Here is a 56,114-nt window from a genome sequence, read left to right on the forward strand (position 1 = left end):
CCGAGGTGGTAAAGCCGCGACCCATGGCTCGAAAGAGCCGTCACAATCTCTCGCAGCCCCGAGGCTCCAGAAAGTTGGCCGTACAGCATCGCCACGAATTGCGACTTGGTCGGCAGCCGCCGTACCCGCGCATCCGCATCATGTTCTTCCACAAGCCCTTCAAACTGACGCCACGGCATCAGCTTCAGGACGTCGCGAAATACTGTATTGTGGTGCGGCATGGCGCTGATCTCCTGTCGTGTCCCGGAACGCTTGCAGACGTCCAGAACCGACTAGAATCAACGCCATGCGCCTTGTCCACAAAATCTAAACCGGACAGCCGTGGGCTTGTCCCGGCCATCCACGTCGCGCCCCATAGAACGAAGAACGTGGATGCCCGGGCCTTCGCCGAAGCGGCTTCGGCCGCGCAGGCGGGACAAGCCCGGGCATGACGATGTTTCAGTCACTGCTCCGGCCGCGGCTCCGGCTGCGCTTCCTCCGTGGCAAGCTTCGCGCGCTCCCAGCCGTCGGTCCCCTCAGGATACCAGGCAACGTTGAAATAACCGTCCGCCAGCGCGCGCTTGGCTGCGTTCCACGACATCCAGCAATCGGCGAGGCAATAGATCACGAGCAGCGCGGCTTTGTTGCCGTGTGAAGCTTGGGCGAGACCGCGTCGGAGATAGTCGTCCATGGCCGGCGCCAGCACGCCATAGCCCGCGTCGGGCAGCCAGATGCTTCCCGGAATGTTTTTGCGCGGCATGTCACGCCATGCCGTGCCTGCCGGGAGGTTCTTCGGTTTCGGCGGTCGCGGCAACACGTCAATGAAGGCAGCGTTCTTCGCGCGCCAGATCGCCTCGGCCTCCGCGGTCGTCAACACGCGCGCACCTTCCAGCGTCGCCGGCACGGGCGCGCGGTATTTGCCGGTGCGGTAGGCGTCGGGCTCGAACGGCTCCTGCTGCTGCGCCAATGCCGGCGCCACGAGCGCGACGGCGACGAGCGCGGCGGCAAGAGGCCATCTCATGGCGCTTGCCTGGCCGCCTCCGCGCCGAGCGGCCGATCGTTCTCATCGAGCAGCGGCACGCCGAAATCGATCAGGATCTTGTTGATCTCGCCCTGGTTCTCCTGAATCAGCTTGTTGAGCAGCCGCTTCCAGTTCTGGTCGGCGGGGCGCACGCCCATGCCGATGCGATAGACCAGCTTCGGCCCTGTGGTTTCCTTCACCAAGGGCGTGATGTGCAGCGAACCGGCCTTCTTGGCGTAGTACCCCGCCATCGGTCCCCACAGCACGCCGGCGTCGATCTTGCCGGCGCTGAGATCGTCGATCATCGCCTGCGCAGAATTGTCGTAGCGCGTGTCGATCATCAGCGGATAAGGCTTGGCGTCGCTCATCAGCCCGGCGATCGCCATGTTGGTCGCCGGCGGTGTGCCGGCGATGATACCGACGTGCTTGCCTTTGAGCCTGGGATCCTCGAGCGTATCGACATCCTCTAGTCCGCCGCCGGCCTTCGCGACCAGCGCATAGGTCGTGCGGTAATAGGGATTGGTGCCCTGCACGATGTCGTCACCTTGCGGGAAACCCATGATGACGTCGCAGCGGTGCGCACCCAGGGTCATGCGCACGAAGCCTGTCGCCTGCGGGAAGAACACGTAGTCCAGCTTCTTCTGCAGCTTGTCCGCGAACAGCTCCGCAAGCTTGTTCTCGATGCCCTCACCCTTCTCGTTGGAGAACGGCATGTTGCGCGGATCGGCACAGACACGCAGCACCTTGGGATCGACCAGCTCGAACGAAAGGTCACCACCGTCAGTCGTCTGTGCGCTGGCGACATCGCCCATCGCACAAGACGCCACCATCAGGCACAGTGAAATCAACCAGCGACGATGCCGATCGGCCTCCATCGCGCTTCCTCCTCATTCCATTCGAATGCAATCCATGTAAGGCAGGATGGACCATGTCTGCCAAACCTGTGTCGGCTTTGTCGCGTTGCAGTGCAGTGCGGCAAAGCCCTGAAACTGAGGCGGAAACGTGTCTCATCTCGCGTCAAGGATCGCAGTCCTGTGCCTGCTGGGAATAGCGACGTTAGCACGCGCCGGGACAGCCGAATTGCCTGTAAGCGAAGTCGCGCCGGGAATCTTCGTGCACTCAGGGACAATCGCCCTGATGACGCGCGAAAACGAGGGCGATATTGCCAATGTCGGCTTCATCATCGGGACGGACGCGGTGGCCGTCATCGACACCGGCGGCAGCTTGCGTGAGGGCGAGGAATTGCTGGCCCGGTGCGGGCGCGCACCAGCAAGCCGATCCGTTACGCAATGGGAGCTGTTCGACGAGTACAATGCCCGCAACGCAACCGCAGCATTTTCTGAAATTGAATGGGAGTAACCGGCGCGCTACCCTGTTCAAGGATTGCGTCGCCCGAACGGGACCACGACCATGATGGGATGCACACGCCGCCTGCCCTTGATCGCCGCGCTGCTTGGCATCGCCTTCGCTGTGCCTGTCAGCGCCGAACAGGCTTACGATCCCTGGCCGGGCCTGGTGCAGGACATTTTCAGTAACCGTCCGATGAACGATGGCAACAGCGTCATCACCATCGAGATGCCTTATCGCGCCGAGGACGCCGCCATCGTGCCGGTGACCCTGCGCAGCAAGCTGTCACCGGCCGATAGCCGCCGTATCCGTTCAATCACGCTGGTGATCGATCGCAATCCGGCGCCGATGGCCGCGAAGTTCGAGCTTGCTGCGGATGCCAACGTTTCCGAAATCTCCACGCGCGTGCGCGTCAACAATTACAGGGACGTTCACGCGGTCGCCGAGCTCAGCGACTGCCAGCTCTACGTCTCCAAGACCTATGTGAAGGCGTCGGGCGGCTGCTCGGCACCGGCCGGCAAGAATGCCGAAGGGGCCACTAACCACCTCGGCCAGATGCGCTACCGGCAATTCGCGCACGAGGACGCGCCGGCAAGCCGCATCCGCGAAGGCCAGATCATGATCGGCCATCCCAACAATTCCGGCCTGCAGATGGACCAGGTCACGCAGCTCTATATTCCCGCCTTCTTCATCAACCAGCTGAAGCTGAGCCAGGACGACAGCCCCGTGCTGTCGATGGAAGGCGGCATCTCGATCTCGGAAGATCCCAATTTGCGCTTCACCTATGTCTCCAACGGCGCCAAGCGTTTTCGCGCGGAGGCCAAAGACACGGATGGTCACGTGTTCCGCAATGAATGGGACGTGGAGAAGCCGGGGACGTGAGGTGTTCTTTTTCCCTCTCCCCTTGTGGGAGAGGGTGGATCGCCGCAAGTGCGGCGAGACGGGTGAGGGGTATGTCTCCGCGAGCGCCTCTCACGCTTGAACGCTCGGATGGAAACCCCTCATCCGGCGCTTCGCGCCACCTTCTCCCACAAGGGGGAGAAGGGAAGAAAGTACTAGAAACACCTCACCTCGGCCTCGGCCTGCGCGCGGCGCAAATCATTCACCGCCGAATTCGCCTGCTCTGACGTCCGGAACTGGGCGCCGAGATTGCCGCGGACCTGGGACATGCTGAGCGCGGTCTCGGCGGTGACGTAACGGTCATAGGGGACGATCGAGGCGACCACATCGACCGAGCAAGAACATTGCTCGATCGCCTGCCGCGTCTCGCCATTGGCCTTCATGCAGCCATAGACATATTCCGCGCGCGCCGAGGTCGGATAATCATTGGCCTCCTCGGCCCGGGCATAGGCGGTTGCCGCAAGCACGACCACGGCGGCGACGATCGGTCGTAGCTGTCCCGCAAGACTCATGAGCGTCCTCCCGCTGGTTGCGATGGAAGCTATGCTATGCGTATTGTCCTGAAAAGCACTCTGTCAGAGGAAACGACTCACAAGGTGATGAGAGTTTTGGCACGAATGTTGGCGCTCGCGATGATGCTGGCACCGACGCCGGGCATGCGGGCCCAGGCAGCTGATGTCATCCGCCTGGCGGTCCAGAAGACCGGAACGTTCGCCTGGGAACTAGCGACGATCCGCGAGGCCGGGCTGGATAAGGAGGCTGATCTGTCGCTGGAAGTGACCGAGCTTGCGAGCCCCGAGGCCGGCAAGATCGCGCTCCGCGCCGGCAATGCCGACATCATGCTGTCGGACTGGCTGTGGGTGTCGCGCGAGCGCGCGCTCGGAGCCAAGCTCACCTTTTATCCCTATTCGAGCGCCCTCGGCGCGGTGATGGTGCCCGCTTCCTCGCCGATCAAGACGCTCGCCGACCTCAGAGGCCGCAAACTCGCCGTCAGTGGCGGTCCGATCGACAAGAGCTGGCTGTTGCTGCAAGCACGTATGAAGCAGGACGGCATCGACCTGAAATCGGATGCGACCATCGTCTATGGCGCGCCGCCGCTGATCGCCGCCAAGGCGCTCGAAGGCGAGATGGATGCGACCCTGAATTTCTGGAATTTCTGCGCCCAGCTCGAGGCCAAGGGCTTTCGCCGCCTCGCCGGCATCGAGGAGATTCTGCCGAAATTGGGTGTCAAGGGCGCTGTCTCTGCCGTCGGCTACGTCTTCGACGAGAGCTGGGCCGCGAGCCATCGCGACGCCGTGGCGCGCTTCCTCGCCATGACGCGCAAGGCCAAGCAGTTGCTCGTCACCTCGGACGCAGCCTGGGACAGGATTGCACCGCTCACCGGCGCGACCGATCCGACCATGCTGAAGACTTACCGCGACCGCTATCGCGACGGCATTCCGCGCCGGACCATCAACGATGAGGAGGCGGATGCGCGCGTGCTCTACCGCGTGCTGGCCGAGATCGGCGGTCGTGACCTGGTCGGGCCGGCGGCCGAGCTCGATCCCGGCACGTTCTATCATGCAGCTCCCGGAGATTGAGGTGCTGCGCCTTCTCTCGTTCGCCGTCTTCCTTGCGGTCTGGTGGACCGCCGCATTGTTCGTCGGTGGTGCCAAGCTGCCCTCTCCCCCTGCGGTGCTCGACGTCATCATCGCGGAAGCCGCGAGCGGCGCGCTGTTCCTGCATCTCGGCGCCACGCTGGCGCGCGTCGCATTGTCTTTCGTGCTCGCGATGTCCGTCGGCAGCGCCATCGGTTACCTGATGGGTCGGGTGAAGCTCGCCGACCGGCTCGGCGATCCCTGGCTGATCCTGCTGCTCAACCTGCCGGCGCTGGTGGTGATCGTGCTGGCCTACATCTGGGCCGGCCTCACCGAGGCCGCGGCGATCGGGGCGATCGCCATCAACAAGCTGCCGACCGCGGTCGTCACCTTGCGCGAGGGGGCGCGCGCGCTCGACCGTTCGCTCGATGAGATGGCGACCGTGTTCGCGATGCCGCGCTGGCGCGCCTTCCGCCACGTCGTGCTGCCGCAGCTTGCGCCCTATGTCGCGGCCTCCACCCGCTCCGGCCTCTCGCTGGTCTGGAAGATCGTTCTCGTCGCCGAGCTGCTCGGACGGCCGAACGGCGTCGGATTCGAGATCGGTGTCGCCTTCCAGCTGTTCGACACGCCACGGCTGCTCGCCTATTCCCTGACCTTCGCCGCCGTCGTGCTCGTGATCGAGACCGCGCTGGTGCAGCCGTTCGAGGCCAGCGCAACGCGGTGGCGGCCCCGTGCGGCTTGAGGTCGAGATCACAGGCAAGACTTACAGAAGTGCCGCGGGCGGAACGCACGAGGTGCTGTCGCCCCTGAAATTTGGCTTGCAATCCGGCGAAGTCGGGGTGCTGATCGGCCCGTCCGGCTGCGGCAAGAGCACGATGCTGCGCATCATCCTCGGGCTCGACCGCGATTTCGACGGCCGTGTCACGCGCCCCGCCGAAGCGCGAATCGGCATGGTGTTTCAGGAGCCGCGGCTATTGCCGTGGCGCACTGTCGAGCAGAACGTACGGCTGGCGGCGCCTAACGTTTCCGATGCCAAGCTTGCCGAGTTGTTCAGGATTCTGGAGCTCGAGGCGCATCGCAGCCACTTCCCCGGCGAATTGTCGCTTGGCCTCGCCCGGCGGGTTGCGCTGGCCCGCGCGTTTGCGGTCGAGCCCGATCTGCTCGTGCTGGACGAGCCCCTCGCCTCGCTCGACGACGCGCTTGCCGGCCGCCTGCGCGACGAGATCGCGACGCTGGTCGGCAGTCGCTCGGTGATGACGCTGCTGGTGACCCACAGCCTCGAGGATGCGATCCGTCTCGGCGACCGCCTGTTCTTTCTCTCGCCGCGCCCGGCGCGCATCGTGCAGGACGTGCCGATCTCGATTCCGCGCGCCGAACGCAGCGAAGCTGAGCTTGCGAGGATCAAGGCGGAGCTTGCGGCGTTGCCGCTTGAATCGAAATGACAACTCGTGGTCAACTGCATCAATGAGACGGTCTCGAGGAGGTCACCAATGCGCCGTCAGCTGATTGCGATCGGCATTTTGTTGGCTATGCCAGGTACGGCGCTCGCGCAGACCAAGGGCAAAGGCATCCGTCTCTGGAATCTCACGAGCGAGACGATCTCCGGCTTCCAGCTTGCGCCATCAGGCAAGACCGACTGGGGCCCGAACCAGTGCCTGAACGACAAGGACAAGGAGGTCGACCACGACGAGCGGCTGCGCATTACCGGCGTCGAACCCGGCCGCTACGACGCCAAGGTCACCTATCCCAGCTCACGGCAATGCGTCGTCCGCGACATCGAGATCAAGGCCGATGCGGTGTTCTCGATTTCAGACGAGGATCTGAAGAACTGCACGAAGTAACACGCGCGCCTCACGCCTTGTCATGTGTGTGCGGATATTCGCAACGCCAGCGCACCGCCTGCCATTTCGGATGTTCGCCGATCCATTGCGCGATATAGGGCGGCGCCGCCATCGAGCATTGCGCCGGTGATCCGCCGAAGCTGAACACCAGATGCTGCTCCTCGCAGGTCGCAGGCGAGAGCACCACGCACACAGTCACCACCAGGTCGATCGGGTTCATGCCGGGATCCTCGCGCGGGAGCGATCGAGATTAGCACAATAGGCTACGCTCCCGGCCTCGGGAAGTTTCAATCCTGCCGGGCGGGAACCCGCCCAACTAGAAATTGACCCCGAACACCAACCGCGCCTGATGGCGCTCGAAATGGACGAGGTCGAGATTGGCCGCTGATCCTGCGGGACGGCCCCAGGCCTGCATGCTCCAGCTCAAGGTGAGCCGCGATTGCTCCGAGAGCTGGAAATAAGCCGTCGGCCCGACGAACAGCGCCTGCCCCGAGAGCGCACCGAGACCGATGCCCTCATATTGTCGGAAGTAACGCATCTCACCGCCGAGCAGCATGGTTGAGCTCACGCGCACCATGCCGGCGAACGCGGCGCCAACCGTCGAGCTCTTCTCGGACAGCCCCGACACCTCGAAGCGCGCCCATTCCGGCTGGTAGATCAGATTGAGCGCGCCGATGACAAAGTTCGGGATCAGCTCGCGGTCAAAGGCCAGCGTGAAGTCGGTGCCGTACATCCGTCCTTTCGCACCGCTGACCTCGTCGATGCGATCGCCATGGGTCTCCGAGGCGATCGTGAAGCCGAACGGCGCGGTCACGCGATCCAGCAAGCGATAACGCAGGTCGAGCGAGAAACCCTGGAAGTTGAACTGGCGGCGGTCGTCGATGTCAGGGACGCCGGTGATGTCGTGCATCGTCGCCGTGCTGCCGGCCTCGATGCGAAAGTTCGGCAGCGGCACGATCTCGATCTCGACCTCCTGGCCGAGAGCGCGATAGGTACCGCTGCCCTTGCCGAAGCGTCCTGTCGTCTGAGTCTGGAATTCGCGCTCGCCGGGATTACCGACGTCACTGCCGATCATGAAGCCGAAGATGTGCTCGGTATCGAAGCCCTCTTCGGCGTTCGCACATGCCGGCGCGAGCGCGGCTGTGCAGGCCAAGGTCCAGAGGATGTGGGCTCTCGTGCGCATCCCTGACACTACCACGGCTTCGACGGCAACTGCCATCGAAGCCGCGGCAGGTCGTCAGTCTTGTTTGCGCGCAGCGCAGGCGTACATGTTGATTTCCATGCCGACCGGCACTTCCACGATCTTCGGAGCTTTCCAAGCCATTCGGGGTCTCCCCAACTATTGAGCGCGACATCGCGCCGGCCAAAACCTAGGGCTGGGTCAGGCACGGCGCAAGTCTGGAATTGGACCGCACACACAGCGAACCATCGCGCAACACTCGCAAATTTCGCTCTCGGGCAAATCGCGTTCGCTCCCAGTCAAGCGTGGTGGCTCTCAGCGCAACAACCGCAGCAGCGCGCGACCCCTACGGCGCAACGCCCCCAAGCCCTGCATCACGCCACGGAATTTTCTCAGCGCCTGCACACAAGTGAGAGTTGCAAGCGAGAGCGCGAGTGAGAGTTGCAAGTGAGGGTTGATCGTCGGGTTTCCGTCAGGTGACCGGCTTCCGGCGCCAAAATATTGGCAGTGCACTCTCGACTTTCGTATTGACGTGTTTTGCTTTCCAACGGAGTGTTGCTCCTGCAGCGCCTAAAGGCGTGTCTATTGGGAGGAACGGATGAAACGTTTTGCGATGGCCGCGAGCCTCGTCGTATCCGCATGCTCGGTTGCGAGCGCACAGACGACCGATCAACTGGTCAAGGGCGCAACCGATACGTCGAACGTTCTCAACTACGGGATGGGTTACAATCTCCAGCGGTTCTCGACGCTGAACCAGATCAACAAAGACACCGTCAAGAACCTCGTCCCGGTCTGGAATTACTCCTTCAACGACGATCGCAGCGAGGAATCGCAGCCGCTGGTGTACCAGGGCGTGATCTACGTGACCTCACACAATGCGACCATGGCGGTCGATGCCAAGACCGGCAAGCAGATCTGGAAATCCAAGATCGAGTATCCGGCCGAGACTCCGCGCATCGTGTGCTGCGGCATCATCAATCGCGGCGGCGCGCTCTACGAAGGCAAGCTGTTTCGCACCACGCTCGACGCCAACGTGATCGCGATCGACATCAAGGACGGCAAGGAGTTGTGGCGGCAGAAGGCGGCCGACATCAAGGAAGGCTATTCGATGACGGTGGCCCCTCTGGTCGCCGACGGCGTCGTCATCACCGGCATCTCGGGCGCCGAGTTCGGCACCCGCGGCTTCATCGACGGCTGGGATCCGGCCACCGGCAAGCATCTCTGGCGCACCCATTCGATCCCCTCGCCGGACGAGCCCGGCGGCGACACCTGGAAGGGCGATACCTGGAAGCTCGGCGGCGGCTCGACCTGGATCACGGGGTCTTATGATCCCGAGCTGAACACGGTGTATTGGGGCATCGGCAATCCCGGCCCGTTCAACGCGGCCGTGCGCCCCGGCGATAACCTCTACACGTGCTCCGTGCTGGCGATGGATCCCAAGACCGGCAAGATCAAGTGGCACTACCAGTTCTCGCCGAACAATCCGTTCGACTACGACGCGGTGGCCGAGATGGTCCTCGCCGACATGAACGTCGAGGGCAAGCCGACCAAGGTGCTGATGGACGCCAACCGCAACGGCTTCTTCTACGTGCTCGACCGCACCAACGGAAAGGTGCTCGCCGCCAATCCCTACGTGAAGGTGAATTGGGCGAGCGGCGTCGACCTGAAGACGGGCAAGCCGATCGAGACCGACGTCGTCAAGGATGCGCGCGATGGCAAGAAGGTCACGGTCTATCCTTCGATCCTCGGCGGCAAGAACTGGGAGCCGATGTCGTTCAATCCTCAAACCGGCCTCGCCTACGCCAACACGCTCGCCTTTGGCGGCAGGTACAAGTCGGAGCCGGTCACCTTCAAGCAAGGTGAATGGTATCTCGGCATGGATCTGACCGATCCCTGGGAATGGGGTGACGGTGCGCGCGGCCATCTGAAGGCGATCGACCCGATGACCGGCAAGGCGAAGTGGGAAGCGGCAAGCGACATCCCGCGCTTCTCCGGCGTGTTGTCGACCGCCGGCGGCGTCGTGTTCACGGGTTCGCTGACCGGCGAGTTCGAGGCCTTCGACGCCGACAGCGGCAAGAAGCTCTGGCAGTTCCAGACCGGCTCCGGCATCGAGGGGCAGCCGGTGAGCTGGCAGCAGGATGGCGTGCAGTACGTGGCCGTCACCTCCGGCTACGGCGGCGTCTACTCGCTGTTCTCCGGCGACGAGCGGTTGGCCAAGGTGCCACCCGGCGGCTCGCTCTGGGTCTTTGCGGTGAAGCAGTAACGGCAAGACACGTTGAGAGACACATCTCACAAGACGGTGGCGATCCTCGCCACCGTCGCGGTGCTGACGGTCGCGCTTGCGGCGACCGCTCGTGCCGCGGATGATTCAAACGGCAATCCGCTGCAGGCGCAGATCGACCATGGCAAGTCGACCTATGCCGAAAAGTGCTCGCACTGCCACGGCCCCAACATGATGAATTCCGGCACCATCACGCCGGACCTGCGCGCCTTCCCTGACGACAAGACGCGCTTCGTCACCACCGTAAAGAATGGCAAGAACAACAAGATGCCACCCTGGGGCGACATTCTGAGCGACGATGACATCGGAAATCTCTGGGCCTTCATTTCAAGCCGGAGGAAGCCATGAGGGGCCGATTGGCGGCGCTTGGTCTCGTTGCGATGCTTGCAGCGACGGCGGCCCGGGCGGCTGATCCCCTCAGCGTCTGCCTCGACGAGGATCGACCGCCGCTCTCGGCCCATCACAAGGGCAAGCCCGACTCGGGCTTCGACGTGCTGCTGGCGCACGCGATCGCGGACCGCTTGGGACGGCCGCTCAGGATAGAATGGTTCGAGAGCAAGCTGGATGAGGATTCCAGCCCCCAGCTCGAGGCCAACGCTCTGTTATCGGACGGGCGCTGCTCGCTGATCGGCGGCTACGCGCTGACGACGAATTCCCTGGTCAAGCCCGGCATGAAGACGGCTCGCTTGCCGGATTTTTCCGGCGCCACCCGCGACGACCGGCGCCGCCGCGTCGCACTCGGGGTGCTCGCGCCCAGCCAGCCTTACGTCTATTCGCCCATGACGGTCGTGCTTGGGCCGAAGGCACGCGACCGCAAGATCGGCGATATCGGCGATCTCGACGGTCTCCGCCTTGCGATCGAAAGCGGATCTTTGGGTGACGCCATCCTGATGACCTTCGACAAGGGGCGGCTGATCGACAACATCACCCATCTCGTCCCCGGCCGCGACGATCTCATGGGTGCGCTCGATCGCGGCGACTATGACGCGAGCCTGATCGACCTCGCCCGCTTCGACGCGCATCGCGCCGCGCATGCTAATACGGCCATCACCGCCTCCGGCTACTACTATCCGATCGGCGCCAATCGCGGCTATGTCGGGCTTGGCAGCGATCCGGCATTGATCCAGTCCGTCGACAAGGCGCTGACTGATCTTGCCGCCGAGGGCAAGATTGCCGAGTTCGGCAGGCAGGCCGGCCTGACTTATTTGCCGCCGCATGAGCCCGCGATTCTCGGCGACGTCTGGACGAAGATCATTGCGCGGTGAGTCAAAAGCCTGGTGTCGCAAGCGCATGAGCCGGCTATGATCACGCACTGTCGCCGGGCGCCCCTCCGCTCCGGGCGAGAAAGGGCCGAGCATATGAAACCCGATGCTGTCGCCGTCACAGCCCTGGTCATCCTGCTTTTTCCGATGGGCTATTTCCTGCTGGCCTCGCCCGCATTCCTGCTGGTGAAGCTGGACATTCCGCCCGTCACGCAGCTGCTGCGCGGGATGTTCAACATCCAGTTCAGAATGATGGCCGTGACCGGCGTCCTTGCGACCATGGCGTTCCTCATCGCAAGTCGGCCGCTATTCGCCATGGGCATCGGCTTGATCGCGGCCCTCGCGATCCAAGGACGCGGCTGGTTCATGCGACGGATGGACGACGAGCTCAGCGCCAGGGATGCGGGCGACACTGATGCCGTGCGCCGACTACGCCGGTTGCATTGGACCGGAATGCTCTGCAACGCAATGCTGGTCGCGGCGCTCGTGACCAGCATCCCTTACGTCGCCGTGTCGAGTTGAGCAGGCCGACCTAGGTCTCGTCCGCCGCGACCACGCCATGCTGTCCCTTGTGGATCGATGACGGCACCACGCCAAAATATTTCCGGAACACGCGGCTGAAATGCGATGAGCTGGAGAAGCCCCAGGAGAACGCGACGTCGGTGATGGTTTTGCCGCCGTGAGCCTCGAGCTCCTGGCGGCAGTTCTGCAGCCGCGCCTGCCAGATGTAGTCGCTCACCGTCGTACCGCGCTCGGAGAACAGCATGTGCAGATAGCGCTTGGAGCAGCCGAGCTCGGCGGAGATCTGGTCGATGCACAGATCGGGATCGCGCAGATGCTCGCGGATGAAAAATTGGGCGCGCACATACATCGCTTCCGGCCCGACCCGATCGAACATCGTGTCGGCTTCGCGCAGTGGCAGCAGCAGCAGATCGATCAACGAATCGGCAACACCGACTGCGCTGTTGGCCGACAGCTTCGCCGCCTCGTCGAAGGTGGCATGGACGAAATCATGGGCGATTCGTCCCGTCCCAGTCTTTGCGGTCAGCTTGCAAGCCGGCATGCGCTGAGACGGGAAACCTCGATCGCGCAACAGCGCCTTCGGCGCGATCACCACGTCGTGGCGCGTGAAGGCGGGGCTGACGATCAAGTGCGGGCACGAGACGTCATAGGCGATGATGTCGCCAGGATTCAGCTCGATCTGGCGGCCTTCCTGCTCGAAATAGGATACGCCGTAGGTCTGGAAGTGGATCTTGATGTAAGGGTGTTCGTTGGCTTTGGCACGCGCCAGCGTGTGCGCGATGCGATGCTGGCTCACCTCGATCTGGCAGAGCTTCAGGCGCGAGACCGTGGTGTAATCGATACGCCCTTCGAGCGATGAGCCTTCCAGCGGATCGACATCGAAGTGACCACACAGACTGGTCAATCCGTCGACCCAGCTCTGGACCTGTCGCTTCGGCGTCAACCCCGTCGTCGAGAGCGTGTGAATTGTGTCGGACATCGACCCAGCCACTGGAGTTACCAGGAGATTCGACGCGAATCGCGGCCTGCCCTGCTGGAGCCCTCAGCCATGACTGCGTGACGTTTCCCTCGAATTTGTGTGGTCTTTGAAACGAGCGCCATCGTTCCTTTGCCACCCCTGAATGTTAATCCTCCGCCTTCGTTGCAGCGACGTCAAGGGAAACCTGATCGTTGAGCGCTGCGCCGCGCCGCACCGAAGCCGCTGAATTCGCTGCCGCAAAACCAAAAACTTCGCCGTCGTGCGCTGTCGAGCAAAGCGGGTTCACTCTTGGGCAAGTTTCTCGTTGACGAAGTCGTTAGGGATTGCGGCAGGAACAAAAAGAACGGGCCGCTCCTGCGCGTGGACCCATAGCTCTCATCACGAGGAGGAAACAGCACAGCATCGTTTCCGGTCCACAACGTGACCGCCCTGCACGAGCAGACGCCGGACGCAATGCCCGGTGACTAAACAATGCTTCGCAAACAACAAACGCGACCAACGGAGGAATGACTATGCGCAAGGTGCTACTGGCGACCTTTCTTGGCTCCGCGGCGGCTCTCGCCGTCGGGAGTGCGTCAGCCAATGACGAGCTGATCAAGATGTCGCAGAACCCGAAAGACTGGGTGATGCCGACGGGCGACTATTCCAACAATCGCTACTCCAAGCTGAACCAGATCAACGCGCAAAACGTCAACAAGCTCCAGGTCGCCTGGACCTTCTCGACCGGCGTGCTGCGCGGTCACGAAGGCGGCCCGCTGATCATCGGCAACATGATGTACGTCCATACGCCGTTCCCGAACAAGGTCTATGCCATTGACCTTTCGCAGGAGAACAAGATCGTCTGGAAGTACGAGCCGAAGCAGGACCCGAACGTGATCCCGGTGATGTGCTGCGACACGGTTAACCGCGGCCTGGCCTACGGCGACGGCAAGATCTTCCTGCATCAGGCCGACACGACCTTGGTCGCGCTCGACGCCAACACCGGCCAGGTTGCGTGGACCGCCAAGAACGGCGATGCCAGCAAGGGCGAGACCGGCACCTCGGCGCCGATGGTCATCAAGGACAAGGTGCTGATCGGCATCTCCGGTGGTGAGTTCGGCGTTCAGGCCCATATGAGCGCCTACGACATCAAGACCGGAAAGCTGGCCTGGCGCGGCTATTCGGAAGGTCCGGATGACCAGATCCTGGTCGACGACAAGACCACCGCCCTCGGCAAGCCGATCGGTCGGGACTCCAGCTTGAAGACCTGGCAAGGTGATCAGTGGAAGATCGGCGGCGGCGCCACCTGGGGCTGGATCTCCTACGATCCGGAGCTGAACCTCGTCTATTACGGATCGGGCAATCCCTCGACCTGGAATCCGAAGCAGCGTCCCGGCGATAACAAATGGTCGATGACGATCTGGGCGCGTAACCCGGACACCGGGGTCGCCAAGTGGGTCTATCAGATGACGCCCCACGACGAATGGGACTATGACGGCGTCAACGAGATGATCCTCTCGGATCAGTCGATCAACGGCCAGGCCCGCAAGCTGCTGACCCATTTCGATCGTAATGGTCTCGGCTATACGCTCGATCGCGCCACAGGTGAGCTCCTGGTCGCCGAAAAGTACGATCCGAAGGTGAACTGGACCTCCGGCGTCGACATGGACAAAAACTCGGCCACCTATGGTCGTCCGAAGGTGCTCGACGCGGCTTCGACCGACAAGGCGGGTGAAGACCACAACGTGAAGGGCATCTGCCCGGCGGCGCTCGGCACCAAGGACGAGCAGCCGGCAGCCTACTCGCCGGACACGCAGCTATTCTACGTCCCGACCAACCACGTCTGCATGGACTACGAACCGTTCAAGGTGAGCTACACCGCCGGCCAGCCCTATGTGGGTGCGACGCTCTCGATGTATCCGCCGCAGGGTGATACCAACATGGGTAATTTCATCGCCTGGGACGGCAAGACCGGCAAGATCGTCTGGTCGAACAAGGAGCAGTTCTCGGTCTGGTCGGGTGCACTCGCAACCGCCGGCGGCGTGGTGTTCTACGGGACGCTCGAAGGCTACCTGAAAGCTGTCGACGCCAAGACCGGCAAGGAGCTCTACAAGTTCAAGACTCCTTCCGGCATCATCGGCAACGTCACCACCTACGAGAACGCCGGCAAGCAGTACGTGGCCGTTCTCTCCGGCGTGGGGGGCTGGGCCGGCATCGGTCTGGCAGCGGGTCTGACCGATCCGAATGCGGGCCTCGGCGCGGTCGGCGGCTATGCGGCGCTCAGCAACTACACGGCGCTCGGCGGTACGCTGACCGTGTTCTCGCTGCCGTCGAACTAGCCTCACGTTCTCATCGCTCCGGCGCGTGGATCAAGTCCACGCGCCGGCTCGTCTCCACCCGATGCCTTTCGAGGAACACCTCTTGCGTAAGATCCGCTCTGTCATTGCCGCGATCATCTTCGTTGCATCCGGGGGAATTGCCGTTGCCGACGGCTCGGGGGATCCGGCTGCCCTAAAGCAGAACGAAACCGGCGAATGGCTCGATAAGGACGGCAATCCGACCTACAGGATCAACGGGGACACCGTGGACTGGTACACCTATTCGGGATACCGCCGCTACCACTCGGACTGTCACGTCTGCCATGGCCCGGATGGCATGGGCTCGACCTATGCGCCCGCATTGAAAGATTCGCTCAAGACCATGAGCTACGCCGACTTTTTGGGCACCGTCGCCTCCGGCCGCAAGAACATCTCGACTGCCGCGGAGAACGTGATGCCAGCCTTTGGCGATAATCCGAACGTCGCTTGCTACATGGACGATCTCTACGTCTATCTGCGTGCCCGCTCGAACGACGCCTGGGGCCGCGCACGTCCGGGCAAGCATGAGGACAAGAACGAGGCCTATACCAAGAATGAAGACTCGTGCATGGGCAAGAAGTGAACGTTTGCAGCCTGCCAGAGACTTAAGACTTGGCATCCAGAGAGAATCTGAGGAGTTACCGATGAAGACACGTGCCGCCGTCGCTTTCGAAGCCAAGAAGCCGCTCGAGATCGTCGAGGTCGATCTGGAGGGTCCGAAGCCCGGCGAAGTTCTGGTCGAGATCAAGGCGACGGGCATCTGCCATACCGACGCCTACACACTCGATGGTCTCGACAGCGAAGGCATCTTCCCGTCGATCCTCGGCCATGAGGGCGCCGGCATCATCCGCGAGATCGGCGCAGGCGTGACCTCGGTGAAGCCGGGCGATCACGTCATTCCGCTCTACACGCCGGAATGCCGGCAGTGCAAAAGCTGCCTGAGCCAGAAGACCAATCTCTGCACCGCGATCCGCGCGACGCAAGGCAAGGGCGTGATGCCTGACGGCACCAGCCGCTTCTCCTACAAGGGAAAGCCGATCTATCACTACATGGGCTGCTCGACCTTCTCGAACTTCACCGTGCTGCCGGAGATCGCGGTGGCGAAAATCCGCGAGGACGCCCCCTTCGACAAGAGTTGCTACATCGGCTGCGGCGTCACCACCGGCGTCGGCGCCGTCGTCAACACTGCGAAAGTTACGCCGGGCTCCAACGTCGTCGTGTTCGGCCTCGGCGGTATCGGCCTGAACGTGATCCAGGGCGCCAAAATGGCCGGTGCCGACAAGATCATCGGCGTCGACATCAACGACTCCAAGGAAGAATGGGGCCGCCGGTTCGGCATGACCGACTTCGTCAACCCGAACAAGATCACCGGCGACATCGTCCCGCATCTGGTGACCCTGACCGACGGCGGCGCCGATTACACCTTCGACTGCACCGGCAACACCAATGTGATGCGCCAGGCGCTGGAAGCCTGCCATCGCGGTTGGGGCACCTCGATCATCATCGGCGTTGCCGAAGCCGGCAAGGAGATCGCCACCCGTCCGTTCCAGCTCGTCACCGGCCGCAACTGGCGCGGCACCGCCTTCGGCGGCGCGCGTGGCCGCACCGACGTACCAAAGATCGTCGATTGGTACATGAACGGAAAAATCCAGATCGATCCGATGATCACCCATACGCTCAAGCTCGAAGACATCAACAAGGGCTTCGACCTGATGCACGAGGGAAAATCGATTCGTTCGGTCGTCGTGTTCTAGCTCGCGAAGCGTAACACCCAAGGAGGATCGACCTATGACTTCACTGCATCCCTCGATCGACAACGGCCTCAAACAAGGCACCGGCCACTTTGCCGGCGGCACGCTCGCCTGCAAATGCAGGGATCATCAGGTCAAGGTCGGGATCAAGGGCGACGTGGCGCACAACCACGCCTGCGGCTGCACCAAGTGCTGGAAGCCGCAGGGCGCGACCTTCTCGGTCGTCGCGGTCGTGCCGCGCCAGAACGTCACCGTGCTCGAGAACGGCGACAAGCTCCAGATCGTAGACGCGTCGGCGGTGATCCAGCGGCACGCCTGCAAGGCCTGCGGCACCCACATGTTCGGCCGCATCGAAAACAAGAACCATCCGTTCTATGGCCTCGATTTCGTCCATCCGGAGTTGTTCCAGGAGCAGGGCTCGCAAGCGCCGCAATTCGCCGCCTTCGTCTCCTCGGTGATCGAGTCGGGCGTGAAGCCAGAGCAGATGGCCGGCATCCGGTCGCGGCTGAAGGAGATCGGCCTGGAGCCTTATGACTGCCTGTCGCCGGCGCTGATGGATGCGATCGCGACCCACGTGGCGAGGGCCAAGGCTGCCTGAGCCGTCCCAAATGCCTGTCCCCTCGCCGGTCACCCGGCGAGGTAGAGTTCGAACGATCTCGGCATATCGCCGCCTGTGCACGTTGCGTATGCGATCGCTTTCCGCTCCCTCAGTCCCGGTCTCTGAATGACTGCGCAGTGCCGCCTCTTCCTCCTTGAAGTCAGCGTGCCCTTGCGATTCTCCCTCCCTCGACTGAGGACAACTGCTTCGTCCGCACAGTCCCTCTGGCGGACGAAGCTTTTTTCGTTGCATCGTCGCTTTTGACGTCACGCGACGAGTTGGCGCGCCCTGCTTTTGACAAACCCGGATGCAATCGGTTCACATTGAGAACACTCGGCTGTGAATGCCGATGTGGCTCGATCTCTGCTACCGTCTCGTCGTCACGATGCCGCGAGTTCAATCAATCAAGAACAAGACAAGAGGTATCGAGCACATCCGGACATTGCGATTCGCTTTCCAGCCCCCTGCCGGGACCTGCTCGCGTGGGACGACGGGCTGGAGCACGGTCACATGACCCTACGGACATTGCGCCGACCGAGATCGGCGATGTTGAAATCAGCAATCTTATGAAGGGCGACGATCATGATCAAGGTGAAGATCAACGGACAGGAACAGAGCTGGGACGGTGACCCGGATCTCCCGCTACTCTGGTTCCTCCGCGACGAAGCCGGCCTGACCGGCACGAAATTCGGCTGCGGCCAGGCTCTGTGCGGCGCCTGCACCGTCATCGTCGACAAAGAGGCGGTGCGCTCCTGCATCACCTCGATCAACGACGTCGCCGGACGCGAGGTCACCACGATCGAGGGACTGCATCCGGATGGCGATCATCCCGTGCAGAAGGCCTGGCGCCAGGTCAATGTCCCCCAATGCGGCTTCTGCCAGGCCGGCCAGATCATGCAGGCGGCTGCACTGCTGATGGAGAATCCCAAGCCGTCGCACGACCAGATTCGCGAGGCGATGTCAGGCAATATCTGCCGCTGCGGCTGCTACCAGCGCATCGAGAACGCCATCCATCTCGCGTCGATGGGGGTGTGACATGAATTTCATCGACAATCCCGGGAAGCTTCGCGGCTTCGAGAAGAATCTGAAGGTCGAGAAAATCTCACGCCGAAGCATCCTGAAGGGGCTCGGCATCACCGGTGGCTTCGTGCTCGCAGCGCCCGTGATGACGCGCCAGGCTTTTGCCTATGAGACCGGCGCCGGCGAGATGCCGCATGGCGTCGTGGTCGATCCGCGCGTCTTTGTGGCGGTCGCACCTGACGGCATCGTCACCATCCTCGCTCATCGCTCCGAGATGGGGACCGGCGTACGCACCAGCCTGCCGCTCATCGTCGCCGAGGAGATGGAGGCCGACTGGTCCAAGGTGAAGGTCGAGCAGGCCCACGGCGATGAGGTCAAGTACGGCAACCAGGACACTGACGGCTCGCGCAGCACGCGGCACTATCTGATCCCAATGCGCCAGATCGGCGCCTCGGCCCGCACCATGCTGGAGCAGGCCGCGGCAAAGCGCTGGAACGTGCCGGCGACTGAAGTGAAGGCGGTCAATCACGAGATCGTCCATAGCGCGAGCGGACGCAAGCTCGGGTTCGGCGAACTCGCGGCCGACGCCGCCAAGGAATCGGTGCCAGCGATCGAAGGCCTCAAGCTGAAGGACCCCAAGGATTTCCGCTATCTCGGCAAGGGCCAGGTCAGCATCGTCGATCTGCACGACATCACCACCGGCAAAGCGCGCTACGGTGCCGACGTGCGCCTGCCCGGGATGAAATACGCCGTGATCGCGCGTCCGCCGGTGACCGGCGGCAAGCTCAGTTCGTTCGATCCGGACGCGGCACTGAAGGTGCCCGGCGTCGAGAAGGTGATGAAGGTTCAAGGCTGGCCGTGGCCGTCCAAATTCCAGCCGCTCGGCGGCGTCGCGGTGATTGCGCGCAACACCGGTGCTGCAATCAAGGGCCGCGACGCTCTGAAGCTGGTCTGGGACGATGGCGCCAACGGCAAATACGACTCGGTCGCCTATCGCAAGGAGCTCGAAGAGGCCGCCCGCAAGCCCGGCCTCGTCGTGCGCCAGGAGGGTGACGCCGATTCAGCGCTGAAGGCCGCCGACAAGGTCGTGATCGGCGAATATTATCTGCCCCACCTCGCCCATGTCAGCATGGAGCCGCCGGTCGCAGTCGCCGACGTCAAGGGCGACAAGGCCGAGATCTGGGCGCCGGTGCAAAGCCCCGGCGGCACCCGCGAGGACGTCGCCAAGACGCTCGGCATCCCCGAGGGCAACGTCACCGTCAATGTCACGCTGCTCGGCGGCGGTTTCGGCCGCAAGTCGAAATGCGACTTCGCGCTCGAGGCCGCGCTGCTGTCCAAGGAGCTCGGCGTGCCCGTGAAGGTGCAGTGGACGCGCGAGGACGATCTCCATCACGACTTCCTGCACACGGTCTCGGTGGAACGGATCGAGGCAGGGCTCGACAAGGACGGCAAGGTGATCGCCTGGCGTCACCGTAGCGTGGCGCCGACCATCGCCTCGACCTTTGCGGCCGGTGCCAATCATGCGGCGCCATTCGAGCTCGGCATGGGCCTCGTCGACATGCCGTTCGAGATCGCCAACGTCTCCTGCGAGAACCCGGAAGCCGCCGCGTTCACCCGCATCGGCTGGTTCCGCTCGGTCTCGAACATCCCGCGCGCCTTCGCGGTGCAGTCGATGGTCGGCGAGATCGCGAACGCGACCGGCCGCGACCAGAAGGAGACGCTGCTGGCGCTGATCGGCACGCCGCGCATCGTCAAGCCCAACGTCAAGGACCTCTGGAACTACGGCGAGCCCTATGGCAGCTACCCGATCGACACCGCGCGCCTGCGCAAGGTGGTCGAGCTGGTCGCCGAGAAGGGCGAATGGGGGCGGACGGTGCCGAAGGGCCACGGCCTCGGCATCGCCGTGCACCGCAGCTTCGTCAGCTATATCGCGACCATCGTCGAGGTCGCCGTTGACGAGAAGGGCAAGCTGACGGTGCCACGGGTCGACACCGCAATCGACTGCGGCACCTACGTCAACCCGGAGCGCATCGCCTCGCAGATCGAGGGTGCGGCGATCATGGGCCTGAGCCTCGCCAAATATGGCGAGGTCAGCTTCAAGGACGGCAAGGTGGAGCAGAAGAACTTTGACGACTTCCAGGTGGTCAGGATCGACGAGGCTCCGCTGGTGACGAATGTCTACATCGTACCACCCGCACCAGACACGCCGCCGAGCGGCGTCGGCGAACCCGGAGTGCCGCCGTTCGCACCGGCGCTGATGAACGCCATTTTCGCGGCGACCGGCAAGCGCATCCGTGCGCTGCCGATCGGCAAGCAATTGGAGGCATAGAGGCGGAACATCCGTCGGCTTCGCGCCGTTTGCATCGATCTGACAGGAGCAGATCGATGACCAATATCCCAAGGGCGCTCGCAGTCTCGTTGCTGTCGAGCGCCTTTCCTTTGACCACTGCAGCCGCGTTCGCCGAGAGCAGCAACACCACGCCGCCAACGACAGCGACGCGCCCCACCGCACCGGACCAGCGTTCGCTTCCCAACGCCAGCGCCCCGCTCGCCTCGACCACCCAGACCACCGGGCAGAGCAGCACCGATCCGAAGGTTCGGGAGATGAATCAGAAGGCAAAGGACAAGGTCGAGCGCGAGGGGAAGTAAGCGCCGATCGCACACGCAAGATGCGGCGGACGTTGCCGCCCGCCGCATTTGCCCCCTGTCGCTCCGCGTCTCTCGATCCGCCTGCGGAGCTTATTTCTTCAGCGCGAACACCCAGATCACGCCGCCTTGCGGCACGTTGGAGTCGATGCCGATATTGCTGGTCGCGAGCCCGTCCTGGATGCGCTGCGCGTCCAGGAGGATGAGGATGCAGCCTTGGTTGATGTGCGCGACATGCAGGACAGCAGGCGCTGGAACTCTGCCGAAATGAAGGCGAAGAATTGGCCCCGCGCGGCATCAATATGGCCTTACTCGCTTTGATTGAATGTAATTGCACGCATTCAAGCGCGTTTTTGCCATTTCGACGTCATGACGCGCGACCGGCATGACGATTTTGCAGACCAAACCGATGATGCAGGAATTGGTGCGACGCGTTGCGGCGGCGTGACACAACCGGAAAGCGATTCAACTGCACGTTTTGCAGGCGGTTTTGCTGCCGTCAGGGCCTGAGCAGGTGGCGTGGCACGGCGATGCGGCCGGCAAGGCTGGCGGACGCCATTTCAAAGCTGTCGGCGATACGACGCGCCTTGTCGATAAAGAGCGCGGCTGCCGGCGGCGGGCAGACCTCGCGCGCGGTCTGTTCGAACAAATCGAGCCAGCGGTCGAAATGATCTCCGACCAGGCTGAGCGGCATATGTGCTCGCATCGGCGAGCCATGATAACGGCCGCTCATCAGCACGACCGACGACCAGAAGTCTTCGAGCTTGGCGAGATGTTCGTCCCAATTCTGCACGATCGCGAAAACAGGCCCGAGCAGGGCATCCTCGCGGACACGCCCGTAGAAGCGGGTGACGAGTTCCCCGATCATCTCCTCGGTAATCCCGGTGCGCTCGATCGCGTCCTGGGTCAGCAGGTTCCGCCGCGTCGCCGCCGCTTCGCGCTCGGCCTTCAGTCGATCTGACATGTCCTTCGTTTTCCGTTCGTTGTTCCCGCGAACCGCCCGTTCGACATTGTCGGGCCAAAGCGCCGCGACATCTTTGTCCCGGCGCAAATAGCGGGATTGAGCGGCGGGCACTGAAGTCCGCCGCCCGCGCCAGGATCAGGCGCCGTAGCTGTAAAAGCCCTGCCCGGTCTTGCGGCCGAGATGGCCGGCATCGACCATTTCCTTGAGCAAGGGGGCTGGACGATATTTAGGGTCGTTGAAGCCTTTATAAAAGACCTCCATCACCGAGAGCATGGTGTCGAGGCCCACGAGATCTGCCAGCGCCAGCGGCCCGATCGGATGGTTGCAGCCGAGCTTCATGCCGGCGTCGATTTCTTCCGCCGTCGCGATGCCCTCTTGGAGCGCGAAGATCGCCTCGTTGATCATCGGGCACAGGATGCGGTTGACGGCAAAGCCCGGGCTATTCTTGGCCGTGATCGCCACTTTGCCGACGCGCTGGGCGAAATCGAGCGCCTTGGCGTGGGTATCGTCCGAGGTTTGAAGGCCGCGGATGAGTTCCAGCAATTGCATCACCGGAACCGGATTGAAGAAGTGCATGCCGATGAAGCGATCGGGACGATCGGTCGCAGCCGCAAGCTTGGTGATCGAGATCGACGAAGTGTTGGTCGCAACCAGGGTGCGTAGCGACAGCGTGGCGCAGAGATCCCTGAGGATCTTGACCTTGAGCTCCTCATTCTCCGTCGCGGCTTCGATGACGAGATCGCAATCGGACAGTTTGGCACGATCGGTCGTGCCGGTGATGCGCTTGAGCGTCGCGTCGCGATCGGCCGCCGACATCTTCTCTTTCTTGACCAGGCGCTCGAGGCTGCCGCCGACGGTTGAAATGCCGCGGTTCACAGCCGCATCGGAGATGTCGACCATCACGACTGAAAGTCCGGCGGCAGCGCAGATCTGGGCGATGCCATTGCCCATGGTCCCTGCTCCGATGATGCCAACGGTATTGATCATGGAATGACGTCCTTCTCGTTGAGTGAGCCCGGCTTGAGCGGCGACGTGCCCGGTTTGACCTGAATTTCGATCCGCGGCCGCCCGTGCTGCGCCGCATCCAGGCTCTTCCTTAAAGCATCCGTGGAGAGAATAAAGTCGCCTCCCGGCCACAAAACGCATGATTCCGCGCTCTCGCGGCCTGACCGGTCCGAGTTTAGCGGCTCGTTCCGCCCTGGGGAATGCCGAGGGTGCAGGGGAGGCCGGGCGCCGGCTGGCACCCGCGGTTCGCTGTGCGTGTGTAGCGCAATAGGAAGCCGCACAGCGACGTACAGGGCAACCAGGACATCCCGGCCTTCCCTGCGCGAGTGGTTTGACGGCTTCCCTCGTGCCGGGTGAGGTGATGAGACACACACGTCATTTCCGAATTTCGGCAAACAAGAATGTTTTTGCAGGCCGGGCTTGACACGCACTTCGGGTGTTTTGCCCGTCGGGTCGGCCAACATGGGGGTTGACGCGTCAGCCGCGAGAGGCGATCGATGATCTCCGATAATTGAAGGTGCTAGCGATGGACGCAGTCATCTATCACAATCCCGAATGCGGCACGTCGCGCACCACGCTTGCGACGATCCGGAATGCCGGCATCGAGCCGCACGTGATTGAATATCTCAAGACGCCGCCGTCGCGGGCGCTGTTGCAACAGCTCATCGCCCGCATGGGGATTTCGGTACGCGAGGCGGTTCGCGAGAAGGCTGCACCCTATGCTGAGCTTGGGCTCGACGACCCTGCGCTGACTGACGATCAGCTGCTCGATGCGATGATGGCGCATCCGATCCTGATCAACCGGCCGATCGTGGTCACGCCGAAAGGCGTTCGACTTTGCCGCCCCTCCGAACTCGTGCTCGACCTGTTGCCGTCGCAACCGCGTCAGGCCGGATGAACGACTTCGCACGAGCCCTCGTCGCCGCGTTCACGTTGATTGGCGAAGCCGATCCCGAACTGCTCGGCATCGTCGCCTTGTCGGTGCGGGTGAGCCTGACGGCCGGCATCGTCGCGCTGCTGATCGGGGCGCCGTTCGGCGCCCTGCTTGCGATCACCCGCTTTCGCGGGCGGCAGGTCATCATCGTGTTGACCAACGCGCTGCTTGGGCTGCCGCCGGTCGTGGTCGGGCTTGCGCTCTATCTTCTGCTGTCGCGCTCCGGCCCGCTCGGCGCGGCTGGCCTGTTGTTCACGCCGACCGCCATGGTGATCGCACAGACGCTGCTGGCGACCCCGATCGTGGTCGCGCTGGTACATAGGCCGGCGAGCCTGCTGTGGGCCGAATACGGCGACCTCGCGCGGATCGACGGGCTGTCGACGCTGCGCAGCATCGGCCTGCTGTTTGCGCTCGGCCGCACCTCGTTGCTGACGGCCTTTCTCGCCGCCTTCGGACGCGCCATCGCCGAGGTCGGCGCCATCATCATCGTCGGCGGCAACATCAGCGGCTTCACCCGCACGATGACGACGGCCATTGCGCTCGAGACCAGCAAGGGCGATCTGCCGCTGGCGCTGGGGCTCGGGCTGATCCTGCTGGCGCTCAGCATCGCCGTCTCGACCGTCGCCTTCCTGCTAGTGGGACGCGTTGGGGAAAAATAGCTGCTCACCGCCGACCTTGTAGCCGGCGATCGCATCCTGCCCCTTCGGTGAGATCAGCCAGTCGATGAAGGCCTGCCCCTCCTTCGCCTTCACATTGGGATGCTTGTCCGGATTGACCAGCATGACACCGTACTGGTTGAACAACCGCTTGTCGCCCTCGGTCAGGATGACAAGCTCGCCTCGGTTCTTGAACGACAGCCAGGTGCCGCGGTCCGACAGCAGATAGGCTGATGACGCCGACGCCATGTTCAGCGCCGGGCCCATGCCCTGACCGATCTCGCGATACCAGCTGGCCTTGGCAGTCGCGATGTCGATGCCGGCGTCCTTCCACAGTCGCAACTCCGCGGCATGCGTCCCGGACTTGTCGCCGCGCGAGATAAACGGCGCCTTTGCCGCTGCGATCTTGCGCAGGGCATCGGCGACGTCCTTGTCGCCGGCGATTTTCGCGGGATCGCTCTTCGGGCCGACGATGATGAAATCATTGTACATGACGTTGAACCGCTTCACGCCCTGCCCTTCGGACATGAACTTGTCTTCGGCGACCCTGTCATGGACGAACACCACGTCGGCATCGCCGCGCCGTCCGATGTCCAATGCCTGGCCGGTGCCGACCGCTACGATCTTCACCGCGATGCCCTCGGCCTCGGTGAACAGCGGCAGCAGATAGCCGAACAGGCCGGACTGTTCGGTCGACGTCGTCGATGCCACGGTGATGCTGCGGTCCTGCGCCATCACGCAAGTCGACCAGACCAGAACAGCTGCGATGGCGGCAAGCTTCTTCATTGCGAGGTCCTCATTCCCTTGTTGGTGCAAACTAGGCGAGGAGAACGACGCCAGGAAGGCCGACCTTGGGCGTGCTCGCCCTGTAGGCGCCGTCGCTCTCGCGTATCAGGACGGTTTCCCGCGGCGCATCCTTCGAAACGCCCGCCTCCGGCGCCCCCTCACGATCGCGGGAGGCCACGGAATATCGTGCCGCCGGGCCGATCCCTGAAGGATGGAGCGTTTTGGAGCATCCTATGACGAAGACAATGATCGTCGCCGCCTTGCGGCTCATGCTGTCGCTCGCCATCGCCGGGCCGGCGCAGGCCTGGCCCGGACAATCCTCAAGCACCGCCTGCGCGTGGAGCGGTGGGCCCACCGAATGCGAAGCGCTGACGATGGTCCTCGTCCACAAGCATGCGCTGACGCATTCGCATGTTCGCAAGACCGAGCATGCTGCGATGCCCGCTGCGCCGACGCGCTTGCCTGCACACGACGAAGATCCGCTCGCATCGATGCATTTCGAATGAATGCTCGGGGCGCGTGAGGCTGTGCAGATGTTCTGCAATTGGTCTCGCCCAGATTGACAGAGGTGTGACGGGCGGGCAGTTTTTCACATTGCTGGCGAATCAGCGATTGCCTACGGCAGCCTACCTCTGGGACAACTCCTGGTGCTTTCGAGACTGATATCGTTGCTGAGCCGCATTCCCGCGGTGAAATGGGCGTTGAACCGGCTTCGGCCCCTGCCGCACGGCAGCAGCATCGACGCGGCGCCCGGCGCTGCAGATGAACAGTCGGCCGTCATCGCGATTGCGGAAGCTACTCGGGCGCACGGCAGCGATATCAGTCCAGAGCCGCAGCATCGCGGCCTCGAAGTCGCTGCTCCATTCGCTGAGCACACCGCCACCGTCTCTGTCGCGGTGGAGAGCTCGTCAGCGCGGCCGACTGATACCGCCGTCAGCGACAATTCATCCGGAGAGACGCCGATAGAGGCGGAGCCCTTCGTCAAGGACGAGGTTCCGGTCTCTTCGATTGAAGTCGCGAGTGAGCCGGTTGATCCGCCCGAACCCATCAATAGCGACCCGTCCCCGGAATTTCTCACCGAAGTCAAACCCGAGGACAGAGAAGAGGCGTCGACCTCTTCTGTGCCGGTCGAAGCAGTCGATGCGTCCGAGCCCAGCGTCAGCAACGATCTACCCGTAGAGCTCCTGATCGTTGTCGAACCGGTTGAGGAAGAAATTCCGGTCTCTTCCGTGGAAGTCGAAGCGGTCGATTCTCCCGAGCCCGTCGTCAGCAGCGATGCGTCTCCGGAACTCCCAGAAGATGTCGCGCCGGTCGTAGCGGATGAAGTCATCGTCGCCGCTCTCGAGACGGAGACGATGCCGGAGGCCTCCGGGCTTTATGTCGACGACGAGCCCATCTCCGTCGCTTCCGTCGAGACCGAGCCGGTCGCAATCGACGAGAGGCCCGTCATCCTGGTCGATGCGGAGGTTCCCGCACCTTTCGTGGCCGGGGCCAGTCTCGAGGGCGAGCCCGCGGAGAGCGTCGCCGCAGCGCTTGCACCTGCTGCTGCAAACGATGCCCTGCCCATCGCGGGGATCAACGCGCCTGTTGTCGCCGCGCACGTCGAGCCTCCTCCGGCTCCCACTTCGAAGACGTCCGGCGCGCCGAAGCGTCGCGCAAAGATCGTGGAACCCGCCGATCGCGCCGCGCTGATCCGCCAGCGCTGGACCGAGACCGGGATCAGGATGTGGAATCCGCGGCTTCACGGCACCGGCGAAGCGACGCTGAACATCCAGGGACGCATCGCGCTGCTGCCGCCCGAGCCCGGCGAGAGCATGCCGCGCTACGACAAGCTCGAATTCAGGATGTTGGGCGGACAGATCGTTTGCGAGGGCGTCATCGTCGAGGCCCCCGCACATGCCGGCCAGCGCAGCTTTACCCGGCTCGCCGAGCCGCGTGGCACCGATCGGACCCGCGAGCCGGTGCGGGAACGCCAGGCCGCTCTCGCCTGATTCTTTCAACGCGCGATGGTCAAAAGCCAGGGTCGGGGCCCAACCGCCGTCATGCTCAAATGGGCAGCGACCGTTATTCCGCGCATGACGCGGAATTTTTCGAACGCGAGGCGGTTGCTGCCGCGTCACGCAACAACTAGCGTGCTGCCGGTCGATCAGCGGAGCTCAACCGCGGTCGCAACGACATGACATCGGGAGGCAATCCATGAAAAAGCTCGCGGCGGCGCTGTGTGCGCTGGCGCTCTTCGCACCAGCTGCGCAGGCGCAATCGATCAAGGACTTCGTGGCAGTCGTCATGAAGAAATGGACCGCACCGTTCGACCCGTTCCACCTGATCGACAACATCTATTACGTCGGCACCGACGGCATCGCCGTCTACATCATCAAGACCTCGCAGGGCCTGATCCTGATGGACACCGCGATGCCGCAGTCAACAGGCATGATCAAGGACAACATCGCCAAGCTCGGCTTCAAGGTTGCCGACATCAAATACATCCTGAACAGCCACGCCCATCTCGACCACACCGGCGGCTTCGCCGAGATCAAGCAGGAGAGCGGCGCGCAGCTGGTGGCTGGCGAGCGCGACAAGCCGCTGCTCGAAGGGGGCTACTATCCGGGCGACGAGAGGAACGCCGATCTCAGCTTTCCGCCTGTCAAGGTCGATCGCACGGTGAAGGAGGGCGACAAGGTCACGCTCGGCGACACCACGCTGACGGCACACGCGACACCAGGGCACTCGCCCGGCTGCACGAGCTGGGAGATGACGGTGAAAGACGGCGGCCAGGACCGCGAGGTGCTGTTCTTCTGCAGCGGCACCGTCGCGCTGAACCGGCTGGTGGGACAGCCGACCTATCCCGGCATCGTCGATGACTATCGCGCAACCTTCGCCAAGGCCAAGGCCATGAAGATCGACGTGCTGCTCGGGCCTCACCCGGAGGTCTATGGCATGCAGGACAAGCGCGCGCAGCAGATCAAGAGCGAGACGCCAAATCCGTTCGTCAAGCCGGGTGAGCTTGCGACCTATGCCAGCGGCCTGTCGAAGGATTTCGACAAGCAGCTCGCCAAGCAGACGGCGGCGCTGGAGGCTGCGAAGTAGCCGTGCCGCAGGTAAGCAAGACGTGCGGGGCGGCGATCGTCAGAGGTGATCGCCGCTACGACCGTCCGGACGCTTATGGTTAGCAAAACGCAGCTGGAATGCGGGTCATTCGTGGCAATCCCCGCCGCTTCCAGCTTCCATCCTTAACAGACCCTCACCAATGCGCGCGGATCGAGGAATCCGCGGCAATTTGCAACCAGCGCTAGTGTTCCCGGGCGGAACCAATCTAACGCGGTCTTTACCCCCGCCGTGCAAGATCGCCTTCGTTTTTTGAAGAGATTTGAGGCGCGTATTGCAATGCCTGCCGTCGATTTGAAGGCCCAGTTCACCGCCGCGAAGCAGCTATTCCGCGTGTCTGACGACCCGGACCTGATGCGTGCGCAATTCGATGCCTTCTCCAAGCAGATCCCGCTGCTGTACCTGATCCTGATCAGCAACACGATCGCGGTCGCCTACAGCTACGTCAACGTCGCACCGGACTGGTTGACGATGACCGTGCCGAGCGCGCTGACGCTGCTCGCGGCGTTTCGGACATTCTGGTGGCTGCGCCAGCGCCACCAGGTGCGCAGCGATGCCGACATCCTGCGCAATCTGCGCGTCATGAACTGGATGACGCTGCCGATCGGCGCCGGATTCACCGCCTGGTCATTCGCGCTCTACCCTTACGGAGATCCCTTCGGCAAGAGCCAGATCGCCTTCTACATGGCGGTGACCGTGATCGGCTGCATCTTCTCGCTGATGAATCTGCGTTCGGCGGCGCTGATTGTGACTCTGGTCGTCGACGTTCCCTATGTGCTGTTCTTCTGGGCCACGGGCGAACCGACGCTGAAGGCGATCGCAGTCAACAACCTGCTGGTCTCCGGCGCGATGGTGACGGTGCTGTTCATCTATTATCGCGACTTCGCCGATCTCGTCGCCAGCCGCAAATCGCTGCTGACGCAGCAGGCGGCGACGCAGGCCCTGTCGGACGAGAACTTCCGCCTCGCCAACCTGGATTCCCTCACCGAGTTGCCGAACCGCCGCCGCTTCTTCGCCGAGCTGTCGAGCGCGTTTGCTGATGCCGAGCGCAGGCACGTGGGCGTCGCAGTCGGCATCATCGACCTCGACGACTTCAAGCCGATCAACGACAATTACGGCCATTCCGTCGGCGACCGCGTGTTGATCGAGGCCGGCCGCCGCATCCGCGAGGTCTGCGAGGGCTTTGGGCCGCAAAGGGTGGAGTTTGCGCGGCTCGGGGGCGACGAGTTCGGTGTCGTCGTGTGCGGCGATCCCGAGGACGCCGATCTGGCGCGGCTCGGCGAACGCATCGGCGAGCAGGTCAAGCTGCCCTACCAGCTCGACACAGCGCATACCGGCCTGTCCTGCTCGATCGGCTTTGCGCTGTACCCGCGCTCGGCGACGACGGCGGAAGCTCTGTATGAATGCGCGGATTATTCGCTCTATCATGCCAAGCGCCGCCTGGGCGGCCGCACCGTGACCTTCTCGAGCGAGCTTGAGGCGGAGATCCGCAGCCGCGGCGTGATCGAAAACCTGCTGCGCACCGTGGACTTCGACACCGAGATGGAGCTGGTGTTCCAGCCGATCGTCGACGCCATGAGCGAGCATACTACAGGCTTCGAAGCGCTGGCACGCTGGCAGAGCCCCCGCCTCGGCTGGGTTTCGCCAGCCGATTTCATCCCGGCCGCCGAGCGCATCGGCCTGATCCGCCCGCTGACCCAGTCCCTGCTGGTGCGCGCGCTCGCGGCCGCCAAGGCCTGGCCTGGGCACACCCGCCTCTCATTCAACCTCTCGGCCCACGACATCTGCTCGCCCGACGGAATCCTCCCGCTGATCAGCATCATCGAGAAGAGCGGCGTGGCGCCGCGCCGGCTCGATTTCGAGATCACCGAGACCGCCGTCACCTTCGATTTCGTGCGCGCCCAGCAGTCGATCGCCGCGCTCAAGGCGATGGGCTGCGGCATCTCGCTGGACGATTTCGGCACCGGCTATTCGTCGCTCAGTCATGTGCACCGCCTGCCGCTGGACAAGCTCAAGATCGACCGCAGCTTCGTCGCCGACATCAACGACAATCCCGTCAGCCACAAGATCGTCAAATCGCTCACCGGCCTGTGCGACGACATGGAGATCGCCTGCGTCGTCGAGGGCGTCGAGACCCGCGCGCAGCTCGACAGCCTGCGCAGTCTCGGCTGCGATTTCGTGCAGGGCTATTATTTCGCGAAGCCGATGCCCGGCGCGGCGATCGAGGGGTATCTCGCGAAGGAACGCGAGTGGTGCGACGGCGCTGACGCCAAGGTCGTCGCCTGAGGCAGCGCTACTTCGAAAGGCTCGGCAGATCGAGGCCGTTGTCGCGGGCACAGTCGATCGCGATGTCGTAGCCCGCATCAGCGTGGCGCATGACGCCGGAGGCCGGATCGTTCCAGAGCACGCGCCCGATGCGCCTCGCCGCATCCGGCGTGCCGTCGGCGACGATCACCATGCCGGCGTGCTGGGAATAGCCGATCCCGACGCCGCCGCCGTGATGCAGCGAGACCCAGGTCGCGCCGCTGGCGCAATTCAGGAGCGCGTTGAGCAGCGGCCAATCGGACACGGCGTCCGAGCCATCCTTCATCGCCTCGGTTTCCCGATTCGGGCTTGCCACCGAGCCAGAGTCGAGATGATCGCGGCCGATCACGACAGGCGCCTTCAATTCGCCGCGCGCGACCATCTCGTTGAAGGCGAGGCCGAGGCGATGGCGATCGCCGAGACCAACCCAGCAGATCCGCGCCGGCAGGCCCTGGAACTTGATCCGCTCTCTCGCCATGTCGAGCCAGTTGTGCAGATGCTTATCGTCGGCCATCAGCTCCTTGACCTTGGCGTCTGTCTTGAAGATGTCCTCGGGATCGCCTGAGAGCGCAGCCCAGCGGAACGGACCGATGCCGCGGCAGAACAGCGGGCGGATATAGGCGGGCACGAAGCCGGGGAAATCGAAGGCGTTTGTCAGGCCCATGTCCTGGGCCATCTGGCGGATGTTGTTGCCGTAGTCGAGCGTCGGGATTCCCTGCGCGTGGAAATCGAGCATGGCCTGGACGTGTTCGACCATCGAGGTCTTCGACGCACGCTCCACCGCTTTCGGATCGGAGGCGCGCTTTGCTTCCCAATCGGCGAGCGTCCAGCCCTTCGGCAAATAGCCGTTGATCGGATCGTGCGCGCTGGTCTGGTCGGTGACGATGTCGGGCCTGACGCCGCGGCGCACCAGCTCCGGGAAAATCTCCGAAGCATTGCCGAGCAGGCCGACCGAGACCGGCTTCTTCGTTTTCGCGGCCTCCGCCATGATCGCGAGCGCTTCATCGAGCGTTGCGGCCTGGCGGTCGAGATAGCCGGTGCGCAAGCGCATCTCGATGCGGCTCGGCTGGCATTCGACCGCGAGCATCGAGGCGCCGGCCATCGTCGCCGCCAGCGGTTGCGCGCCGCCCATGCCGCCGAGGCCGGCGGTGAGAATCCATCTGCCGGCGAGGTTCCCGCCATAGTGCCGACGACCGACCTCGACGAAGGTCTCGTAAGTGCCCTGCACGATGCCCTGGCTGCCGATATAGATCCAGGAACCCGCCGTCATCTGCCCGTACATCATCAGACCCTGGCGATCGAGCTCGTTGAAATGATCGAGCGTCGCCCAATGCGGCACGATGTTGGAGTTGGCGATCAGCACGCGCGGCGCATCGGCATGGGTGCGGAAGATGCCGACCGGCTTGCCTGATTGCACCAGCAGCGTCTGGTCGTTCTCGAGCTTGCGCAACGCCGCGGTGATCCGGTCGAAGCTCTCCCAGTCGCGCGCGGCGCGGCCGATGCCGCCATAGACGACGAGCTCGCTCGGGCGCTCCGCGACTTCAGGATCGAGATTGTTCATGAGCATGCGCAGCGGCGCTTCCGTCAGCCAGCTCTTGGCGCTGATCTCGCTGCCGCGGGGAGCGCGGATCGTGCGGTCATTGTCCAGTCGGCGGTTCATGCGGACCTCTTCAGCTCAGTCTCGGAAACGGATCGGTGGAAAGCCTGGCGAGCGCCGCCGACGGCAATGCATCGGCTTCGATCAGCGCGGCGGCCTTGGCGAGATCGCCGGCCATGTAGCGATCGGCGCCAAGCGCAGGCACCTGCTCGCGGAGCGCCGCGATGACGGCTGCGAGCGGCCCGCTGGTCGCATGCGGCGCGCGCAGCGTGATCCCCTGGGCAGCGACCAGTAGCTCGATGCCCAAAATGGCGGCGAGATTGTCCGCCATGTCGGACAGCCGCCGCGCGGCATGCGCCGCCATGGAAACATGGTCTTCCTGGTTGGCGCTGGTCGGCGTCGAGTCGATCGAGCAGGCCGCGGCGCGCTGCTTGTTCTCGGCATAGAGCGCAGCCGCCGTGACCTCGGCGATCATGAAGCCGGAATTGACGCCGGGATCCGGCGTCAGGAACGGCGGCAGGCCAAAGTTCAGCGCGGGATCGACCAGCGTCGCGATACGCCGCTCGCTGATCGCGCCGATCTCCGACAGCGCCAGCGCGATCGTGTCGGCAGCAAAGGCCACCGGCTCGGCGTGGAAATTGCCCCCGGAGACGATCTCGCCGGTCTCGACCAGCACCAGCGGATTGTCAGTGACGGCATTGGCCTCGACGATCAGCGTGCGCGCGGCCTGCGTGATCAGGTCGAGCGCGGCGCCCGCGACCTGCGGCTGGCAGCGCAGGCAATAGGGATCCTGCACGCGCTCGTCGCCTTCGAGATGCGACAACCTGATGTCGCTGCCATCGAGCAGCGCGGTCAGCGTCGCGGCCGCGGCGATCTGGCCGGGATGACCGCGCAGCGCCTGGATCTCGGGACGGAACGGCGCCGTCGAGGCCATTGCCGCATCGACCGACAGCGCACCGGTGACGAGCGCGGCGCGCGCGAGACGAAATGCGCGCAGCACGCCTGATATGGCGTAGGCGGTCGAGAACTGCGTGCCGTTGATCAGCGCGAGCCCCTCCTTGGGGCCGAGCGTCAGTGGCACAAGGCCAGCAGCCGCCAGCGCCTCAGCACCGGACACGGTTTTCCCGTCGAGGATCGCCTGCCCCTCGCCGATCATCACCGCGGTCATGTGCGCCAGCGGGGCGAGATCACCGGAGGCGCCGACCGAGCCTTGCTGCGGCACCAGTGGGTAGACATTTCGCGCCAGCATCGCCTGCAGCTGCTCGATCGCCTCGCGGCGCACGCCGGAGGCGCCGCGCCCGAGCGAGATGATTTTCAGCGCGATCATCAGCCGGACGATGGGCTCGGGCGTCGCCGGGCCGACGCCGCAGCAATGCGAGACGATGAGATTGCGCTGGAGCAGCGCGGTCTGCTCGGGGGGAATGCGCTTCGAGGCCAGCTTCCCGAAGCCGGTGTTGATGCCATAGACGGGCGCGGCCGCCTGAGCAGCGGTCGCGACAACAGCCGCAGCCGCCTCGACACGCGGCCAGAATGCGACATCGAGCACGATGGGCGCGCCTTCCAGCACGCGCGCGAGATCGTCGAGGCTGACCGTTCCCGTGATGGTGACCATCGCTGCGCCCGGCTCCGTCACTGGCCCCTCCAGACGCGGCGGTGCAGCGGATTGAAGCCGATGCGATAGACCAGCTCGGCAGGACGGTCGATGTCCCAGATCGCGAGATCGCACCATTTGCCGGCCTCGAGCGTGCCGGTCTGATCGAGCACGCCGAGCGCCCGCGCGCCTTCGCGGGTGACGCCCGTGAGGCATTCGGCGACAGTCATCCGGAACAACGTCGCGCCCATGTTCATCGCAAGCAGCAACGAGGTCAGCGGCGAGCTGCCGGGGTTGCAGTCGGTCGCGAGCGCCATCGCGACGCCGTGCTTGCGGAAGGTCTCGACCGGCGGTTTGTGCGTCTCGCGAATGAAGTAGTAGGCGCCGGGCAGCAGCACGGCGACCGTGCCGGCCTTCGCCATTGCAGCGGCGCCGGATTCGTCGGTATGCTCGAGATGATCGGCCGAGAGCGCGGAGAATCTTGCAGCGAGTGCCGCGCCGCCAAGATTCGAAAGCTGATCGGCATGAAGCTTCACGGGCAGACCGAGCGACTTTGCCGCCTCGAACACAACCGCGGTCTGCTCCGCCGAAAATGCGATGCCTTCCATGAAGGCATCGACGGCATCGGCAAGCCCCGCCTGTGCCACCGCAGGCAGCATCTCCTTGCAGACGAGATCGATATAGCGATCCTTGTCGCCATCGGCTTCCACCGGCAGCGCGTGCGCGCCGAGGAAGGAGGTGCGGATCGCGACCTTCCGTTGACGGCCGAGGGTGCGCGCGGCAGAAAGCTGGCGCATCTCGGTCTCGGCGTTGAGGCCATAGCCGGACTTGATCTCCATCGTGGTGGCGCCCTCGCCGATCAGCGCATCAAGCCGCGGCAGCGCGCTTGCCACGAGTTCGGCCTCGCTCGCCTTGCGTGTCGCGGCGACCGTGGAGACGATGCCGCCGCCGGCGCGCGCGATCTCCTCGTAGCTCGCGCCTTTCAGGCGCAACTCGAATTCGTGCGCCCGGTTGCCACCGTAGACGAGATGGGTGTGGCAATCGACGAGCCCCGGTGTGATCCAGCGCCCATCGCAATCGATGCGCTGGATGGCGTCGACGTTGTCAGGGAAATCCGCCGCCGCGCCGGCATAGACGATGTAGCCGCCGCGCATGGCAATCACGCCATGCTCGATCTCGCCGAGATCGGGACGATCGGCCCGCATCGTGGCGAGCCGGGCGTTATGCCAGATCCGGTCGAAGCGCTCTGTCATGCGATGGTCCCTTCGTGGGATGCTTGACTTATATGTCTAGACATATAATCGTAAGGCGGTTCTGTCCAGCCGGCGTGTCATCATGTCCCGACTGCATTTCGCCTCCGCGCTCCTGCCCTCGGGCTGGGCCAATGACGTGCAGGTGGTGATCACCGCCGGCGCGATTGCGGACGTGACGCCTGATGTGCCGCCTGCTGCCGGGGACGAGCGGCACGACGTCGCGCTGCCGGGGCTTGCGAGCCTGCACAGCCACGCCTTTCAGCGCGGCATGGCGGGGCTTGCCGAGCTGCGCGGCAACTCGACCGACACCTTCTGGACCTGGCGCGAGACGATGTATCGTTTCGCACTGGCGATGACGCCCGACGACGTCACGGCCGTTGCGACCCTGGTTTATGTCGAGATGCTGGAGCAGGGTTTTACGCGCGTCGGCGAATTCCATTATCTGCACCATGACCGCGACGGCTCGCATTATGACGATCCCGCCGAGATGGCCGCGCGCATCGCGCAAGCGGCCGAAGCCTCTGGCATTGGCCTCACGTTGCTGCCGAGCTTCTATGCGCATGGGTCGTTCGGCGGCGCCGCGCCGCATGACGGCCAGCGCCGTTTCATCTGTTCGGTCGATCAGTTCGCCAAGCTCATGGCTGCGTCGCGCAAGACGATCGCGACGTTGCCCGGCGCCAATATCGGCATCGCGCCGCACAGCCTGCGCGCGGTGGCGCCGGACGAACTCTCGGCGGTCATTCCGCTCGCGGAGGGTGGGCCCGTGCATATTCATGCCGCGGAACAGGTGAAGGAAGTCGAGGATTGCCTGGCCTGGTCGGGGCGGCGGCCGGTACAATGGCTGCTGGAGCACGCGCCGGTCGATCGGCGCTGGTGCGTCATTCACGCGACACACATGACGGACCAGGAAGTCAGCGCATTGGCGAAGACCGGCGCGGTGGCAGGCCTCTGCCCCATCACCGAAGCGAGCCTCGGCGACGGCATCTTTCCCGCGCGCGATTTTCTCGACGCCGGCGGATTGTTCGGCATCGGCACCGATTCCAACGTGCTGGTCGGCGCCGCCGATGAACTGCGCCAGCTTGAATACGGCCAGCGGCTCAAGCATCGCGCGCGCAACGTGCTGTCGGGCGGCGCGGGCCGTTCGACCGGCCGCACGCTGTTCGACGCTGCCGTCGCAGGCGGCGCGCAGGCAATGGCGCAGCCAGCAGTCGGTCTCTCGCCTGGCGCACGTGCGGACATCGTCACGCTCGACGGCTCGCACCCGTCGCTGGCAGGACGGGCGCGCGACGCCGTGATTGACGGCTGGATCTTCGCCGCCGGTAGCACCGCGATCGATTGCGTCTGGGCCGGCGGCAACAAGGTCGTTGAAGGCGGCCGGCATAAATTGCGCCAAGCTGCGCGCGAGCGCTTCAACGCAGCGGTGCGGAGGCTCGTCGCATGAGCCTTTCGACCGAGACGGCCGACAAACCGACGCTCTACAAGCGCATTCGCGCCGACATCGAGAAGCGCATCCTCACAGGCGAATGGCCGCCAGGCCACCGCATCCCGTTCGAGCATGAGCTCGTTGCCCGCTACGGCTGCTCGCGCATGACCGTGAACAAGGCGCTGTCCGAGCTCGCGCAGGCCGACCTGATCGAGCGGCGGCGCCGGGCCGGCTCCTTCGTGCGAAGGCCGCAGCATCAGTCGGCAGTGCTCAAGATTGCCGACATCCGCGCCGAGATCACCGCGCTCGGCCGCAGCTATGGCTACGAGTTGATCGGCCGCAAGCAGCGCACCGCGACTGCTGCTGACCGCGAACGTCTCGGCGTCAAGAAAGCCGGCAAGGTCGTCGCGATCTCCTGCCGCCACAGCGCCGACAATGTGCCGTTCGCCGTCGAGGATCGGCTGATCGATCTATCATCCGTACCTTCTGCGGCGACCGCGGATTTTTCCAACGAACCGCCCGGCTCATGGCTGCTTCACCATGTCCCCTGGACCGAGGCCGAGCACACGATCAGCGCCATCGTCGCGGATGATCGCACGGCGGAGGCGCTCGACATCGCGGTCGGCGCGCCATGCCTCGTGATCGACCGCTATACCTGGCGCAGTGCGCGCACCATCACCGCGGTGCGCCTGCTCTATCCCGGTGATTCTCACCGCCTTGTCGCGCGATTCAAGGGAGGCTGAGAGAACGATGTCGGCACAAATCGTGCAATGCTTCGGGCAACCGTCCATGGGGGCCGACAGAGATCAACAGGACGTCAATCCATCTGGGCAAGAGGACGACAATCATGCGTAGTTCGACAATTTTTGCGACCATCATTGCGCTCGCGGCCAGCACGCCCGCGCTCGCCGACGACGTCAAGGTCGGAATCGGCATCTCCGGCTGGACCGGCTTCGCGCCGCTGACGCTGGCGAAGGAAGCCGGCATCTTCAAGAAGAACGGCCTCGACGTCACCATCAAGAAGATCCCGCAGAAGGACCGCCACCTCGCCATCGCTTCGGGCGACGTCCAGTGCGCCGCGACCACGGTCGAGACCTGGATATCCTGGAACGCCAACGGCGTCGCGACCAAGCAGATCTTCCAGCTCGACAAGAGTTTTGGTGCCGACGGCATGGCCGTGCGCAACGACATCACGTCGATCAAGGAGTTGAAAGGCAAGACGGTCGCGGCCTCCGCGCCCGGCACCTCGCCCTATTTCGCGCTGGCCTGGATGCTGAAGAAGAATGGCCTCACGGTGAAGGATGTCACCGTCGTGAACCTCGAACCGGCTGCGGCTGCGCAGGCCTTCGTCTCCGGCCAGAACGACGCCGCGATGACTTACGAACCGTATCTGTCGACCGTGCGCGCCGCTCCCGACAAGGGCAAGATCATCGCGACCACGCTCGATTATCCGATCGTGATGGACACGTTCGGCTGCACGCCGAAATTCCTTAGCGAGAACCCGAAGGCGGCGCAGGCGCTGGCCAACAGCTATTTCGAAGCGCTCGACACGATCGCCAAGGACCAGGCCAAGTCCTACGAAATCATGGGCGCCGACGTGAAGCAGACCGGCGAGCAGTTCGGCAACTCGGCAAAGTACCTGCGCTGGCAGGACAAGGCCGCAAACCAGAAGTTCTTTGCAGGCGATTTCCTCGCCTTCAACAAGGATGCGACCGAGCTGCTGCTCGAAATGGGCATCATCAAATCGGCGCCGAAGGTCGAAGACCTCTTCGACGCCAGCTTCATCAAGTAGGCCCGACAAGCCGCTGGTCCCGCCGCGCGGCGGGATCGGCCTATGGTTCGACCATTCGGATAGACTGACGATGCGTCCCCTGGATTCCGTGACATCGAGGCAGCGCGTGGCCTATGGCCTCGCGTTCTTCGTGCTGTTCGTCGCCCTCTGGTCCTGGGCGACCTTCGGCGGTCATGTGTCGAAGACATTCCTGGCCAATCCGCTGACCATGGTGCAGGAGGGTTATGACCTCCTGGCCAAGCAGGGCTTCCTGCTCGACATCGGCATGACGGTCTGGCGCGTCGTCGGCGGCTTTGCGCTGGCCGCGGTCATCGCGGTGCCGCTCGGCGTGCTCATGGGCGCCTACAAGCCGATCGAAGCGTTCCTCGAACCTTTCGTGTCCTTTGCGCGCTATTTGCCGGCATCGGCTTTCATTCCACTGTTGATCTTGTGGGCCGGCATCGGCGAGTTGCAGAAGCTGCTGGTCATCTTCATCGGCTCGGTGTTCCAGGTCATCCTGATGGTCGCCGTGACCGTCGGCGCAACGCGGCGCGATCTGGTGGAAGCCGCCTACACGTTAGGGGCCAGCGACCGCGGCATCATCCGCCGCGTGCTGCTGCCATCCTCCGCGCCCGAGATCGCGGAAATCCTGCGACTGGTGCTGGGCTGGGCCTGGACCTACGTCATCGTCGCCGAGCTGATCGGCTCGTCCTCCGGCATCGGGCATATGATCACCGACAGCCAGGCGTTGCTCAACACCGGGCAGATCATCTTCGGCATCATCGTGATCGGATTGATCGGCCTGCTCTCGGACTTCATGTTCAAGGCGTTCAATGCCTGGCTGTTTCCGTGGAGGCTCGCATGACCACGCTCAAGATCGAGCAGGTCTCGCGCACCTTCCCCGCGCGTCACGGCAACGCGCCGACCAAAGCGCTGGAGCCGACCGATCTCGTCATCGGCAACAACGACTTCGTCACCATCCTCGGTCCGTCCGGCTGCGGCAAGTCCACACTGCTGCGCATCGTCGCCGGCCTCGACCGTCCGACCAGCGGCCGCGTCACGCTCGATGGCCGCGAAGTCACCGGCCCCGGCGCCGATCGCGGCATGGTGTTCCAGTCCTACACGCTGTTTCCCTGGCTGACCGTGCGCGAGAACATCGCCTTCGGCCTGCTTGAGCGCGGCGTGCCGGAAGCGGAGCGCAACAAGGTCGCCGATGCCTTCATCCGCCAGGTGGGACTATCAGGCTTCGAGAACCATTGGCCAAAGCAGCTTTCCGGCGGCATGCAGCAGCGCACGGCGATTGCGCGTGCACTCGCCAATGATCCGAAGATCCTCTTGCTTGACGAGCCTTTCGGCGCGCTTGACAACCAGACCCGCGCCCTGATGCAGGAAATGCTGCTGGGCATCTGGGAGCGCGATCAGAAGACCGTGCTGTTCGTGACCCACGACATCGAGGAAGCGATCTTTCTCGGCAGCCGCGTCATCGTGATGAGCGCGCGCCCTGGCCGGATCAAGGCCGAGATCGCCATCGACCTGCCGCATCCACGCTCCTACAAGATCAAGACCACGCCCGAGTTCGTCCAGCTCAAGGAACGCCTGGTCGAGGAGATCCGCACCGAGGCGCTGAAGGGTGCCGAACATGCCTGACACCAAACCGCACGCTGATGGTGAGCGCGTCCTCGCCGATCTCAATGCGCTCCGCGCCTTCGGCACCTACAAGACCGGCGTGCACAAGCCGACCTTTTCGGAGCCGCACCGGCAGTCGCTCGATTGGCTGGTGTGCAAGCTGCCGGAGGCCGGCCTCACGGGTGCGATCGACGGCATCGGCAACATCGTGAGCACCAGCGCGAAGCCCGGGCCAAAGCTGCTCGCCGGATCGCACCTCGAAAGCCAGAACTACGCCGGCTGGCTCGATGGCCCGCTTGGGGTCGTCTATGCGCTCGAAGCCGCACGGGTGCTCAATGCCGATCCGTCCGTGCAGGGCGCGGTCGAGGTCGCTGCGTGGTGCGACGAGGAAGGCCATTTCGGCAGCTTTCTCGGCTCGCGCTCCTATGTCGGCGAGGTGACCGAGGCCGAGATCGACGCGGCGCGCGATCGCACCGATGGCCGCACCATGCGCGACGCGCTTCTCGATATGGGGCTCGCTGGACGTCCGCGCGTCAGGGCCCAGCCGGGACGGCACGTCGGCTATCTCGAGGCGCATATCGAGCAGGGCGACACACTCGAAAGCGGCAACCTCGCGATCGGCGTCGTTACCTCGATCGTCGGCATCTGGCAGTACCGCATCAGCTTCACCGGCGAGCAGAACCACGCCGGCACCACGCGCATGGCGGTGCGCAAGGATGCCGGCCTGGCGCTGGCCAGGTTCTGCGTGGCGATCGACGAGCGTTTCCCGGCTGCGTGTGGGGCACGCACGGTGTGGACCACAGGCCGCATCACGCTCGATCCGGGCGCACCGAGCATCATTCCCGGCGCTGCCGAGATGCTGTTCCAGATCCGCGACGACGATCCGGCCGTGATCGCGCGGCTGGAGCAGTTGCTGCAAACCATGGCGGCTGAGGTCACCGCGAAAGGCCCCTGCTCCGTCGCCGTGGCGAAAATCCGCACCGGCGCGCCCGCCATGATGAGCCCTGGCATTCAGGACGCCATCGAAGCTGCGAGCAAGGCGCTTGCCGGCGGACGGTCGCTGCGCATGCCGAGCGGCGCCGGTCATGATGCGCAGATGCTCGCGACCATCATGTCCGCAGGCATGCTGTTCGTGCCCTCGATCGGCGGTATCAGCCATCACTGGACCGAGAACACGGCGGATGCCGACATCGTCACCGGCGCGCAGGTGTTTGTCGATGCCTGCCGGCGGATTCTGGCCGGCCAGCTTCGTGCCTGACCTCCGGACTCAGGCCAGCCCAGCCTGCTTCAGGCTCTGCTTGAGATGGGCAACGCCCTTCCTGGCATAGGTCAGCGGGTGCGCCTTCTGCGGGTCCTGTTCCGCCTCGACCACGACCCAGCCGGAATAGCCCGGCAGTTCGCGGAAGACCGCCGGATAATCGACCATGCCGTCGCCGGGGACCGTGTAGACACCGAGCTCGCTGCCCTGCCCCAGCACCGCATCGAGGAAGCTCCAGTCCTCGCGCCGCGCCTGCTCCATCACCGCCCGACGCACGTCCTTGGCGTGAACATGGCTGATGCGGGCGCGATAATGTCGGGCCAGTGCGGCTGGATCGGCTTCGCCCCACGTGGCGTGGCCGGTGTCGAGCAGCAGATGAGCGGCCTCGCCGGTCGCCGCCATGAAGGCGTCGATGTCGTCAGCGCTCTCCACGATGGTGCCGATGTGATGATGATAGACCAGCCTCACGCCTTCGGCGAGCGTACGCTCGGCGACCTCGGTGATACGGCGGCCGAACTCCGCCCAGTCGCCGGCCTTCATGACCGGCCGCTGCGATAGCGGCTTGCTGCGATCACCATGGATCGCATTCGAGGTCTCGGCGAACACGAGCACTGATGATCCCATCGCCTTGAGGAGATCGAGATGCGGGCGCAGATGCCGCATCTCCTCATCGGCATCGCGCTGCAGAAGCTCCGCCGAATACCAGCCGGAGATGCAGGCCATGCCGAAGGGCGCGAGCGCGGCCTTCAGCGCCTGCGGCTCGCGCGGAAATTTGTGGCCGAGCTCCATGCCCTCGAAGCCCGCCTCGCGCGCCTCGGCCAGGCACGTCTCGAGCGGTGTCGCACCGCCGATCTCCTGGAGATCGTCGTTCGACCAGCCGATAGGGTTGGCGCCGATACGGATAGGCATGTCGTCCTCGCTTGATCAATATTTGCGGCGCACGAGCGCCTCGACGTAGGCGCGCCTCGCGGCCTCGACCTCGGTGCGATCCGAGACCTCCGGCACCGCCACATCCCACCAATGGCCGCCGGCATCGGTGGAGGGCAGCGGGTCGGTGTCGATCACGATGACGCCGGTCCGATCGTGGCGCCGAGCCTCGTCGAACGCCGCTTCCAGCTCGGTGATGCCGGCGACCTTGCGCGCGATCGCCCCCATCGCGGCGGCGTGGGCCGCAAAGTCGATCTCGGGCAGCATCTCGTGGCGGGTGTCGCGCAAGAGGTTGTTGAAAGGCGCGCCGCCGGTCGCGTTCTGGAGCCGGTTGATGCAGCCGAAGCCGCGGTTGTCGAGCACGACGATGATGAGTTTCGCACCGGACATCACCGACGTGGCGATCTCGGAATTCATCATCAGATAGGAGCCGTCGCCGACCATCACGACGACTTCGCGCGTGGGATCGGCCAGCTTGACGCCCAGCCCGCCGGCGATCTCGTAGCCCATGCAGGAATAGCCGTATTCCATGTGGTAGCCGCCGGGCGCGCCCGGCTGCCAGAGCTTGTGCAACTCGCCGGGCAAGCCGCCGGCTGCGCAAAGTACGACATCGCTTGGGCGGCTGCGGCGCTGAACCGCGCCGATGACCTGAGCATCGCTCGGCAAGGTTTCGTTGCCGGCAGCGGTGTAGCGCCCAGCCGTTTCCAGCCACGCCGTGCGGCCGGTCCTTGCCTGCGCGGTCCAGCTGGCAGGCGCCGCCCAACCCTGTAGTGCGGCGCCGAGTTCGGCCAAGCCGACCTTGGCATCGGCGACGAGCGGCTGCGCACGGTGCTTGCCGGCATCAAATGCCTGCGTATTGAGGCCCACGATCCGGCACGCGGGATCGGCAAAGAGCGAGCGTGAGCCCGTGGTGAAATCCTGCAAGCGCGTGCCGATCGCGAGCACGAGATCGGCCTGCCGCGCCGCATCGTTGGCCGCGCCAGTGCCGGTCACGCCGATCGCGCCGAGATTGAGCTTGTGGTCGTGGGGCAGCGCGCTCTTGCCGGCTTGCGTTTCCGCAACGGGGATGCCGTGCGCCGTGCAGAAGGCAGCAAGATCACCTTCCGCCTCGCTGTAGAGGACGCCGCCGCCGGCGACAACGAGTGGGCGCTTCGCTGCCTTGAGCAGGGCTGCGGCCTGCGCCAGCTGCGTCTCGTCGGCCCGCGCCCGGCGCGGCTGCCAGACGCGCTCGGCGAAGAACCAGTCGGGATAGTCGAACGCTTCCGTCTGCACGTCCTGGCAGAGCGCGAGCGTCACGGGTCCGCATTCGGCCGCATCGTTAAGAACCTGCATCGCGCGCTCGAAGGCGGGCATGATCTGCTCGGGCCTGGTGATGCGGTCGAAATAGCGCGAGACGGGCCGGAAGCAATCATTGGCCGAGACAGTCCCGTCGCCGAAATCCTCGATCTGCTGCAGCACCGGATCGGGGCGGCGTCCGGCGAAGACATCGCCCGGCAGCAGCAACACCGGCAGGCGATTGACGTGAGCGACGGCTGCCGCCGTCACCATATTGGTCGCGCCGGGGCCGATCGAGCTGGTCACAGCCATCATGCGCCGGCGTCGCGAGGCCTTTGCGAAAGCGATCGCGGCATGCGCCATCGCCTGCTCATTATGCGCGCGCAAGGTTGGCAGACGATCGCGCGCGGCATACAGCGCTTCGCCGAGACCCGCGACATTGCCATGCCCGAAGATCGCCCAAACACCGGCGAAAAGTGGCTGATCCCGCCCGTCGATCACCGTCCGCTGCGCCGCCATCGCGGCGACGAGCGCCTGCGCCATGGTCAGCCTGATCGTCGCCATCACTCGCTCCCACTCAACCGCGCCGTTTCGGCCCGCATCCGCCGGCCGAAATGTTCCATCATCGGGCCGACTGCGCCTCGTCGTCGTCCGATCTGGCACGATGCCGTGATGCGGCTGATGGCATCGAGAAGGGCACGCTCCGACCTTGACTAGGCGGCGCAGAGAATGGAATGCTTATCCGAATAGTCAAGCAAGACGAAGAAATATGCCAATGCGGTTTGGACTTCTCGGCGCGGGCAGGATCGGGCGTATTCACGGCCTCAATGTCGCGGCGCGCGGCGATGCACGGCTCGTCGCGGTGGCCGACGCCTCGCGCGAGGCTGCCTCCTCGCTGGCGCAGGCTACAGGCGCTAAAGCGGCCGATGCGGATGCGATCCTGAACGATTCCGGCATCGACGCCATCCTGATCTGCACACCGACCGACACGCATGCCGACCTGATCGAAGCTGCCGTCTCGGCCGGCAAGGCGGTGTTCTGCGAAAAGCCCGTCGATCTCGATGCGGACCGCATTCGCCGCTGCCTGGCGACGGTCGAGACGTCAGGCAAGCCTCTGATGATCGGCTTCAACCGCCGCTTCGATCCGAACTTCGCTGCGCTGGAGAAACGGCTGCGCAGCGGCGAGGCCGGCGAAATCGAGATCGTCAGCGTCATCTCGCGGGATCCCGGACCGCCGCCGGTCGAGTATGTGAAGCGCTCGGGCGGTCTGTTCCGCGACATGATGATTCATGATTTCGACATGGCACGCTTCCTGCTCGCCGAGGAGCCGGTCGAGGTCTTCGCGCTCGGCTCGGCGTTGGTGGACAAGGCCATCGGCGAAGCCGGCGACGTCGACACCGCCGCCGTGCTGATGAAGACGGCGAGCGGACGCATCGCGCAGATCTCGAATTCGCGCCGCGCCACTTACGGCTACGACCAGCGCATCGAGGTGCATGGTTCGAAGGGAATGCTGAGGGCCGGCAACATCCACGAGACGACCGTCGAGATCGCAACCGGCCAGGGCTTCCGGGCCGATCCGGTGCAGAACTTCTTCCTCGAACGCTATGCCGCCGCCTATCGCGCCGAGCTCGCGGCCTTCATCGATGCCTGCGCTGGCAAGGCCGCGCCGTCTCCGACTGGTCACGATGGACTGCGCGCCCAGATGCTCGCCGACGCAGCCACCGAGTCGGCACGCACCGGCTGCCCCGTCGCCATCAAGGCCGCCTGATCCATGACGCCGGCCGAACTGCTGCTGCGCCGCTACGCGGTCCAGGGCCTCGTCGCCGAGGCGGGGCGCATTGCGCTCGACTATTTCAGCCGCAAGGAAAGCCTCGGCGTCACGATGAAAGGGGCGCAGGATTGGCTCACCGTCGCCGACGGCGCGGTCGAGGACTTTCTGCGTGCGCGGCTGGCCGCACTTTTTCCCGGCGATACGGTGATCGGCGAGGAAGGCGGCGGCGATCCCAGCAATGCGGTCTGGATCATCGATCCGATCGACGGCACCGCGAACTTCGCCCGTGGCGATCGCAACTGGTGCATCTCAGTAGGCTTCCTGCTTGACTACAAGCCGACGATCGGAATCGTCGCCGCGCCAGCGCTCGACGAGCTCTATGTCGCGCAGCGCGGCCAGGGCGCGACGCTGAACGGACAGAAGATTGCCGTCTCCGGTACAGATGACATCCGACGCGCTTCTATCGAGCTGGGCTGGTCGGCCCGTACACCGCCGCAGCGCTATCTCGAGCTGATCGGCCGCGCTAATGCGGCCGGCTGCTCGATCAAGCGCTCGGGTTCGGGCACGCTGGGCCTCTGCAATGTCGCGAACGGGCGCACCGACGCTTATGCCGAGCCGCATATCAATGCCTGGGACGTTGCCGCCGCCATTGTGATCGTTGACGAGGCCGGCGGCTGGGTGAACGACTTCTTCGCCGGAGATGGCATCAGCAAGGGCAATCCGATCCTGTGCTGCACGCCGGCACTGGCATCGCAGCTCAGCGACATCACGGGGATTGCCTAGCAGCTATTCCGACAAACAACAGTCATTGCGTGACCTTTGCCGGATCAACTCGCCCTCTGTCCACTGCGCATTCTGCACCATCGATCACATACGCCGCGTGACGAAAATCCCTGATGGTGGCGAGTTTGTCGGCGGACCAGTTCAGCAGCATGAAATATTTCGGCCGCCCGTGGGGCTCGTTCGGATCGAAGACCAGGATCGCCGGACGTCCCTCCACCTGTCCTGCCACCAGGTGCCAGTCGCTGACCTTGGCGTAATTGCCGAAGTAGTTCGACACCTCGGTCTTGCCGTTCATCTTCTTCCGGTTGACCAGATCGAGCCTGACGTCGTCTGCTATCATGGCGCGGATGGCGTCGAAGTTGCGGGCATTGAAATGGCCGACATAGCTGTTGAGCCTGCTGCGATCGGCTTCCGACAGGCCCGACTGCGGCGCGTCGTCCGGCTCCTCGGCCAACTCACGCAGCTGCGTACGCCCGCGATGCAGCGCGGCCTTCACCGCTGGCAGACTGAAATCCATGATGTCGCAGACCTCCGCTAGCGAGCAGCCGAGCACATCCATCAGGATCACGCTGGACCGCTGCGCCACCGGCAGCCGCATGAAGGTGCGCAGGCTTGTCGCGGCGATCTGGCGGTTCTCAACGTCATCGAGCTGATCGGCAACCATCTCCACCTCCTCAGCCGAATGCAGCGCCTCCTGCCGGTTGCGGCGGCGCAGGAAATCCAGTGCGCTGTTGTGTGCGATACGGAATAGCCACCCCTCCGGATTGACGACGGGCGCGACGGACTGCAGCGCTTCCACCGCCTTGATCAGCGCGTCCTGCAACACATCCTCGCCATCGACGACCGAGCCGACCATGCGCGCGCAGTAGCGATGCAGCCTCGGACGCATCCGTGCCAGCAGGTCCTCGATGTCGATGCTAGCCAGCAGCTCCGGCGCCATTGGTCCTCCGCCTCGCCCGTTCAGGATTGGTCCAGCATACGGTAGTTGCCGACGACTTTCACATCACGAACCAGCGGCGGCTCGGCGCAGCGCTCGCGGATGCCGTCCTGGAATGCCTGAAACGCCCTGAGTTTCGGGATCGGGCTCGAGCCATCCTCGGCGGAGGTCTCGACGAAATGGATGAAGGTGTCGTCCTCCAGCCGCAGCGTCAGATAGCGTGTCCCCTCCGGACTGGCCGCCTTCAATTCCGCAAACACCGCCGCAACCAGCTCGGCGTTCCTGTCGGCCAGCTCAGGCTTGGTCTTGTATCTGATCAAGGTCCTTCTCATCGCGTGCTCCTTGGCTGAATGACTGCATAGCCCCTAGGACGTTTGCCGGCCGCCGAAGGATTCGCCCTCCAAGAAATTATTTCCGGGCGCATCCTTGGCGCCTCCGAGCTCATCTAGCCCGCAGAACGCGCCGACAGGTGGCGCGACACACGGAGAGAGGGCGATGCAGACCCCGACCAACCGCGCCGAGCAGAACTGGGTGCTTGGCGTCACCGCGCTGGCATCCTTCATGATGGCGCTGGACGCCATGATCACAACGACGGCTTTCGCGGCCGTCCGCTCCGAATTCGGCAGCCCGGTCGAGACGCTGCAATGGACGGTTAACGCCTTCAACCTGGCCTTCGCCGTGCTGCTCCTGACCGGCGCCGCGCTCGGCGACCGCTTCGGGCGCCGCCGCATGTTCGCAGCCGGCATCGCCCTGTTCGTCGTTGCATCGGCGGCCTGCGCCCTGGCGGGCAACGCCACCGCGCTGATCGCCGCGCGCGCGCTGCAGGGCGCCGGTGCTGCGTTGGTCATGCCGCTGGCGATGGCGATCCTGAGCGGGGCGTTCGCGCGGGAGGAGCGCGCCCGCGCGCTCGGCATTTTCAGCGGCATCACCGGATGCGCGCTGATCATCGGGCCGGCCATCGGCGGCTTCATCACCGAACACCTCGGCTGGCGCTGGGTGTTCTGGATCAACCTGCCGATCGGGGTGATCGCGATCGGGCTGGCACTGGCACGTTTGCGCGAAAACTTCGGATCGGCCGCCGCCTTGGACATCCCCGGCCTCTCGCTCGTCGCCCTCGCGGCGCTGGCCCTGGTCTGGAGCCTGTTGCGCGGAAACGCCGTGGGATGGGCGAGCGCCGAGGTCATGGGCGCGCTGGTGTCGGGTCTGGTGCTCGCAATCGGCTTCGTGTTCTGGGAATCGCGGGCGGCCGCGCCGATGGTGCCGATGCGGCTGTTTGCATCGCGCGCCCTCGCCTCCGGCATGTCCGCCAGCGTCCTGTTCTACGCCGCGATGTATGGCGTCTTGTTCCTGCTGCCGCAGTTCCTGCAGACGACGCTGGGCTTCGAGGCCTTCGGCGCCGGTCTTCGCGTGCTGCCCTGGACTGCGACGCTGTTCGCCACCGCCCCGCTCGCAGGCGCAGTCGTCAACAGATTCGGCGAGCGGCCGCTCGTGGTGACCGGATTGCTGATGCAGGCGATCGGCCTTGGCTGGATTGCGGAGATCGTGAGCCCCGCGGTGCCCTACTCCGCCCTGGTGGTGCCGCTCGTGTTATCAGGCGTTGGCGTATCGATGGCGATGCCGGCAGCGCAGAACGCCATCCTGAGCTCCGTCGCGCTTGCCGAAATGGGCAAGGCGTCCGGGCTGTTCAACATGGGCCGCTTCCTGGGCGGCATGTTCGGTATCGCCGCGCTGGTCGCGAACTTCTCGGCCAACGGTGCGGTCGACTCGGCCACGCATTTCGCGAGCGGATTCGCTGCTGCGATGAGCCTTGCCGCAATGCTGTCGCTGGCCGGCGCGATTGCAGGTCTTTTCCTGCCGGCACGGCGACGCATCGCCAGCGCAGCCGCGCCGCAAGATGCATGAGAGAGTGTCGGGCCCTTCGGCTAAACAATGCCCGCCGAAGTCCCTCCAACCACGGGACGCTCCTTGGCCTTTTGCGCCCTGTAACCGGATTGGCGATAGGCCGCAATCGGCGCGATCGCGCCGCCGGCGCGCAGGCGGGCAACGGCGAGCAAGGGCGAGACGTCGGTCGTAAAGGCGCGCTTCAACTCGATATGCGCGCCGAGCGCGTCGTTGGCCTCCTGCGCCGCCTCGAGCGCCGCGCGATCGACGATCAGAGCCTGCGCATAGGCGCGCTGCAACTCGATAGCCGATTGCATGAGGCTTTCGATCGGATCGGTCACGTTATGCGACTGGTCAATCATATAGGCTGGCGCGAAGCCTTCCGTCTTGCGGCGCTCGGCATCGATGAGCTCGTTGAAGACCAGAAACAGCCGAAACGGCTCGACCGAGCCGCTGTCGAGATCGTCGTCGCCATATTTCGAATCGTTGAAATGGAAGCCCGCGAGCTTCCCGAAGCGAACGAGCCGGGCGACGATCTGCTCGATGTTCACGTTCGGCGCATGATGGCCGAGATCGACGAGACAATGCGCCTTGGGACCGAGTTCCTGCGCGACCGCGAAGCTCGTGCCCCAATCCGAGATCACGGTCGAGTAGAACGCCGGCTCGTAGAGCTTGTGCTCGAGGAAGACCCGCCAGTCGGCGGGTAGCGCGGCGACGATCTCACGCATGGCGCCGATATAGCGGTCGAGCGCCTTGGTCAGATTCGATTGACCGGCAAAGTTCGCGCCGTCGGCGATCCAGACCGTCAACGCCTTCGAGCCGAGCTTGCGGCCGATCTCGATGCATTCGACATTGTGGGCAACGCCTTGCGCGCGAACACGCGCATCGGTGTGCGAGAGCGAACCGAACTTGTAGGAAAGCTCTTGTCCCGGCTGATCCTGAAAGGTGTTGGAGTTGACCGCGTCGAACGCAAGTCCGTGACTGGCGGCCTGTTCGCGCAAGGCGGCATAATCGTCGACCTTGTCCCAGGGAATATGTGGCGAGATGGTCGGGGTTGCCCGCGCCAACAGCTGGATGACGGCGCAGTCGTCGATCTTCTCGACGACATTTCGCGGCTCCCCTGGTCCTGGAAATCGCGCGAACCGGGTCCCTCCCGTGCCGACGCCCCAGGTCGGAATGGCGACGCCGAAGGCCATGACCTTCTGCACCAGCGCTTCCGCGTCGATTCCGCGCCGGCCCAGCGCGCGCTTCAGGGCATCGTAATCTTCAGTGGTCGCGTCTTGCAGCGGCGCGTTGTGCTCGGCGATGAAATCCGCGCTGATGGAGAATGGCGTGCTCATCGCGTGAAGGCCTGGGCGTTGCCGGCGTCGACATTGAGGATGTTGCCGGTCGACTTCGCCGAAAGGTCGGAGGCGAAAAAGCAGACACCCTCGGCGATGTCCTCGGGGAAAACCGATAGTTTCAGCATCGAGCGCTGGCGGTAGACTTCCTCGAGCTGGTCTTCCGCAACCTTGTTGGACGCCGCACGTTGCTGGCGCCACTCGCCCTCCCAGATCTTCGAGCCGCGCAGCACCGCGTCCGGATTGACCGTGTTGACGCGGATGCCATGCACCGCACCTTCCAGCGCCAGGCAGCGGGCGAGATGGATCTCCGACGCCTTGGCGGCGCAATAGGCCGAAGCGCCGGCCGAAGCCGCGAGGCCGTTTTTCGAGGCGACGAAGATGATGGCGCCGCCGATATCCTGACGCTGCATCAGCCGGAATGCCTCGCGCGAGACGAGGAAATAGCCTGTGGCGAGAATGTCCATGTTCTTCTGCCAGAGCCCAAGACTCGTGTCCTCGACCGGCGATGCCGAGGCAATCCCGGCATTCGAAACGACGATGTCGACGCCGCCAAAGGCGCGCGCAGTCTCTTCGAACGAGGCGATCACCGCCGCTTCGTTCGTCACATCGAGCTTCACGCCAATCGCCGCGTCCCGGCCATGGCGTTTCGTGATCGCCGCGACGCGCTCACTCAACGCCTGCTCGTCGATATCGGCAATGACGAGGCAAGCGCCCTCGCCGAGCAAGCGCTGCGCCGTCGCCCCACCGATGCCGCCGGCGCCGCCGGTCACATAGGCGATCCGCCCGGCGAGCGATTTCGGCTTGGGCATGCGCTGGAGCTTGGCCTCTTCCAACAGCCAGTATTCGATATTGAAGGCCTCCTGCTCGGCGAGACCCACATAGGCGCTGACGCCCGAGGCGCCGCGCATGACGTTGATGGCGTTGACGTAGAACTCGGCCGCAACGCGCGCGGTCGCCTTGTCCTTGGCAAAGGTGAACATGCCGATTCCCGGAACGAGATACACCACCGCGTTTGGATCGCGCATGGCCGGCGAGTCAGGATGCTTGCAGCGCTCGTAATAGGCGGCGTAATCGCGCCGGTATGTGGCGAGAACGTCGTCGAGACCGGCGATCACCTCGTCGAGGTTGTCGCGGGCGGGATCGTAAGGCAGCAGCAACGGACGGATCTTGGTGCGAAGAAAGTGATCCGGACAGGAGGTGCCGAACGGCGCCAGCTTCGTCAACGCGCTGGAGTTGACGAACTCCAGGACCTCAGGGGCGTCGGTGAAATGGCCGATCTTTCGCTCGTCCGCGGAGATCCTGCCACGGATCAGCGGCATCAGCCTGGCCGCGACCGCGCGGCGTTTTTCCGGCGAGGCCGCTTCGACCTTGGCGCCGCCGAACGCCGGCTTCCTCTCGTGCGCGGCAAGCCAATCGGCGGCCTGCTGAATCACGCGCAAGGTCATCTCGTAGCAGGATTTCGACGTCTCGGCCCAGGTGAAGAGACCGTGCCCGCCGAGCACGACGCCGACATAGTCGGGATGGCGCGCGGCCATCTCGCCGAGCTTCAGGCCAAGATCAAAGCCGGGCCGTTGCCACGGCAGGAATCCGAGCCTACCACCGAAAACCTCGCGGGTCAGACGCTCAGCGTCTTCAGAGGCGGCAATGGCAATGACCGCGTCGGCATGAACGTGATCGACATGCCGGTGCGGCACGAAGGCGTGCAAGGGCGTATCGATCGACGTCGCGCGCGGATTGAGATCGAAGGTGCAGTGATTGAACATGGCGACCATCTCGTCCTCATGAGCGAGGCCGCGATACAGGCCTTTCAGGCTCTCGAGCTTGTCGAGATACAGCGTCGAAAAGCCGTCGCGCTTCATCGAGCCGATGTCGCCGCCCGAGCCTTTGACCCAGAGCACGCGCACGTTCTCGCGCGTCAGCGGATCTTTCATCTCGATCTTGGCCGAGGTGTTGCCGCCGCCGAAATTGGTGATGCGCAGATCGGCCCCGAGCAGGTTCGAGCGGTAAAGCAATTGACCTGCCTCATCGAGCCCGGCGGCGAGCGCGTCGTCCCATAGGTTTGGCAGGGGCTTGGCCGCGACCTCGCTCATGAGCATCCTCCCTGTGTTGATCTGTGACCAGATTAGGCCACGGATTCAATCAAGGTCAATCAAAGACAATCAGCGCTGCGACGCAATATGATTGATGCAGCGCGATATTGAGCGAATGTGACGGTTTGCAGTTGACCGCTGGTCAAGAGCGTGACCTATTTACGAGCAAAAGGGAGGGCGACGTGCACGAGCGGGAACGCTGGCAGGTCATCAAGGCACTCTTGCGGGAGCGGCCATTGGTACGCATCGCGGACGCTTGTCGCGCAACCGGCGTCTCCGAAGCCTCGATACGGCGCGATTTCGCCAGGCTCGCCGAGCAAGGCGTCGCGATCAGGGTGCATGGCGGGCTCGAAGCCCTGCCGGAAACCGCGAGCATCCCGGGCGATGTCGTCTCGCTTGCCACCCGCTCCTTCGACGTCAGCCAGACACTCAACATCGGCGCCAAGCGCGCCATTGCCAAAGCGGCCGTCGCCCTCTGCGCCGACGGCGAGACGATCATCATCAATGGCGGCACGACCACCTACCAGATGGGCGAATATCTGCGCGAGCGGCGCCTCAAGGTGTTGACCAATTCCTATCTGCTCGCCGACGCGCTGATCCACACGTCGAAATGCCGCGTCGCCTTGCCGGGCGGCGAGGTCTATCGTGAGCAGGGCATGATCGTCTCGCCCTTTGACGAGGATGCGATCCAGCACTATTCGGCGACGCGAATGTTCATGAGTGCGATTTCGATCGGGCCGCTCGGCGTCATCGAAGGCGATCCCCTGCTCGCCCGCGCCGAAACGAAGCTGCTGAAGCGCGCCGACAAGCTGATCGTGCTCGCCGATTCCTCGAAATTCGTTTCGCGTGGCAGCCTCGTCGTCTGCCCGCTCTCCCGGATCGATACGATGATCACGGATTCCGATGCACCTGACGACGCCCTCGACATGCTGCGCGCGCAAGGTGTCCGGGTCATGGTCGTCGACGCAGGCACTCAAACCAATGCGGCGGCGTGACCATGACAAGGGACCCGCGCAGTGAAACTTCCGGCGCCCCGCTTCTGACGGTGCGCGCGATCGAAAAGTTCTTTCCGGGCGTTCGGGCGCTGTCCGGCGTCTCGTTCGACGCCGCCAGAGGCGAAGTCCACGCCTTGCTCGGCGAGAACGGCGCCGGCAAGTCGACGCTGATCAAGATCGTCTCCGGCGTGTTCCCGCCCGATCGCGGCGAGGTCGTCGTCGACGGCAAGCCGGTCGATCTCGCGCGGCCGGACGATGCGAGGCGCGCCGGCATCGCCACGATCTATCAGGAGCTGCTGCTGTTTCCGGAGCTCACGGTCGCCGAGAACATATTCATGGGCCATGCGCCCCGCGCCGGCCTCGGCCGGCTCGACTGGCGTGCCATGCGGGAACGGACAAAAGCGTTGCTCGCGTCGCTCGAGATTCATGACCTGGAGGCGGAGCGCATCGTCGGCTCGCTCAGCATCGGCAATCGCCAGCGCGTCGAAATCCTGCGCGCGCTGTCGCAGGATGCGCGCATCCTGATCATGGACGAGCCGACCGCAGCCCTGACCGAGTACGACGTGACGCGGCTATTCGACATCGTGCGCAAGCTGAAGGCCCGCGGCGTCGCCGTGATCTACATCAGCCATCGGCTCGACGAGATTTTCGCGATTGCCGATCGTGTCACGGTGCTGCGCGACGGCGCCCATGTCGCCACCAAGCACGTCAGCGAGACGGACGCGACCGAGCTCGTGCAATTGATGGTTGGCCGCAGGATCGAAAGCCTGTTTCCGAAGATCACGGTGCCGATCGGCAAGCCGGTGCTGGAGGTGAAGGACCTCGAACGACGGCCGCTGACGAAGACCATCTCGCTCACCGTGCGCGCGGGCGAGATCGTCGGCCTTTCCGGCCTCGTCGGCTCGGGCCGCAGCGAGCTGGCGCAAACCATCTTCGGCGTCACACCGGCCGATAGTGGCCAAATCCGGATCGCCGACCAACAAGTCGACATTCGCTCGCCGGCCCAGGCGCGGTCCTTGGGCGTCGCCTACGTTCCCGAGGATCGCGGCACGCAGGGCCTGGTGCGGCCGATGACGGTGCGCGAGAACTTCAGCCTCGCCGCGCTTGGCAAAATCGCATTCGGCGGCTTCATCGATCGCGGCGCCGAGCGCAAGCTGGCCAGCGACGGCGTCAGGCGCTTTGCGGTCAAGGCCAGCTCGCTCGAGCAGATCGCGGGCAAGCTCTCCGGCGGCAATCAACAGAAGATCGTGCTCGGCAAATGGCTCGCCAACGGGCCGAAGCTGTTGATCCTCGACGAGCCGACGCGCGGCATCGACGTGGGCGCCAAGGCGGAGATCCATCGGCTGATGGGCGAGCTTGCGGCACAGGGGCTCGCCATCCTGATGATTTCGAGCGAGCTGCCGGAGGTGCTCGGCATGAGTGACCGCGTGCTGGTGATGCGCGAGGGCCGTATCGTTGCCGAATTCTCGCGCGAAGAAGCAACCCAGGAGTCGATCGGCGCGGCGATGATGGGCAGTCATGACAACGCGGAGAAAGCGGCATGACGACGGTGACGCTGACCGGTACCGAAGCTGATCCGCGACGATGGCTGAAGGCGTTTGCCTCGCAGGAGGCTTTACTCGCGATCGCGGTGATCGGGCTGGCCATCGCCGTCGGGCTTTACAATCCGCGCTTCCTGGCGGCGCGCAATCTTTCCGACGTGCTGCTCGGCAACGCCTATATTGCCGTCGCCGCGGTCGGCATGTCGATGGTGATCATTTCCGGCAACATCGACATTTCCGTCGGCGCGCTGATCGGCGTGCTGGCGACGATCAGCGGCACCCTGGCCGTCAACGGCGCACCCGCCGTGGTCGCCTGGTCGGCAGCGCTTGTTGCGGGCGTTCTCGTCATGGCCTTGCAGGGCGTCATCATCGCCTATCTGCGCATTCCGGCGATCGTGGTCACGCTGGGCATGCTGTCGATCCTCAAAGGCGGCCTGATCAGCGTGACCGGCGGCAAATGGATCACCGACCTGCCCGACGATTTCCATCTCGCCGACGTCGAGATCTTCGGTACTCTGCCGTTTCCGGTTTTTCTCATGATCCTGGCGACGATCCTGGCAGCGTTGTGGATGCGTTATTCGGCCTCGGGACGCGCGATCTACGCGGTCGGCGGCAACGCCGAAGCGGCGCGGCTCTGCGGCATCTCGCAGCCGCGCACGATCGTCATGGTCTTCGCGCTGCACGGTTTGTTCGCCGGGGCGGCCGCCCTGCTCTACGCGACGCAGCTGCGCGTCATCCAGTCGACCGTGCCGCCCAATCTCGAACTGACGATCATTACCGCCTCTGTCGTGGGAGGCGTCAGCATCCTCGGCGGCGTCGGCACGGTAGTCGGATCGACCCTTGCCGCCGTACTGATCGCCGAGATCGCCAGCGCGCTGGTCTTCATCGACGTCTCGCCCTACTGGATCCGCGCGGTCCAGGGCGTGCTCATCCTCGTGACCGTGATCGCCGACATTCTGCGGCGCCGGCGCATGGCCGGAGCATGAGCGCGCCATGAGCGAAATTCCTCTTCCCCAGACCGCAAAGCGCATCATGCCCTGGTGGCTGCTGCGTCACGA

At 64.3% G+C, this 56,114-nt stretch carries 55 protein-coding genes and 1 pseudogene (1 of these 56 running past the window's edge); 36 read left to right on the forward strand and 20 right to left on the reverse strand.

The genetic code is table 11. The features are described 5' to 3' along the window. From BM222_RS32935 to BM222_RS32945, 3 genes are all read right to left on the reverse strand, one after another. Positions 1-221 (reverse strand): DUF4372 domain-containing protein (locus tag BM222_RS32935; protein WP_143106137.1); only part of this gene is annotated, 221 nt, incomplete at its 3' end. 221 nt (positions 222-442) lie between these two features. After that, the gene (locus BM222_RS32940) at positions 443-1,000 is read right to left on the reverse strand and encodes a PQQ-dependent catabolism-associated CXXCW motif protein (RefSeq protein WP_092237939.1); all 558 of its coding nucleotides are present in this window, start codon (positions 998-1,000) and stop codon (positions 443-445) included. After that, a complete protein-coding gene (locus BM222_RS32945) occupies positions 997-1,875 on the reverse strand; it encodes a substrate-binding domain-containing protein (protein ID WP_092237942.1) in 879 nt (292 codons plus the stop codon). The genes BM222_RS32940 and BM222_RS32945 overlap by 4 nt, the downstream gene beginning before the upstream one ends. Before the next feature lie 157 nt (positions 1,876-2,032). Here BM222_RS32945 and BM222_RS32950 point away from each other — a divergent pair. Continuing rightward, a pseudogene (locus tag BM222_RS32950) lies at positions 2,033-2,292 on the forward strand (quinoprotein relay system zinc metallohydrolase 2); the annotation flags it as partial. 118 nt (positions 2,293-2,410) lie between these two features. After that, positions 2,411-3,229 (forward strand): quinoprotein dehydrogenase-associated SoxYZ-like carrier, encoded by an 819-nt coding sequence (locus tag BM222_RS32955; protein WP_092237945.1) that lies wholly within the window; start codon positions 2,411-2,413, stop codon positions 3,227-3,229. Between the two features lie 173 nt (positions 3,230-3,402). On the opposite strand, the gene BM222_RS32960 is transcribed toward BM222_RS32955, so the two are convergent. After that, positions 3,403-3,759 (reverse strand): hypothetical protein, encoded by a 357-nt coding sequence (locus tag BM222_RS32960; protein WP_092237948.1) that lies wholly within the window; start codon positions 3,757-3,759, stop codon positions 3,403-3,405. Positions 3,760-3,879: 120 nt separating this feature from the next. On the opposite strand from BM222_RS32960, the gene BM222_RS32965 reads away from it, so the two are divergent. Genes BM222_RS32965 through BM222_RS32980 form a run of 4 tightly spaced genes read left to right on the forward strand, consistent with a single transcriptional unit; the run spans position 3,880 to position 6,665 of the window. Then, positions 3,880-4,827 (forward strand): ABC transporter substrate-binding protein, encoded by a 948-nt coding sequence (locus BM222_RS32965; RefSeq protein ID WP_502690976.1) that lies wholly within the window; start codon positions 3,880-3,882, stop codon positions 4,825-4,827. Position 4,828: 1 nt separating this feature from the next. Continuing rightward, positions 4,829-5,566, forward strand: coding sequence for an ABC transporter permease (locus BM222_RS32970; RefSeq protein ID WP_092238102.1), 738 nt, complete (start codon positions 4,829-4,831; stop codon positions 5,564-5,566). Next, positions 5,556-6,266 carry an ABC transporter ATP-binding protein gene (locus BM222_RS32975; RefSeq protein WP_092237951.1) on the forward strand — a complete coding sequence of 237 codons (711 nt, stop codon included), beginning with the start codon at positions 5,556-5,558 and terminating at the stop codon, positions 6,264-6,266. Before BM222_RS32970 ends, BM222_RS32975 begins: the two co-directional genes overlap by 11 nt. A 48-nt stretch (positions 6,267-6,314) precedes the next feature. Beyond that, a complete protein-coding gene (locus BM222_RS32980) occupies positions 6,315-6,665 on the forward strand; it encodes a hypothetical protein (protein WP_092237954.1) in 351 nt (116 codons plus the stop codon). A 10-nt stretch (positions 6,666-6,675) separates the two neighbouring features. Here BM222_RS32980 and BM222_RS32985 read toward each other — a convergent pair whose 3' ends face one another. The 3 genes from BM222_RS32985 to pqqA form a co-directional block, all read right to left on the reverse strand. Then, positions 6,676-6,885 carry a hypothetical protein gene (locus BM222_RS32985; RefSeq protein WP_092237957.1) on the reverse strand — a complete coding sequence of 70 codons (210 nt, stop codon included), beginning with the start codon at positions 6,883-6,885 and terminating at the stop codon, positions 6,676-6,678. 96 nt (positions 6,886-6,981) lie between these two features. Beyond that, positions 6,982-7,884: a DUF6662 family protein gene (locus BM222_RS32990; RefSeq protein ID WP_092237960.1), complete on the reverse strand. Its 903-nt coding sequence runs from the start codon at positions 7,882-7,884 to the stop codon at positions 6,982-6,984. A gap of 18 nt (positions 7,885-7,902) precedes the next feature. Then, positions 7,903-7,989 (reverse strand): pyrroloquinoline quinone precursor peptide PqqA, encoded by an 87-nt coding sequence (gene pqqA, locus BM222_RS32995; RefSeq protein WP_092237963.1) that lies wholly within the window; start codon positions 7,987-7,989, stop codon positions 7,903-7,905. Positions 7,990-8,443: 454 nt separating this feature from the next. Between pqqA and BM222_RS33000 the strand changes: the two genes are divergently transcribed. The 4 genes from BM222_RS33000 to BM222_RS33015 all read left to right on the forward strand — a co-directional run bounded on the left by BM222_RS33000 (position 8,444) and on the right by BM222_RS33015 (position 11,910). Then, positions 8,444-10,108, forward strand: a complete 1,665-nt coding sequence (locus BM222_RS33000) for a methanol/ethanol family PQQ-dependent dehydrogenase (RefSeq protein WP_092237966.1) — start codon at positions 8,444-8,446, stop codon at positions 10,106-10,108. Between the two features lie 12 nt (positions 10,109-10,120). After that, complete coding sequence (locus BM222_RS33005) at positions 10,121-10,474, forward strand: c-type cytochrome (protein WP_092237969.1); 354 nt, start codon at positions 10,121-10,123, stop codon at positions 10,472-10,474. Beyond that, positions 10,471-11,391, forward strand: coding sequence for a substrate-binding periplasmic protein (locus tag BM222_RS33010; RefSeq protein ID WP_092237972.1), 921 nt, complete (start codon positions 10,471-10,473; stop codon positions 11,389-11,391). Before BM222_RS33005 ends, BM222_RS33010 begins: the two co-directional genes overlap by 4 nt. Before the next feature lie 93 nt (positions 11,392-11,484). Continuing rightward, positions 11,485-11,910 carry a hypothetical protein gene (locus BM222_RS33015; RefSeq protein WP_092237975.1) on the forward strand — a complete coding sequence of 142 codons (426 nt, stop codon included), beginning with the start codon at positions 11,485-11,487 and terminating at the stop codon, positions 11,908-11,910. Between the two features lie 10 nt (positions 11,911-11,920). Here BM222_RS33015 and BM222_RS33020 read toward each other — a convergent pair whose 3' ends face one another. Next, positions 11,921-12,889, reverse strand: coding sequence for a helix-turn-helix domain-containing protein (locus BM222_RS33020; RefSeq protein ID WP_092237978.1), 969 nt, complete (start codon positions 12,887-12,889; stop codon positions 11,921-11,923). Between the two features lie 512 nt (positions 12,890-13,401). On the opposite strand from BM222_RS33020, the gene xoxF5 reads away from it, so the two are divergent. The 7 genes from xoxF5 to BM222_RS33055 all read left to right on the forward strand — a co-directional run bounded on the left by xoxF5 (position 13,402) and on the right by BM222_RS33055 (position 21,243). After that, positions 13,402-15,207, forward strand: a complete 1,806-nt coding sequence (gene xoxF5, locus BM222_RS33025; protein ID WP_092237981.1) for a lanthanide-dependent methanol dehydrogenase XoxF5 — start codon at positions 13,402-13,404, stop codon at positions 15,205-15,207. A 112-nt stretch (positions 15,208-15,319) separates the two neighbouring features. After that, on the forward strand, positions 15,320-15,808 hold the full coding sequence (locus BM222_RS33030; RefSeq protein WP_177243609.1) for a c-type cytochrome, methanol metabolism-related: 489 nt from the start codon (positions 15,320-15,322) through the stop codon (positions 15,806-15,808). 61 nt (positions 15,809-15,869) lie between these two features. Continuing rightward, on the forward strand, positions 15,870-16,979 hold the full coding sequence (locus tag BM222_RS33035; RefSeq protein ID WP_092237987.1) for an S-(hydroxymethyl)glutathione dehydrogenase/class III alcohol dehydrogenase: 1,110 nt from the start codon (positions 15,870-15,872) through the stop codon (positions 16,977-16,979). A 34-nt stretch (positions 16,980-17,013) separates the two neighbouring features. Further along, the gene (gfa, locus tag BM222_RS33040) at positions 17,014-17,574 is read left to right on the forward strand and encodes an S-(hydroxymethyl)glutathione synthase (RefSeq protein WP_092237990.1); all 561 of its coding nucleotides are present in this window, start codon (positions 17,014-17,016) and stop codon (positions 17,572-17,574) included. Positions 17,575-18,156: 582 nt separating this feature from the next. Next, positions 18,157-18,609, forward strand: coding sequence for a (2Fe-2S)-binding protein (locus BM222_RS33045; RefSeq protein ID WP_092237993.1), 453 nt, complete (start codon positions 18,157-18,159; stop codon positions 18,607-18,609). A 1-nt stretch (position 18,610) separates the two neighbouring features. Next, a complete protein-coding gene (locus tag BM222_RS33050) occupies positions 18,611-20,923 on the forward strand; it encodes a xanthine dehydrogenase family protein molybdopterin-binding subunit (RefSeq protein WP_092237997.1) in 2,313 nt (770 codons plus the stop codon). 56 nt (positions 20,924-20,979) lie between these two features. After that, a complete protein-coding gene (locus BM222_RS33055; RefSeq protein ID WP_092238000.1) occupies positions 20,980-21,243 on the forward strand; it encodes a hypothetical protein in 264 nt (87 codons plus the stop codon). 496 nt (positions 21,244-21,739) lie between these two features. Here BM222_RS33055 and BM222_RS33065 read toward each other — a convergent pair whose 3' ends face one another. Then, positions 21,740-22,204, reverse strand: a complete 465-nt coding sequence (locus BM222_RS33065) for a group III truncated hemoglobin (protein WP_092238112.1) — start codon at positions 22,202-22,204, stop codon at positions 21,740-21,742. Positions 22,205-22,339: 135 nt separating this feature from the next. Beyond that, positions 22,340-23,191, reverse strand: a complete 852-nt coding sequence (locus BM222_RS33070; RefSeq protein ID WP_092238006.1) for a 3-hydroxybutyryl-CoA dehydrogenase — start codon at positions 23,189-23,191, stop codon at positions 22,340-22,342. Positions 23,192-23,735: 544 nt separating this feature from the next. Between BM222_RS33070 and arsC the strand changes: the two genes are divergently transcribed. Continuing rightward, the gene (arsC, locus tag BM222_RS33075; protein WP_092238009.1) at positions 23,736-24,107 is read left to right on the forward strand and encodes an arsenate reductase (glutaredoxin); all 372 of its coding nucleotides are present in this window, start codon (positions 23,736-23,738) and stop codon (positions 24,105-24,107) included. Beyond that, positions 24,104-24,802, forward strand: coding sequence for an ABC transporter permease (locus BM222_RS33080; RefSeq protein WP_092238012.1), 699 nt, complete (start codon positions 24,104-24,106; stop codon positions 24,800-24,802). Before arsC ends, BM222_RS33080 begins: the two co-directional genes overlap by 4 nt. On the opposite strand, the gene BM222_RS33085 is transcribed toward BM222_RS33080, so the two are convergent. Beyond that, positions 24,776-25,585, reverse strand: a complete 810-nt coding sequence (locus BM222_RS33085) for an ABC transporter substrate-binding protein (protein WP_177243604.1) — start codon at positions 25,583-25,585, stop codon at positions 24,776-24,778. The genes BM222_RS33080 and BM222_RS33085 overlap by 27 nt on opposite strands. A 245-nt stretch (positions 25,586-25,830) precedes the next feature. Between BM222_RS33085 and BM222_RS33095 the strand changes: the two genes are divergently transcribed. The 4 genes from BM222_RS33095 to BM222_RS33110 all read left to right on the forward strand — a co-directional run bounded on the left by BM222_RS33095 (position 25,831) and on the right by BM222_RS33110 (position 30,976). Beyond that, complete coding sequence (locus tag BM222_RS33095) at positions 25,831-26,091, forward strand: hypothetical protein (RefSeq protein WP_143106138.1); 261 nt, start codon at positions 25,831-25,833, stop codon at positions 26,089-26,091. Between the two features lie 141 nt (positions 26,092-26,232). Then, positions 26,233-27,576 (forward strand): hypothetical protein, encoded by a 1,344-nt coding sequence (locus BM222_RS33100; protein WP_244547355.1) that lies wholly within the window; start codon positions 26,233-26,235, stop codon positions 27,574-27,576. Between the two features lie 205 nt (positions 27,577-27,781). Then, positions 27,782-28,672, forward strand: a complete 891-nt coding sequence (gene blaBJP / locus BM222_RS33105; protein ID WP_092238024.1) for a BJP family subclass B3 metallo-beta-lactamase — start codon at positions 27,782-27,784, stop codon at positions 28,670-28,672. Positions 28,673-28,969: 297 nt separating this feature from the next. Continuing rightward, on the forward strand, positions 28,970-30,976 hold the full coding sequence (locus BM222_RS33110) for a putative bifunctional diguanylate cyclase/phosphodiesterase (RefSeq protein WP_092238027.1): 2,007 nt from the start codon (positions 28,970-28,972) through the stop codon (positions 30,974-30,976). A 7-nt stretch (positions 30,977-30,983) separates the two neighbouring features. On the opposite strand, the gene hutU is transcribed toward BM222_RS33110, so the two are convergent. From hutU to hutI, 3 genes are read right to left on the reverse strand one after another with little or no spacing between them, the layout of a single operon-like run. Beyond that, on the reverse strand, positions 30,984-32,654 hold the full coding sequence (hutU, locus tag BM222_RS33115; RefSeq protein WP_092238030.1) for a urocanate hydratase: 1,671 nt from the start codon (positions 32,652-32,654) through the stop codon (positions 30,984-30,986). A 10-nt stretch (positions 32,655-32,664) separates the two neighbouring features. After that, positions 32,665-34,224, reverse strand: a complete 1,560-nt coding sequence (gene hutH, locus BM222_RS33120) for a histidine ammonia-lyase (RefSeq protein WP_092238033.1) — start codon at positions 34,222-34,224, stop codon at positions 32,665-32,667. Continuing rightward, complete coding sequence (hutI, locus tag BM222_RS33125) at positions 34,221-35,435, reverse strand: imidazolonepropionase (RefSeq protein WP_092238036.1); 1,215 nt, start codon at positions 35,433-35,435, stop codon at positions 34,221-34,223. The genes hutH and hutI overlap by 4 nt, the downstream gene beginning before the upstream one ends. An 82-nt stretch (positions 35,436-35,517) precedes the next feature. Here hutI and BM222_RS33130 point away from each other — a divergent pair, with 82 nt between their 5' ends. From BM222_RS33130 to BM222_RS33155, 6 genes are all read left to right on the forward strand, one after another. Then, on the forward strand, positions 35,518-36,876 hold the full coding sequence (locus BM222_RS33130; protein ID WP_092238039.1) for a formimidoylglutamate deiminase: 1,359 nt from the start codon (positions 35,518-35,520) through the stop codon (positions 36,874-36,876). After that, positions 36,873-37,601 carry a histidine utilization transcriptional repressor HutC gene (gene hutC / locus BM222_RS33135; RefSeq protein ID WP_092238042.1) on the forward strand — a complete coding sequence of 243 codons (729 nt, stop codon included), beginning with the start codon at positions 36,873-36,875 and terminating at the stop codon, positions 37,599-37,601. The genes BM222_RS33130 and hutC overlap by 4 nt, the downstream gene beginning before the upstream one ends. Before the next feature lie 104 nt (positions 37,602-37,705). Continuing rightward, positions 37,706-38,650: an ABC transporter substrate-binding protein gene (locus tag BM222_RS33140; protein ID WP_092238045.1), complete on the forward strand. Its 945-nt coding sequence runs from the start codon at positions 37,706-37,708 to the stop codon at positions 38,648-38,650. Between the two features lie 70 nt (positions 38,651-38,720). Beyond that, positions 38,721-39,494 carry an ABC transporter permease gene (locus BM222_RS33145; RefSeq protein ID WP_092238048.1) on the forward strand — a complete coding sequence of 258 codons (774 nt, stop codon included), beginning with the start codon at positions 38,721-38,723 and terminating at the stop codon, positions 39,492-39,494. Continuing rightward, a complete protein-coding gene (locus BM222_RS33150) occupies positions 39,491-40,276 on the forward strand; it encodes an ABC transporter ATP-binding protein (protein ID WP_177243605.1) in 786 nt (261 codons plus the stop codon). Before BM222_RS33145 ends, BM222_RS33150 begins: the two co-directional genes overlap by 4 nt. Further along, positions 40,269-41,513 carry a Zn-dependent hydrolase gene (locus BM222_RS33155; protein ID WP_092238054.1) on the forward strand — a complete coding sequence of 415 codons (1,245 nt, stop codon included), beginning with the start codon at positions 40,269-40,271 and terminating at the stop codon, positions 41,511-41,513. Before BM222_RS33150 ends, BM222_RS33155 begins: the two co-directional genes overlap by 8 nt. Positions 41,514-41,522: 9 nt before the next feature. Here BM222_RS33155 and iolE read toward each other — a convergent pair whose 3' ends face one another. Further along, on the reverse strand, positions 41,523-42,422 hold the full coding sequence (gene iolE, locus BM222_RS33160) for a myo-inosose-2 dehydratase (RefSeq protein WP_092238057.1): 900 nt from the start codon (positions 42,420-42,422) through the stop codon (positions 41,523-41,525). Between the two features lie 15 nt (positions 42,423-42,437). Continuing rightward, on the reverse strand, positions 42,438-44,279 hold the full coding sequence (gene iolD, locus BM222_RS33165) for a 3D-(3,5/4)-trihydroxycyclohexane-1,2-dione acylhydrolase (decyclizing) (RefSeq protein ID WP_092238060.1): 1,842 nt from the start codon (positions 44,277-44,279) through the stop codon (positions 42,438-42,440). Positions 44,280-44,490: 211 nt separating this feature from the next. Between iolD and iolG the strand changes: the two genes are divergently transcribed. Together iolG and BM222_RS33175 are read left to right on the forward strand one after the other, a co-directional pair. Further along, positions 44,491-45,483 carry an inositol 2-dehydrogenase gene (gene iolG / locus BM222_RS33170; RefSeq protein ID WP_092238116.1) on the forward strand — a complete coding sequence of 331 codons (993 nt, stop codon included), beginning with the start codon at positions 44,491-44,493 and terminating at the stop codon, positions 45,481-45,483. Positions 45,484-45,486: 3 nt separating this feature from the next. Then, complete coding sequence (locus BM222_RS33175) at positions 45,487-46,269, forward strand: inositol monophosphatase family protein (protein WP_092238063.1); 783 nt, start codon at positions 45,487-45,489, stop codon at positions 46,267-46,269. 22 nt (positions 46,270-46,291) lie between these two features. Here BM222_RS33175 and BM222_RS33180 read toward each other — a convergent pair whose 3' ends face one another. Further along, positions 46,292-47,209, reverse strand: a complete 918-nt coding sequence (locus BM222_RS33180) for an RNA polymerase sigma factor (RefSeq protein WP_092238066.1) — start codon at positions 47,207-47,209, stop codon at positions 46,292-46,294. A gap of 20 nt (positions 47,210-47,229) precedes the next feature. After that, entirely contained in the window at positions 47,230-47,538 is a 309-nt protein-coding gene (locus tag BM222_RS33185; protein WP_092238069.1) for a hypothetical protein, read from the reverse strand. A gap of 163 nt (positions 47,539-47,701) precedes the next feature. Here BM222_RS33185 and BM222_RS33190 point away from each other — a divergent pair, with 163 nt between their 5' ends. Further along, positions 47,702-49,108, forward strand: coding sequence for a DHA2 family efflux MFS transporter permease subunit (locus tag BM222_RS33190; protein ID WP_092238072.1), 1,407 nt, complete (start codon positions 47,702-47,704; stop codon positions 49,106-49,108). Positions 49,109-49,128: 20 nt separating this feature from the next. Here the strand turns inward: BM222_RS33190 and rhaI are convergent, their stop codons facing one another. Beyond that, a complete protein-coding gene (gene rhaI, locus BM222_RS33195) occupies positions 49,129-50,427 on the reverse strand; it encodes an L-rhamnose catabolism isomerase (RefSeq protein ID WP_092238075.1) in 1,299 nt (432 codons plus the stop codon). Further along, positions 50,424-52,520 (reverse strand): bifunctional rhamnulose-1-phosphate aldolase/short-chain dehydrogenase, encoded by a 2,097-nt coding sequence (locus tag BM222_RS33200; protein WP_177243606.1) that lies wholly within the window; start codon positions 52,518-52,520, stop codon positions 50,424-50,426. The genes rhaI and BM222_RS33200 overlap by 4 nt, the downstream gene beginning before the upstream one ends. 182 nt (positions 52,521-52,702) lie before the next feature. Here BM222_RS33200 and BM222_RS33205 point away from each other — a divergent pair, with 182 nt between their 5' ends. The 4 genes in view from BM222_RS33205 to BM222_RS33220 are tightly spaced (at most 7 nt apart) and all read left to right on the forward strand, a layout consistent with a single transcriptional unit that may run on beyond the window. Continuing rightward, a complete protein-coding gene (locus BM222_RS33205; RefSeq protein ID WP_092238081.1) occupies positions 52,703-53,515 on the forward strand; it encodes a DeoR/GlpR family DNA-binding transcription regulator in 813 nt (270 codons plus the stop codon). Positions 53,516-53,517: 2 nt separating this feature from the next. Beyond that, positions 53,518-55,059, forward strand: coding sequence for a sugar ABC transporter ATP-binding protein (locus BM222_RS33210; protein ID WP_092238084.1), 1,542 nt, complete (start codon positions 53,518-53,520; stop codon positions 55,057-55,059). Beyond that, complete coding sequence (locus BM222_RS33215; protein WP_092238087.1) at positions 55,056-56,042, forward strand: ABC transporter permease; 987 nt, start codon at positions 55,056-55,058, stop codon at positions 56,040-56,042. The genes BM222_RS33210 and BM222_RS33215 overlap by 4 nt, the downstream gene beginning before the upstream one ends. A gap of 7 nt (positions 56,043-56,049) precedes the next feature. Then, positions 56,050-56,114, forward strand: partial view of an ABC transporter permease gene (locus BM222_RS33220; RefSeq protein WP_092238089.1) — the beginning only. 931 nt of this gene lie beyond the right edge of the window; the window shows 65 of its 996 coding nt (coding positions 1-65); the start codon lies at positions 56,050-56,052; its stop codon lies off the right edge, out of view.

It is taken from the genome of Bradyrhizobium sp. Gha (assembly GCF_900113735.1).
Classification (GTDB): domain Bacteria; phylum Pseudomonadota; class Alphaproteobacteria; order Rhizobiales; family Xanthobacteraceae; genus Bradyrhizobium.

What these genes read in the sequence shown, in the direction of transcription:
- BM222_RS32940 (WP_092237939.1), bottom strand. Translation starts at nt 1,000, where the DNA reads ATGAGATGGCCTCTTGCCGCCGCGCTCGTCGCCGTCGCGCTCGTGGCG.
- BM222_RS32945 (WP_092237942.1), bottom strand. Translation starts at nt 1,875, where the DNA reads ATGGAGGCCGATCGGCATCGTCGCTGGTTGATTTCACTGTGCCTGATG.
- BM222_RS32955 (WP_092237945.1), top strand. Translation starts at nt 2,411, where the DNA reads ATGATGGGATGCACACGCCGCCTGCCCTTGATCGCCGCGCTGCTTGGC.
- BM222_RS32960 (WP_092237948.1), bottom strand. Translation starts at nt 3,759, where the DNA reads ATGAGTCTTGCGGGACAGCTACGACCGATCGTCGCCGCCGTGGTCGTG.
- BM222_RS32965 (WP_502690976.1), top strand. Translation starts at nt 3,880, where the DNA reads ATGATGCTGGCACCGACGCCGGGCATGCGGGCCCAGGCAGCTGATGTC.
- BM222_RS32980 (WP_092237954.1), top strand. Translation starts at nt 6,315, where the DNA reads ATGCGCCGTCAGCTGATTGCGATCGGCATTTTGTTGGCTATGCCAGGT.
- BM222_RS32985 (WP_092237957.1), bottom strand. Translation starts at nt 6,885, where the DNA reads ATGAACCCGATCGACCTGGTGGTGACTGTGTGCGTGGTGCTCTCGCCT.
- BM222_RS32990 (WP_092237960.1), bottom strand. Translation starts at nt 7,884, where the DNA reads ATGGCAGTTGCCGTCGAAGCCGTGGTAGTGTCAGGGATGCGCACGAGA.
- pqqA (WP_092237963.1), bottom strand. Translation starts at nt 7,989, where the DNA reads ATGGCTTGGAAAGCTCCGAAGATCGTGGAAGTGCCGGTCGGCATGGAA.
- BM222_RS33000 (WP_092237966.1), top strand. Translation starts at nt 8,444, where the DNA reads ATGAAACGTTTTGCGATGGCCGCGAGCCTCGTCGTATCCGCATGCTCG.
- BM222_RS33010 (WP_092237972.1), top strand. Translation starts at nt 10,471, where the DNA reads ATGAGGGGCCGATTGGCGGCGCTTGGTCTCGTTGCGATGCTTGCAGCG.
- BM222_RS33015 (WP_092237975.1), top strand. Translation starts at nt 11,485, where the DNA reads ATGAAACCCGATGCTGTCGCCGTCACAGCCCTGGTCATCCTGCTTTTT.
- BM222_RS33020 (WP_092237978.1), bottom strand. Translation starts at nt 12,889, where the DNA reads ATGTCCGACACAATTCACACGCTCTCGACGACGGGGTTGACGCCGAAG.
- xoxF5 (WP_092237981.1), top strand. Translation starts at nt 13,402, where the DNA reads ATGCGCAAGGTGCTACTGGCGACCTTTCTTGGCTCCGCGGCGGCTCTC.
- BM222_RS33035 (WP_092237987.1), top strand. Translation starts at nt 15,870, where the DNA reads ATGAAGACACGTGCCGCCGTCGCTTTCGAAGCCAAGAAGCCGCTCGAG.
- gfa (WP_092237990.1), top strand. Translation starts at nt 17,014, where the DNA reads ATGACTTCACTGCATCCCTCGATCGACAACGGCCTCAAACAAGGCACC.
- BM222_RS33045 (WP_092237993.1), top strand. Translation starts at nt 18,157, where the DNA reads ATGATCAAGGTGAAGATCAACGGACAGGAACAGAGCTGGGACGGTGAC.
- BM222_RS33050 (WP_092237997.1), top strand. Translation starts at nt 18,611, where the DNA reads ATGAATTTCATCGACAATCCCGGGAAGCTTCGCGGCTTCGAGAAGAAT.
- BM222_RS33055 (WP_092238000.1), top strand. Translation starts at nt 20,980, where the DNA reads ATGACCAATATCCCAAGGGCGCTCGCAGTCTCGTTGCTGTCGAGCGCC.
- BM222_RS33065 (WP_092238112.1), bottom strand. Translation starts at nt 22,204, where the DNA reads ATGTCAGATCGACTGAAGGCCGAGCGCGAAGCGGCGGCGACGCGGCGG.
- BM222_RS33070 (WP_092238006.1), bottom strand. Translation starts at nt 23,191, where the DNA reads ATGATCAATACCGTTGGCATCATCGGAGCAGGGACCATGGGCAATGGC.
- arsC (WP_092238009.1), top strand. Translation starts at nt 23,736, where the DNA reads ATGGACGCAGTCATCTATCACAATCCCGAATGCGGCACGTCGCGCACC.
- BM222_RS33080 (WP_092238012.1), top strand. Translation starts at nt 24,104, where the DNA reads ATGAACGACTTCGCACGAGCCCTCGTCGCCGCGTTCACGTTGATTGGC.
- BM222_RS33085 (WP_177243604.1), bottom strand. Translation starts at nt 25,585, where the DNA reads ATGAAGAAGCTTGCCGCCATCGCAGCTGTTCTGGTCTGGTCGACTTGC.
- BM222_RS33095 (WP_143106138.1), top strand. Translation starts at nt 25,831, where the DNA reads ATGATCGTCGCCGCCTTGCGGCTCATGCTGTCGCTCGCCATCGCCGGG.
- blaBJP (WP_092238024.1), top strand. Translation starts at nt 27,782, where the DNA reads ATGAAAAAGCTCGCGGCGGCGCTGTGTGCGCTGGCGCTCTTCGCACCA.
- BM222_RS33110 (WP_092238027.1), top strand. Translation starts at nt 28,970, where the DNA reads ATGCCTGCCGTCGATTTGAAGGCCCAGTTCACCGCCGCGAAGCAGCTA.
- hutU (WP_092238030.1), bottom strand. Translation starts at nt 32,654, where the DNA reads ATGAACCGCCGACTGGACAATGACCGCACGATCCGCGCTCCCCGCGGC.
- hutI (WP_092238036.1), bottom strand. Translation starts at nt 35,435, where the DNA reads ATGACAGAGCGCTTCGACCGGATCTGGCATAACGCCCGGCTCGCCACG.
- BM222_RS33130 (WP_092238039.1), top strand. Translation starts at nt 35,518, where the DNA reads ATGTCCCGACTGCATTTCGCCTCCGCGCTCCTGCCCTCGGGCTGGGCC.
- hutC (WP_092238042.1), top strand. Translation starts at nt 36,873, where the DNA reads ATGAGCCTTTCGACCGAGACGGCCGACAAACCGACGCTCTACAAGCGC.
- BM222_RS33140 (WP_092238045.1), top strand. Translation starts at nt 37,706, where the DNA reads ATGCGTAGTTCGACAATTTTTGCGACCATCATTGCGCTCGCGGCCAGC.
- BM222_RS33145 (WP_092238048.1), top strand. Translation starts at nt 38,721, where the DNA reads ATGCGTCCCCTGGATTCCGTGACATCGAGGCAGCGCGTGGCCTATGGC.
- BM222_RS33150 (WP_177243605.1), top strand. Translation starts at nt 39,491, where the DNA reads ATGACCACGCTCAAGATCGAGCAGGTCTCGCGCACCTTCCCCGCGCGT.
- BM222_RS33155 (WP_092238054.1), top strand. Translation starts at nt 40,269, where the DNA reads ATGCCTGACACCAAACCGCACGCTGATGGTGAGCGCGTCCTCGCCGAT.
- iolE (WP_092238057.1), bottom strand. Translation starts at nt 42,422, where the DNA reads ATGCCTATCCGTATCGGCGCCAACCCTATCGGCTGGTCGAACGACGAT.
- iolD (WP_092238060.1), bottom strand. Translation starts at nt 44,279, where the DNA reads ATGGCGACGATCAGGCTGACCATGGCGCAGGCGCTCGTCGCCGCGATG.
- iolG (WP_092238116.1), top strand. Translation starts at nt 44,491, where the DNA reads ATGCGGTTTGGACTTCTCGGCGCGGGCAGGATCGGGCGTATTCACGGC.
- BM222_RS33175 (WP_092238063.1), top strand. Translation starts at nt 45,487, where the DNA reads ATGACGCCGGCCGAACTGCTGCTGCGCCGCTACGCGGTCCAGGGCCTC.
- BM222_RS33180 (WP_092238066.1), bottom strand. Translation starts at nt 47,209, where the DNA reads ATGGCGCCGGAGCTGCTGGCTAGCATCGACATCGAGGACCTGCTGGCA.
- BM222_RS33185 (WP_092238069.1), bottom strand. Translation starts at nt 47,538, where the DNA reads ATGAGAAGGACCTTGATCAGATACAAGACCAAGCCTGAGCTGGCCGAC.
- BM222_RS33190 (WP_092238072.1), top strand. Translation starts at nt 47,702, where the DNA reads ATGCAGACCCCGACCAACCGCGCCGAGCAGAACTGGGTGCTTGGCGTC.
- rhaI (WP_092238075.1), bottom strand. Translation starts at nt 50,427, where the DNA reads ATGAGCACGCCATTCTCCATCAGCGCGGATTTCATCGCCGAGCACAAC.
- BM222_RS33200 (WP_177243606.1), bottom strand. Translation starts at nt 52,520, where the DNA reads ATGAGCGAGGTCGCGGCCAAGCCCCTGCCAAACCTATGGGACGACGCG.
- BM222_RS33210 (WP_092238084.1), top strand. Translation starts at nt 53,518, where the DNA reads ATGACAAGGGACCCGCGCAGTGAAACTTCCGGCGCCCCGCTTCTGACG.
- BM222_RS33215 (WP_092238087.1), top strand. Translation starts at nt 55,056, where the DNA reads ATGACGACGGTGACGCTGACCGGTACCGAAGCTGATCCGCGACGATGG.